General features: G+C 42.5%; 54 protein-coding genes and 1 pseudogene (1 of these 55 cut by a window edge). 24 read left to right on the top strand and 31 right to left on the bottom strand.

What is annotated here, in order from left to right; translation table 11 throughout:
- The 4 genes from A4U55_RS01030 to A4U55_RS01015 all read left to right on the top strand — a co-directional run.
- Positions 1 to 324, top strand: partial view of a sensor histidine kinase gene (locus tag A4U55_RS01030; protein ID WP_003656304.1) — the 3' end only. It extends 1242 nt beyond the left edge of the window; only the last 324 of its 1566 coding nucleotides appear in the window; the start codon falls outside the window, past its left edge; the stop codon is at positions 322 to 324.
- A gap of 147 nt (positions 325 to 471) precedes the next feature.
- Entirely contained in the window at positions 472 to 1518 is a 1047-nt protein-coding gene (gene metN, locus A4U55_RS01025; protein WP_003656301.1) for a methionine ABC transporter ATP-binding protein MetN, read from the top strand.
- The gene (locus A4U55_RS01020; RefSeq protein WP_003665055.1) at positions 1508 to 2197 is read left to right on the top strand and encodes a methionine ABC transporter permease; all 690 of its coding nucleotides are present in this window, start codon (positions 1508 to 1510) and stop codon (positions 2195 to 2197) included. Before metN ends, A4U55_RS01020 begins: the two co-directional genes overlap by 11 nt.
- Positions 2198 to 2389: 192 nt before the next feature.
- Complete coding sequence (locus tag A4U55_RS01015; protein WP_003656298.1) at positions 2390 to 3220, top strand: MetQ/NlpA family lipoprotein; 831 nt, start codon at positions 2390 to 2392, stop codon at positions 3218 to 3220.
- A gap of 69 nt (positions 3221 to 3289) precedes the next feature.
- On the opposite strand, the gene ccmE is transcribed toward A4U55_RS01015, so the two are convergent.
- The 3 genes from ccmE to A4U55_RS01000 all read right to left on the bottom strand — a co-directional run bounded on the left by ccmE (position 3290) and on the right by A4U55_RS01000 (position 4890).
- Positions 3290 to 3811 (bottom strand): cytochrome c maturation protein CcmE, encoded by a 522-nt coding sequence (gene ccmE, locus A4U55_RS01010; RefSeq protein WP_003672821.1) that lies wholly within the window; start codon positions 3809 to 3811, stop codon positions 3290 to 3292.
- Between the two features lie 69 nt (positions 3812 to 3880).
- On the bottom strand, positions 3881 to 4081 hold the full coding sequence (ccmD, locus tag A4U55_RS01005) for a heme exporter protein CcmD (RefSeq protein ID WP_003656294.1): 201 nt from the start codon (positions 4079 to 4081) through the stop codon (positions 3881 to 3883).
- Positions 4081 to 4890, bottom strand: a complete 810-nt coding sequence (locus tag A4U55_RS01000; protein ID WP_003656293.1) for a heme ABC transporter permease — start codon at positions 4888 to 4890, stop codon at positions 4081 to 4083. Before A4U55_RS01000 ends, ccmD begins: the two co-directional genes overlap by 1 nt.
- 197 nt (positions 4891 to 5087) lie before the next feature.
- Between A4U55_RS01000 and A4U55_RS00995 the strand changes: the two genes are divergently transcribed.
- Together A4U55_RS00995 and A4U55_RS00990 are read left to right on the top strand one after the other, a co-directional pair.
- A complete protein-coding gene (locus A4U55_RS00995; RefSeq protein ID WP_003656286.1) occupies positions 5088 to 5633 on the top strand; it encodes a hypothetical protein in 546 nt (181 codons plus the stop codon).
- Positions 5630 to 6781 carry a glutathionylspermidine synthase family protein gene (locus A4U55_RS00990; RefSeq protein ID WP_003671435.1) on the top strand — a complete coding sequence of 384 codons (1152 nt, stop codon included), beginning with the start codon at positions 5630 to 5632 and terminating at the stop codon, positions 6779 to 6781. Before A4U55_RS00995 ends, A4U55_RS00990 begins: the two co-directional genes overlap by 4 nt.
- Before the next feature lie 90 nt (positions 6782 to 6871).
- Here the strand turns inward: A4U55_RS00990 and ssb are convergent, their stop codons facing one another.
- Positions 6872 to 7582 (bottom strand): single-stranded DNA-binding protein, encoded by a 711-nt coding sequence (gene ssb, locus A4U55_RS00985; RefSeq protein WP_003669976.1) that lies wholly within the window; start codon positions 7580 to 7582, stop codon positions 6872 to 6874.
- A 142-nt stretch (positions 7583 to 7724) separates the two neighbouring features.
- A complete protein-coding gene (uvrA, locus tag A4U55_RS00980; protein WP_003663425.1) occupies positions 7725 to 10598 on the bottom strand; it encodes an excinuclease ABC subunit UvrA in 2874 nt (957 codons plus the stop codon).
- 72 nt (positions 10599 to 10670) lie between these two features.
- Here uvrA and nadD point away from each other — a divergent pair, with 72 nt between their 5' ends.
- On the top strand, positions 10671 to 11435 hold the full coding sequence (gene nadD, locus A4U55_RS00975; RefSeq protein ID WP_003670673.1) for a nicotinate (nicotinamide) nucleotide adenylyltransferase: 765 nt from the start codon (positions 10671 to 10673) through the stop codon (positions 11433 to 11435).
- Between the two features lie 32 nt (positions 11436 to 11467).
- Positions 11468 to 11833: a ribosome silencing factor gene (gene rsfS, locus A4U55_RS00970; protein WP_003666638.1), complete on the top strand. Its 366-nt coding sequence runs from the start codon at positions 11468 to 11470 to the stop codon at positions 11831 to 11833.
- A 32-nt stretch (positions 11834 to 11865) separates the two neighbouring features.
- Here the strand turns inward: rsfS and A4U55_RS00965 are convergent, their stop codons facing one another.
- Positions 11866 to 12648 (bottom strand): NUDIX hydrolase, encoded by a 783-nt coding sequence (locus A4U55_RS00965; RefSeq protein ID WP_003663423.1) that lies wholly within the window; start codon positions 12646 to 12648, stop codon positions 11866 to 11868.
- A 142-nt stretch (positions 12649 to 12790) separates the two neighbouring features.
- Here A4U55_RS00965 and A4U55_RS00960 point away from each other — a divergent pair, with 142 nt between their 5' ends.
- The gene (locus A4U55_RS00960) at positions 12791 to 13366 is read left to right on the top strand and encodes an NUDIX hydrolase (RefSeq protein ID WP_080534121.1); all 576 of its coding nucleotides are present in this window, start codon (positions 12791 to 12793) and stop codon (positions 13364 to 13366) included.
- Between the two features lie 49 nt (positions 13367 to 13415).
- On the opposite strand, the gene dtd is transcribed toward A4U55_RS00960, so the two are convergent.
- The 6 genes from dtd to A4U55_RS00930 all read right to left on the bottom strand — a co-directional run bounded on the left by dtd (position 13416) and on the right by A4U55_RS00930 (position 18570).
- On the bottom strand, positions 13416 to 13868 hold the full coding sequence (gene dtd / locus A4U55_RS00955) for a D-aminoacyl-tRNA deacylase (RefSeq protein ID WP_003663421.1): 453 nt from the start codon (positions 13866 to 13868) through the stop codon (positions 13416 to 13418).
- Between the two features lie 12 nt (positions 13869 to 13880).
- Complete coding sequence (bioD, locus tag A4U55_RS00950) at positions 13881 to 14585, bottom strand: dethiobiotin synthase (RefSeq protein ID WP_080534120.1); 705 nt, start codon at positions 14583 to 14585, stop codon at positions 13881 to 13883.
- Positions 14582 to 15439 (bottom strand): methyltransferase domain-containing protein, encoded by an 858-nt coding sequence (locus A4U55_RS00945; protein ID WP_063453913.1) that lies wholly within the window; start codon positions 15437 to 15439, stop codon positions 14582 to 14584. Before A4U55_RS00945 ends, bioD begins: the two co-directional genes overlap by 4 nt.
- Positions 15436 to 16635: an 8-amino-7-oxononanoate synthase gene (locus tag A4U55_RS00940; RefSeq protein ID WP_003663418.1), complete on the bottom strand. Its 1200-nt coding sequence runs from the start codon at positions 16633 to 16635 to the stop codon at positions 15436 to 15438. Before A4U55_RS00940 ends, A4U55_RS00945 begins: the two co-directional genes overlap by 4 nt.
- Positions 16635 to 17957, bottom strand: a complete 1323-nt coding sequence (gene bioA / locus A4U55_RS00935; RefSeq protein ID WP_063453912.1) for an adenosylmethionine--8-amino-7-oxononanoate transaminase — start codon at positions 17955 to 17957, stop codon at positions 16635 to 16637. Before bioA ends, A4U55_RS00940 begins: the two co-directional genes overlap by 1 nt.
- Positions 17958 to 18129: 172 nt before the next feature.
- A complete protein-coding gene (locus tag A4U55_RS00930) occupies positions 18130 to 18570 on the bottom strand; it encodes a YbaN family protein (protein WP_003656837.1) in 441 nt (146 codons plus the stop codon).
- A gap of 239 nt (positions 18571 to 18809) precedes the next feature.
- Here A4U55_RS00930 and asd point away from each other — a divergent pair, with 239 nt between their 5' ends.
- Positions 18810 to 19643: an archaetidylserine decarboxylase gene (asd, locus tag A4U55_RS00925; RefSeq protein WP_003663416.1), complete on the top strand. Its 834-nt coding sequence runs from the start codon at positions 18810 to 18812 to the stop codon at positions 19641 to 19643.
- 317 nt (positions 19644 to 19960) lie between these two features.
- On the top strand, positions 19961 to 20155 hold the full coding sequence (locus A4U55_RS00920; RefSeq protein WP_003669988.1) for a YgaP family membrane protein: 195 nt from the start codon (positions 19961 to 19963) through the stop codon (positions 20153 to 20155).
- Between the two features lie 82 nt (positions 20156 to 20237).
- Here the strand turns inward: A4U55_RS00920 and A4U55_RS00915 are convergent, their stop codons facing one another.
- Entirely contained in the window at positions 20238 to 23204 is a 2967-nt protein-coding gene (locus A4U55_RS00915) for an ATP-binding protein (RefSeq protein ID WP_003666624.1), read from the bottom strand.
- 117 nt (positions 23205 to 23321) lie between these two features.
- Here A4U55_RS00915 and cysM point away from each other — a divergent pair, with 117 nt between their 5' ends.
- Positions 23322 to 24251 carry a cysteine synthase CysM gene (gene cysM, locus A4U55_RS00910; protein ID WP_003656842.1) on the top strand — a complete coding sequence of 310 codons (930 nt, stop codon included), beginning with the start codon at positions 23322 to 23324 and terminating at the stop codon, positions 24249 to 24251.
- A gap of 8 nt (positions 24252 to 24259) precedes the next feature.
- Positions 24260 to 25033 (top strand): 3'-5' exonuclease, encoded by a 774-nt coding sequence (locus A4U55_RS00905; protein WP_003656844.1) that lies wholly within the window; start codon positions 24260 to 24262, stop codon positions 25031 to 25033.
- Between the two features lie 11 nt (positions 25034 to 25044).
- On the opposite strand, the gene A4U55_RS00900 is transcribed toward A4U55_RS00905, so the two are convergent.
- A complete protein-coding gene (locus A4U55_RS00900; RefSeq protein WP_049167106.1) occupies positions 25045 to 25269 on the bottom strand; it encodes a hypothetical protein in 225 nt (74 codons plus the stop codon).
- Between the two features lie 286 nt (positions 25270 to 25555).
- Here A4U55_RS00900 and rlmD point away from each other — a divergent pair, with 286 nt between their 5' ends.
- Complete coding sequence (gene rlmD, locus A4U55_RS00895) at positions 25556 to 27049, top strand: 23S rRNA (uracil(1939)-C(5))-methyltransferase RlmD (RefSeq protein ID WP_049167108.1); 1494 nt, start codon at positions 25556 to 25558, stop codon at positions 27047 to 27049.
- Positions 27050 to 27105: 56 nt separating this feature from the next.
- On the opposite strand, the gene A4U55_RS00890 is transcribed toward rlmD, so the two are convergent.
- A complete protein-coding gene (locus A4U55_RS00890) occupies positions 27106 to 28851 on the bottom strand; it encodes a DEAD/DEAH box helicase (protein WP_063453911.1) in 1746 nt (581 codons plus the stop codon).
- Between the two features lie 674 nt (positions 28852 to 29525).
- Here A4U55_RS00890 and A4U55_RS00880 point away from each other — a divergent pair.
- Entirely contained in the window at positions 29526 to 31892 is a 2367-nt protein-coding gene (locus tag A4U55_RS00880) for a RelA/SpoT family protein (protein WP_003656858.1), read from the top strand.
- Positions 31893 to 31921: 29 nt separating this feature from the next.
- Positions 31922 to 32830, top strand: a complete 909-nt coding sequence (gene mutM / locus A4U55_RS00875) for a bifunctional DNA-formamidopyrimidine glycosylase/DNA-(apurinic or apyrimidinic site) lyase (RefSeq protein WP_003670694.1) — start codon at positions 31922 to 31924, stop codon at positions 32828 to 32830.
- 46 nt (positions 32831 to 32876) lie between these two features.
- Here the strand turns inward: mutM and A4U55_RS00870 are convergent, their stop codons facing one another.
- The 8 genes from A4U55_RS00870 to nirK all read right to left on the bottom strand — a co-directional run bounded on the left by A4U55_RS00870 (position 32877) and on the right by nirK (position 42330).
- Complete coding sequence (locus A4U55_RS00870) at positions 32877 to 33845, bottom strand: cell division protein ZipA C-terminal FtsZ-binding domain-containing protein (protein WP_003656862.1); 969 nt, start codon at positions 33843 to 33845, stop codon at positions 32877 to 32879.
- A gap of 324 nt (positions 33846 to 34169) precedes the next feature.
- Positions 34170 to 34430 carry a type B 50S ribosomal protein L31 gene (locus tag A4U55_RS00865; RefSeq protein ID WP_003656864.1) on the bottom strand — a complete coding sequence of 87 codons (261 nt, stop codon included), beginning with the start codon at positions 34428 to 34430 and terminating at the stop codon, positions 34170 to 34172.
- A gap of 212 nt (positions 34431 to 34642) precedes the next feature.
- Positions 34643 to 34939 carry an integration host factor subunit alpha gene (locus A4U55_RS00860; protein WP_003656865.1) on the bottom strand — a complete coding sequence of 99 codons (297 nt, stop codon included), beginning with the start codon at positions 34937 to 34939 and terminating at the stop codon, positions 34643 to 34645.
- 148 nt (positions 34940 to 35087) lie between these two features.
- A complete protein-coding gene (gene pheT / locus A4U55_RS00855) occupies positions 35088 to 37484 on the bottom strand; it encodes a phenylalanine--tRNA ligase subunit beta (protein ID WP_063453910.1) in 2397 nt (798 codons plus the stop codon).
- Positions 37485 to 37536: 52 nt separating this feature from the next.
- Entirely contained in the window at positions 37537 to 38568 is a 1032-nt protein-coding gene (gene pheS / locus A4U55_RS00850; RefSeq protein WP_003656869.1) for a phenylalanine--tRNA ligase subunit alpha, read from the bottom strand.
- 292 nt (positions 38569 to 38860) lie between these two features.
- Complete coding sequence (locus A4U55_RS00845; protein ID WP_003656871.1) at positions 38861 to 39556, bottom strand: SCO family protein; 696 nt, start codon at positions 39554 to 39556, stop codon at positions 38861 to 38863.
- A gap of 136 nt (positions 39557 to 39692) precedes the next feature.
- A complete protein-coding gene (locus tag A4U55_RS00840; protein WP_063453909.1) occupies positions 39693 to 40529 on the bottom strand; it encodes a formylglycine-generating enzyme family protein in 837 nt (278 codons plus the stop codon).
- 292 nt (positions 40530 to 40821) lie between these two features.
- Positions 40822 to 42330: a copper-containing nitrite reductase gene (gene nirK, locus A4U55_RS00835; RefSeq protein ID WP_003656881.1), complete on the bottom strand. Its 1509-nt coding sequence runs from the start codon at positions 42328 to 42330 to the stop codon at positions 40822 to 40824.
- A 380-nt stretch (positions 42331 to 42710) separates the two neighbouring features.
- Between nirK and A4U55_RS00830 the strand changes: the two genes are divergently transcribed.
- Positions 42711 to 43244 (top strand): Rrf2 family transcriptional regulator, encoded by a 534-nt coding sequence (locus A4U55_RS00830; RefSeq protein ID WP_003667275.1) that lies wholly within the window; start codon positions 42711 to 42713, stop codon positions 43242 to 43244.
- A 175-nt stretch (positions 43245 to 43419) separates the two neighbouring features.
- Here the strand turns inward: A4U55_RS00830 and A4U55_RS00825 are convergent, their stop codons facing one another.
- The 3 genes from A4U55_RS00825 to rpmI all read right to left on the bottom strand — a co-directional run bounded on the left by A4U55_RS00825 (position 43420) and on the right by rpmI (position 46645).
- On the bottom strand, positions 43420 to 45696 hold the full coding sequence (locus tag A4U55_RS00825; RefSeq protein WP_063453908.1) for a nitric-oxide reductase large subunit: 2277 nt from the start codon (positions 45694 to 45696) through the stop codon (positions 43420 to 43422).
- 369 nt (positions 45697 to 46065) lie between these two features.
- A complete protein-coding gene (rplT, locus tag A4U55_RS00820; protein WP_003661132.1) occupies positions 46066 to 46422 on the bottom strand; it encodes a 50S ribosomal protein L20 in 357 nt (118 codons plus the stop codon).
- Between the two features lie 28 nt (positions 46423 to 46450).
- Positions 46451 to 46645 (bottom strand): 50S ribosomal protein L35, encoded by a 195-nt coding sequence (gene rpmI, locus A4U55_RS00815; RefSeq protein WP_036331620.1) that lies wholly within the window; start codon positions 46643 to 46645, stop codon positions 46451 to 46453.
- A gap of 257 nt (positions 46646 to 46902) precedes the next feature.
- Between rpmI and hisIE the strand changes: the two genes are divergently transcribed.
- From hisIE to tatC, 4 genes are all read left to right on the top strand, one after another.
- Positions 46903 to 47712 carry a bifunctional phosphoribosyl-AMP cyclohydrolase/phosphoribosyl-ATP diphosphatase HisIE gene (hisIE, locus tag A4U55_RS00810; RefSeq protein WP_003661129.1) on the top strand — a complete coding sequence of 270 codons (810 nt, stop codon included), beginning with the start codon at positions 46903 to 46905 and terminating at the stop codon, positions 47710 to 47712.
- A 62-nt stretch (positions 47713 to 47774) separates the two neighbouring features.
- The gene (tatA, locus tag A4U55_RS00805; protein WP_003661127.1) at positions 47775 to 48008 is read left to right on the top strand and encodes a Sec-independent protein translocase subunit TatA; all 234 of its coding nucleotides are present in this window, start codon (positions 47775 to 47777) and stop codon (positions 48006 to 48008) included.
- Positions 48005 to 48541, top strand: coding sequence for a Sec-independent protein translocase subunit TatA/TatB (locus tag A4U55_RS00800; RefSeq protein ID WP_003661125.1), 537 nt, complete (start codon positions 48005 to 48007; stop codon positions 48539 to 48541). The genes tatA and A4U55_RS00800 overlap by 4 nt, the downstream gene beginning before the upstream one ends.
- Positions 48538 to 49281, top strand: coding sequence for a twin-arginine translocase subunit TatC (gene tatC / locus A4U55_RS00795; protein ID WP_003661123.1), 744 nt, complete (start codon positions 48538 to 48540; stop codon positions 49279 to 49281). Before A4U55_RS00800 ends, tatC begins: the two co-directional genes overlap by 4 nt.
- Before the next feature lie 201 nt (positions 49282 to 49482).
- On the opposite strand, the gene A4U55_RS00790 is transcribed toward tatC, so the two are convergent.
- The gene (locus tag A4U55_RS00790; protein WP_003661121.1) at positions 49483 to 51198 is read right to left on the bottom strand and encodes an FMN-binding glutamate synthase family protein; all 1716 of its coding nucleotides are present in this window, start codon (positions 51196 to 51198) and stop codon (positions 49483 to 49485) included.
- Positions 51199 to 51666: 468 nt separating this feature from the next.
- Between A4U55_RS00790 and A4U55_RS00785 the strand changes: the two genes are divergently transcribed.
- From A4U55_RS00785 to A4U55_RS00775, 3 genes are all read left to right on the top strand, one after another.
- Positions 51667 to 52410, top strand: a complete 744-nt coding sequence (locus A4U55_RS00785) for a UTRA domain-containing protein (protein WP_003663407.1) — start codon at positions 51667 to 51669, stop codon at positions 52408 to 52410.
- Positions 52411 to 52577: 167 nt separating this feature from the next.
- The gene (locus A4U55_RS00780; protein ID WP_003670709.1) at positions 52578 to 54065 is read left to right on the top strand and encodes a UvrD-helicase domain-containing protein; all 1488 of its coding nucleotides are present in this window, start codon (positions 52578 to 52580) and stop codon (positions 54063 to 54065) included.
- Positions 54066 to 54069: 4 nt separating this feature from the next.
- Positions 54070 to 55041 (top strand): tRNA dihydrouridine synthase, encoded by a 972-nt coding sequence (locus A4U55_RS00775; RefSeq protein ID WP_003661115.1) that lies wholly within the window; start codon positions 54070 to 54072, stop codon positions 55039 to 55041.
- 147 nt (positions 55042 to 55188) lie between these two features.
- Here the strand turns inward: A4U55_RS00775 and A4U55_RS09275 are convergent, their stop codons facing one another.
- The 4 genes and pseudogenes from A4U55_RS09275 to A4U55_RS09260 all read right to left on the bottom strand — a co-directional run bounded on the left by A4U55_RS09275 (position 55189) and on the right by A4U55_RS09260 (position 57544).
- Entirely contained in the window at positions 55189 to 55797 is a 609-nt protein-coding gene (locus tag A4U55_RS09275; protein ID WP_238969813.1) for a Dyp-type peroxidase, read from the bottom strand.
- The gene (locus A4U55_RS09270) at positions 55776 to 56483 is read right to left on the bottom strand and encodes a Dyp-type peroxidase domain-containing protein (protein WP_264673407.1); all 708 of its coding nucleotides are present in this window, start codon (positions 56481 to 56483) and stop codon (positions 55776 to 55778) included. Before A4U55_RS09270 ends, A4U55_RS09275 begins: the two co-directional genes overlap by 22 nt.
- 96 nt (positions 56484 to 56579) lie before the next feature.
- A pseudogene (locus A4U55_RS09265) lies at positions 56580 to 57041 on the bottom strand (imelysin family protein).
- Between the two features lie 41 nt (positions 57042 to 57082).
- Entirely contained in the window at positions 57083 to 57544 is a 462-nt protein-coding gene (locus tag A4U55_RS09260; RefSeq protein WP_250638054.1) for an imelysin family protein, read from the bottom strand.
- Between the last annotated feature and the right edge of the window lie 127 nt (positions 57545 to 57671).

Here is a 57671-nt window from a genome sequence, read left to right as displayed (position 1 = left end):
AACGCTTTAGACAACAAAACCCCGACTGATTTTTTAAAGCGTCTAACTCGTCCCAAAGATAAAGAGCAAAAGGCAGATCAGCCAAATTTTGCAGTGCTTGCTTTTATCGATCAAGGCTTAGGCATTCCCAAGGATAAGCGTAAGGACATTTTTAGCCCTTTTGTACGCCTAAAACAAGAGAAAAAGGGGTCAGGGCTTGGGCTATCATTGGTATCACAGATTGTTGAAGCTCATCACGGGACAATCATCACAGATACTTGGCTTGGGCATACACGCTTTTTGGTGATTTTACCACTGACTGCCAAATCAAAACCACTGTCTTAGACATTAAGAATAAACCCACCAATCATTAATTAAATATTGATAAGCATCATTGTCACCATTTTAATGTTTGGTTCGTGTATGATATAATATAGGGTTTACTTCATTGATCAAGGCAATTTAACGATGTCCACACACTCCCTCTCGCCCATGATCACCCTCTTAGGCGTTAGCAAACATTTTGTTATTGAAAAAGAGGGTAAAACGACGAGTTTTACTGCGGTACAGCCAACCGATTTGACCATCCAAAGTGGTGAAATCTATGGCATCATTGGTGCTTCAGGTGCTGGTAAATCCACCTTAATCCGCTGCGTCAATCTGCTTGAGCGACCAAGTGAAGGCTCTGTTGTGATCGATGATGTGGATTTGACAGCCTTATCCGAGCGTGAACTCATCACTCAACGCCGAAAAATTGGCATGATTTTTCAGCACTTTAATCTTTTGCACTCTCGTACGACTTTTGAAAACATTGCCCTACCGCTTGAATTATCAGGCACCCCCAAAGCAGTGATTGCCAGTAAAGTGGGCGATCTGCTTGAGCTGGTTGGCTTAAGCGATAAAAAAGATGTTTACCCTGCCAATCTGTCAGGCGGACAAAAACAGCGTGTTGCCATTGCACGAGCTTTGGCATCTGATCCAAAGGTTCTTTTGTGCGATGAAGCGACTTCTGCACTTGATCCTGCAACCACCCAATCTATCTTAACTTTGCTTAAGAAGATTAATGAAGAGCTTGGCATTACCATGTTATTAATCACACATGAGATGGATGTGGTGAAGCGTATTTGCGATAAGGTGGCAGTGATGGATAAAGGCGTGCTGATCGAACAAGGCACAGTCGGTGAAATTTTTGCCAATCCTCAAACCCCACTTGCCAAATCCTTCATTCATTCAACATTTCATATCGGTCTGCCAAACAGCTATCTTAGCCAACTCAAATCCGAGCCTGCTTTGGGATTGTCGCCTGTGATTTGTTTTGAATTTACGGGCAATTCAGTGGATATGCCATTATTTTCGCTTGCTTCAAAACAATTTGATGTAGATTTTAATATTTTAACCTCACAGATGGACTATGCAGGCGACATAAAATTTGGCTTTACCATTGCCGAGCTTATCGGTGAAGGCACTTCGGTCATGCAAGCAATAGAATTTTTAACCACCCATCGGGTCAATATTGAGATTATCGGCTATGTGGAATGAGATTGTCACAAAATTTGTCAGTGAAATGCACCCAAGAATGTGGGAAATGGTTGCCCAATCTACTTGGGAAACCATCTATATGGGGCTTGCTGCCACTGCCATCGCTGTTTTAGTTGGGCTACCGATGGGATTTTTGGCATTTTTAACCGATAAAGGGCGTATCCTTGAAAATCGCAGTGCATTTGTAATTTTGGATGTTATTATTAATATTGGTCGCTCCGTTCCTTTTATTATTTTGCTCATTATTCTCATGCCAGTCACACGATTTTTGGTGGGAACAACCCTTGGCACAACAGCCGCCATCGTCCCTTTGAGTGTGGCAGCAATTCCATTTTTTGCACGCTTGAGTGCCAATGCTTTATTAGAAGTACCCACAGGACTGACCGAAGCTGCCAAATCTATGGGTGCAACGCATTGGCAGGTTGTCAGCAAATACTATTTTGCCGAAAGCCTGCCCATTTTGATTAATGCGGTCACATTGACCTTGGTGTCTTTGATTGGTTATTCTGCAATGGCAGGTGTGGTTGGCGGTGGTGGCTTGGGAAGCCTTGCGATTAACTATGGTGAGCATCGCAACATGGTATATGTCAAGTGGATTTCAACCATCATCATTGTTGCCATTGTGATGATTTTTCAAAAAGCCGGCGATGTCTTGGCAGCCAAAGTTGACCACCGATAGCCACGCTGAATCAACCTGTACAAAATTGAAAAAATTTCATAAGTTTTTATATGAAATATCATCATTGACGCTTGCTCTTTTCTCGTCTTTTATGCTTTAATATCTTTTATGCTTTAATAGATAAGTTTTTATAGCTTTTTTCAATACTTAAGCGATTTTTGAACATATAATTTTATTTTGTAAGGTCATTTTATGAATTTTGGTAAAATTTTTGGTATTTGTGCACTGGCATCTGGCATCGCATTGGCAGGCTGCAGCAATCAATCAAACGAACCAGCTGCCATATCTGATACAGCTGCACAGACTATCAAGGTTGGCGTCATGGCAGGTCCTGAGCAAGCTGTGGCAGAGGTAGCAGGTCAAGTCGCCAAAGAAAAATACAACCTGACCGTTGAATTGGTTGAGTTTAATGACTATGCCATGCCAAACTCAGCCGTCTCAAAAGGTGAACTTGACGCCAATGCCATGCAGCACAAACCCTATCTTGAAAAAGACAGCCAAGAAAAAGGCCTAAATAACTTGGTCATCGTCGGCAACACCTTTGTATACCCATTGGCAGGTTATTCAACCAAAATCAAGACATTAAATGAGCTAAAAGATGGTGCAACCATCGCCGTTCCAAATGATCCCTCAAACTTAGCTCGTGCATTAATTTTACTTGAAAAACAAGGCTTAATTAAATTAAAAGACAACACCAACCTATTCTCAACCACACTTGATATCGTAGAAAATCCAAAAAAATTGGTCATCAAAGAAGTGGATACCTCAGTTGCTGCTCGTGCAATTGACGATGTGGACTTGGCAGTGGTAAATAACAACTATGCAGGTCAAGTAGGTTTAACAGCCAGTGAAAATGGCGTTTTTGTTGAAGATAAAGACTCGCCTTATGTCAATATCATCGTCGCTCGTGCTGACAATAAAGACTCTAAGGCCATCCAAGACTTTGTGAAAGCCTATCAAACCGATGAAGTGGAAGCTGAAGCCAAAAAGCAATTTAAAGATGGTGTTATCAAAGGCTGGTAATCTGACCGATCTGACCATAAAAATCCTCCAACCGTTGGAGGATTTTTATTGAACCATCAAAGCCATACTTTAACGCTTAGTATCTTGAACTGCATTACGCTCATCAATTTCGCTCATTGGTGTTGCAGGTACAAACTGCCCATTATTAACATCGGTACCACGAGTGGCGTGCTGCGTTTTAAGCGACTTGGCAACTTCAGGTGGCATATAATTTTCGTCATGCTTTGCAAGCACTTCACCAGCAACAAACATGCCATCTTGTAGCTCACCTGTCGCTACGATGCCCGAATTTTCGGCAAACAAGTCTGGCAAAACGCCTCGATAACTGACCGGTACAACAGATTTATAGTCGGTGATTTTAAATTGTATATTCAGCTGATCGCTGGGGTCTCGCTGAACACTGCCTGCAACCACCATGCCCCCTACTCGGATACGCTTGGCTTCAGGAGCTTGACCTGCAGCGACCGCAGTTGGATCAAAATAATAATCTGTCTGATTGCGAATGGCATATAAAATTAAACTGACCGCCACGACAGCACCCAGCAGCACTGCCAGCACCCACATCAGTTTTTTTTGTCGTACAGAGTTCATTATTCCCCCACATCGTTTAAGTCGCCATATGCTCAAATGCTCATTACAGCGATAAATTCAGCCAAGCACCTACTGACGGCGCTGTTTGTTGGTTAATCGTCCGCGTGCATGCTGGCGACTGAGTTTTTGGATGGTAACTTTACGCTCATTTTTGGTATAAATAATTAATCCCAAAATAGCAATCACAGTCAATGCATAACATAGCCACACATAATAACCATGATCACCCATCGCAATAAATTCGCTCATTGACTTAAAATATGGTGTCATCACACACCTTCCTGACTTTGATTAATCAATCGCATCACCCAAGCCTTATTGGCTTCACGAGCCAAAATCAATGAATTGGTACGATAAATAGCAATTGCCGCCACCATAAAGTACATGCCCAAAATCATAATTAAAAGTGGTACCCACATGGATGCACTCATTTTTGGTGCATTGGTAACGGTAAATGTTGCACCTTGATGTAGCGTATTCCACCATTCAACAGAGTACTTGATGATGGGCAAATTCACCGCACCCACGATAGATAAAATGGCAGCTGCTTTGCCACGGTTGCTGCTACTTTCAAAAGCAGAAAACAACGCAATCACACCAGCATACAAAAACGCCAAAATCAGCATGGAGGTTAGGCGTGCATCCCAAACCCAATAAGTACCCCAAGTGGGTTTTGCCCAAATTGAACCCGTCAATAAGCTGATCACACAAAAGATGAATCCAATGGGTGCAATTGCTTGGGCGACAATGTTAGCGGTCTTAATTTTCCACACCAAAAAAATCACACCAAGCACACTTAAAGCAAAATAGATGCTCATCGCAAGGCTTGCTGTGGGTACATGAATAAAGATAATGCGATAGCTGTTGCCCTGTAGATAATCAGGTGGCGCAAAACCAAGCGCCCAAACCAAACCTGTGCCAAGCAACAAGGCGGCGACTGTAGCCAAATACTTCACCCAAGGTGAAAAAATATAGAAAAATCGCTCAGTACCAACGGTTGTTAAAAACCCTTGCCACAGGCGGTCAACAAATCCGCCATTTTTGGGAACTGTATTTGGGGCCGGGTTGTTTTTTGGCATAAGTCACCTAGCTATTGAATACTTATTAATCATTAAAGAGAATATAAACACATCTTATTATATCACATCACCCCCATCACTCATATACAATTTGCTGATAAACCAGATATTTACAGGGCTGTTTTACCGACACCGACTTGTAAAACCAAGCATTTGTCGGCATAATGAAAGAAAGTATCTTTATTTTAGGCATAGTTATGACAAATTCTGTAAAAACTCGCAAATCTTCTCGTCACATCTCTTTGGTTTTGCTTGGTGGTGCTGGGCTTGGCATTGCTGCTTGTTCACCCCAATCTCCAACAGTCGCAGAACATCAGCCGCAACAACAAGAACCTCTACAATACACCAACGCTGAAGCACAAGCACTTCAAGAGCAAGCCGCCGCCTTACAAGCCCAAGCTGCCGAGCTTGAAATGCAAGCTCAAGAAGCACAAGCAGATGCCAGCCATGAAACCAAGGCAACTTCTGCCGATGGTAGCGGTGTCGGTAGCCTACTGGCAGGTGCTGCAGCAGGCGCTGCGGCAGGTTATGTTGCAAGCAAAGTTGCTGGTAATCGTGCTGCTACCGCTCAAGCTTCACAAACCGCCCAAACACCAACAACCACACAGCAACCAGCACAAAATAACCAACAAGCCACCAACAGCAATCGCCAAAGCCTCGCTCAAGCCACCCAAGACAACCGAGCTGGCACCACTCGCCAAGGTTTTGGTGCGACAGGCGGTGCGACAGGTTCGGCCTCATGAAGCGTATCACTGTTGCACCACGACCAGATTGGCAAAGCGAAATGGCACGCATTGGCTTTAATTATCACAGCATTGATGGTAATTATTGGCAAGAAGATGCCTGCTATGTATTTACCGAATCCCAAATTGATTTGCTAGAAGATGCCACCAACACATTGCATCATATGTATGTACAAGCAGTTGCCCATGTGGTAAAAACTGGCGATTATGCAAGACTTGGCATTGATGATATCGCCGCTAAGCAGATTGAGGACAGTTTTGGCAGACAAGCACCCAGTTTATACGGGCGTTTTGATTTATGCTTTGATGGTATCAACCCGCCCAAACTTTATGAATATAACGCCGATACGCCCACCGCTTTATTTGAAGCAAGCGTTGCCCAGTGGTATTGGCTTCAGGCTCAAGGTGGTATATTAAGAGGAGCTGACCAGTTTAATAGCATTCATGAACGACTGCTTGTAGAGTTTGAATCATTAAAGCCAATGCTTGGTCATGACACGCTGTATTTAACCGCTGTTTCAGACAGTATTGAGGATTTAACCACAACACAATACCTACAAGATGTCGCCATTCAAGCTGGGCTACAGACTGATTATATTGATATCGGCAATATTGGTTATCGCATGAGTGATGGTCAATTTACTGATTTAAATGACAATATCATTCACCATCTGTTTAAACTGTATCCTTGGGAGTGGTTACTTGCTGAAGAATTTGGACAGCATATTGCCAGTAGCAATATTCATCTGATTGAGCCTGCTTATAAACTCTTGATGAGCAATAAAGCATTATTGACTGTCTTATGGGAGATGTTTCCAAATCATCCCAATCTGCTTGCAGCAAGCCTAAATCCAAACGATATTTCAACAAATGTGGTTAAAAAGCCGTTTTTTTCTCGTGAAGGTGCAAATATCAGCTTAACTCATGCCAATCAAACACTCTCAACGCATGGACAATATGGTCAAGAAGGGTATGTCTACCAAGAGTCCAAACCCTTACCCAAATTTAGCAACAATCAAGGTCAAGATGTGTTTGCAGTCATTGGTAGTTGGATTATCGGTCACAGTGCTGCAGGTATTGGCATTCGTGAGGACAGCACGCTCATCACCAAAGATACCAGCTTATTTGTCCCACACGCCTTTATCTGATTAACTTAATATCAATCAAAAAATCAATAAAAAAATCTCAAGCAAATTATGGCTTGAGATTTTTTTATTGAACAATCATGACTTTGACGATTAAAACGGCATATCATCATCCGATAAGCCCTGTGATGGCGTGATGACAGGCTGATTTGTCGATGGCGTATTTGGCTTTTGGATAGGCGACATACCTGTATTTTGCTCAATGTGTGTTGGCTGCCCAAAAGCATGGTTTTGTGCCATCGAGCTACTCTGAGGCTGAGATGCTCGCTCTTGGGGATAGCCTGAATTTGGGTAGGCTTGGTTTGGCTGAGGCTGCGTATAGCCTGATGAATTTTGACCACCAAATTGATTGGCTTGTTGATAGGCAGTATTTGGATACTGTCCGCCTTGATTGCCCTGATTTTGATATTGCTGATTTGGATTGGCATAACCACCTTGGGAATTGGCATAACCGCCATTATCGCCACTTGCACGATTGCCAAGCATCTGCATATTATCCGCACGAATCTCTGTGGTATAACGCTCTTGACCCGTCTGAGTATCCTGCCACTTGCGTGTGCGTAAACTGCCCTCAACATAAATCTGTGAACCTTTACGCAGATACTGTGAGGCAATCTCTGCCAATCGGTTATTAAATACCACACGATGCCATTCGGTATGCTCTTTACGCTCGCCTGTGTTTCTGTCCGTCCAGCGTTCAGAGGTAGCGATTGATACCGTTGCAATCATGCCGCCATTATCAAAATTACGAACTTCTGGGTCATTGCCTAAATTACCCACAAGAATGACTTTATTAACACTCATAAAATTTCCTTTGCTGGTTTTTTAATAAATTGTAATCATTAAATGGTTAAAATTAAGTATACTTTACGAAATTTTTGGATAAATTGCCATCAATTTTTGGTAAATTTATACAATTATTTCATAATTTATTTGCCAGCAAGCTTCACTTAAGCATAGGCTTTAAAAATCTGCCTGTATGTGAACGGCTATTTTTGGCAACTGTCTCAGGCGTACCTGTGGCGACAATCTCACCACCACCGCTACCACCTTCAGGGCCTAAATCCACAATCCAATCTGCTGTTTTAATCACATCCAAATTATGCTCAATCACCACAACAGTATTACCACGGTCACGCAATGTATGTAAAATATGCAAAAGCTTAGCGATATCATGAAAATGTAGCCCCGTTGTCGGCTCATCTAAGATATACAAAGTCTTGCCCGTATCACGCTTGGCAAGCTCTTTGGCAAGTTTAACACGCTGTGCCTCACCACCTGATAAAGTCGTTGCCGACTGGCCCAAACGGATATAGTCAAGACCCACCTCATGTAGTGCTTCTAGGCGGCGATGAATAGCAGGAATGGGTTCAAAAAATCCCATCGCCTCCTCAACAGTCATATCAAGCACATCGCTGATGGATTTACCTTTATATTTAACCTCCAAAGTTTCACGATTATATCGCTTACCATGACACACATCACACGGCACATACATATCTGGCAAAAAATGCATCTCAACTTTAATCAATCCATCGCCCTGACATACCTCACAACGACCGCCTTTCACATTAAAACTAAACCGCCCTGCTTTGTAGCCACGCGCTCTGGCTTCTGGCGTTTGGGTAAATAAATCTCGTATCAGTGTAAACACGCCTGTATAAGTGGCAGGATTTGAACGCGGTGTACGACCAATCGGACTTTGATCGATATCCACCATTTTATCCAAATGCTCAAGTCCTGAAATTTTTTCATATTTTTCAGGAGCAAGTGTGGTGGCGTTATTTAAGGTAGTCGCAGCCAATGGCATAAGTGTACGGTTAATCAAGGTGGATTTACCTGAACCTGACACACCCGTAATGCAGGTCATGACACCAATCGGAATACTAAGATGAACATTTTTTAGATTATTACCAGTTGCACCCTCCAAATGAATCCATAATGGCTCTTGGATGGTTTTTTTACCTTTGATTATCTCGATGGTCTTAGGCAATTGGCGAGTAGTCGGCACCTCAATGCGTCGCTTGCCAGATAGGTACTCGCCCGTTAGCGACCCTGTGGTGTTGGCAACCTGTTCTGCACTACCTGATGCCACAACACGGCCGCCATGCACGCCTGCTCCAACGCCAATATCAATAATATAATCCGCCTGCCGAATGGCATCTTCATCATGCTCGACCACCACCACCGTATTGCCCAAATCACGCAACTGTATTAAAGTGGACAAAAGTCGATCATTATCCCTTTGATGCAGTCCAATAGACGGCTCATCAAGTACATACATCACGCCCATTAAGCCTGCACCAATCTGACTTGCCAAGCGGATACGCTGTGCCTCACCACCTGACAGCGTTTCAGCGGAGCGTGCCAAGGTCAAATACTCCAAGCCGACCTTGGTCAAAAAACCCAATCGCTCTTTGATTTCTTTGAAAATCTTATCAGCCACCTCGCCTTTAGCACCAGTAATTTTTAAGTTTTGATAATATTGCCACGCCTCCCCAATCGGCAGATGGATGATATCACCGATGGCTTTATCCTCCACACGCACATGGCGGGCAATATCATTTAGGCGTACACCATGGCACACATTGCACTGGGTATCTGATAGATACTGTGCCAACTCATCTCGCACCAAATTACTGGTTGTGGTTGTATAACGGCGTTCTAGATAAGGCAAAATCCCCTCAAAGGGAGTGTTTTTGGTCGTTTTACGCCCTCGTTCATCGGTAAAATTAAATTCAATTTTTTGTCTACCCGAACCATTTAAAATAATCGCTTGGTGTTTATTTGATAAGTCTTGCCACGGCATATCCATATCAATGCCAAAATGACGGCAAACCGTTGATAATAAGCCAAAATAATACGCATGACGTTTATCCCAACCATGAATAGCACCTTGATTCAGTGATTTTTCAGGATGGGTAACGATACGCTCGGCCGCAAAATACTGACGCTTACCCAAGCCATCACATGCAGGGCAAGCACCTGCAGGATTATTAAAGCTAAACAGCCTTGGCTCAAGCTCACTCACCGCACGGTCACATACAGGGCAAGAATGCTTAGCAGATAATATCTGCTCATCATCACCAACAGGATTACCATCCATGTGATACAAAATGGCGATATCATTACCAAGTTTTAATGCAACCTCCAAACTTTCGGCAACACGATTTCCCAAATCATCACGCACTTTAAATCGGTCAACCACCACCTCGATGCTGTGTTTTTTATTTTTTTCAAGGTTTGGTAACTCATCGGTCTCATAAATCACCCCATCAATACGCACGCGTGTAAACCCTTGAGATGGCAACTGCTCAAGCAAAGCAATATGCTCACCTTTACGCTCACGCACGACAGGTGCTAAAATCATCAATTTGGTCTCAGTCGGCAAACTCATAATCCCATCTACCATCTCACTGACTGTTTGTGCGACCATCGGTTCATCATGTTCAGGGCAATAAGGCACACCCACCCGTGCAAACAAAAGACGCAAGTAATCATATACCTCGGTAATTGTACCTACTGTTGAGCGAGGATTGTGGTTGGTGGACTTTTGTTCAATGGCGATTGCAGGTGATAAACCATCAATACTATCTACTTCTGGCTTTTGCATTTGGCTTAAAAATTGTCGAGCATATGCTGATAAACTTTCAACATAACGGCGTTGACCTTCGGCATACAAAGTATCAAACGCAAGTGATGACTTGCCTGAGCCTGACAAGCCAGTAATCACCACAAATTTATCTCGTGGAATATCTACATCAATATTTTTTAGATTGTGCGTGCGTGCACCACGGATGGCAATTTTATCTTGAGCCATGAAAACGCCTTTTTTATAGAAGAATTTAATAAGAAAATGGGGATTTTCTAGATATTTTAAAGCATTTGGCAGATGGGTTTTGTAATAAATACATGGATTTCATGTACGGTTTTATTGTTTAAATTGGCTTTTTTGTCTCATAATGATTACAATATTAAAAACCTAAAAAATTCGATTATGATACGACTTTATCTTGGCGGCTCGTTTGACCCCATTCATCGGGCACATCTGCAGATGGTGCTAAGTGCATATGACACCATACACCAAAAAACCACTGACACTGTAACCGTTCACCTATTGCCAACGGCTGGCAATCCCTTTAAAAACGCACCGACATCGCATGCACACCGCATCGTCATGCTCAAGCTTGCCATTACACCCTTGATAAAAAAAGGCATGAATATATCAATTGATGAGCGTGAGCTGTCTTTGATACCTCCGATATACACCATCGACACCATACGACAGCTTAAGTCCACTTATCCTGATGACCGATTAATTTTTATTATTGGGGGCGATAGTTTGGCAAATCTACATCAATGGAAGGCGTATGATGAGCTGATTTACCAAGTCAAATTGTGGGCATTTGACCGTGTCGATACCACGCCAGCTGATGAGACAGTAGCAACAAAGTGCACTACTAATTTGGATGAATTTTTGGCAAATGACCATACGATTTATTTAGATCACACACCCATCATGAACATCTCGTCCAGTCAAATCCGCACCCTAATCGCTGATGGTCGCACTAAGCTTGCTGCACCGCTGATGGATGAGTGCGTCTTGGCATATATCTGCAAAGAAGGCTTATACCAAAACCCCAAAAATATGCTATAATTAAAAGTTATCCATCCAATTATCAATCAATTATGACGACTTTGAATTTAGACCAAACACTTGCACTTGTTACCAAAACGCTTGATGACTTAAAAGCAAAAAACATAACGACCCTTGAAATCGAACATTTAACCGAAATTGCTGAACGCATCGTTATTTGTGAGGCCACCAGTAAACGCCATGTCAAAGCTTTGGCGGATAAATTGGGTGCTGCAACCAAAGAAGCCGGGCTGATGCCGCTTGGCCGTGAAGGTGATAAAGACAGCGATTGGACACTGGTGGACTTGGGTGCGGTGGTGGTACATATCATGACGCCACAAGCACGGGCATTTTATGACCTAGAAGGCTTGTGGTCATCTCCAGATGCACTCAAAGCCTTAGTAGCTCAAAAAGACTAAACCTTTGAGACATTAGTCCTTTGAGACATGAATTAGTGGTGTGCCTGAAGGTGATAGTACCACTGATAGCACACCCCATAGCCGATGTGTAGAAAATTGGCGATGATACGCCCTGTCAATCCCCACACCACTTCAGGCTCACCAATTTGCCGATCATCAATCAGCCATGCTGGTGTGTGCAAATATGCTCGCCCAAAATTAGGACGCTCAAAATAATAATCTATGGGTGGCGTTGTTTTTAGATATGTCAGATCAGCCCAAAATAACCGCTGAATTTCATCTTCACTGGCGATTAAACTGTCTGCTATCGCAGGTGTCATACTGACAACCACAGGGCGTACCAAAAGACCTTTTTTGGAGATTTGCATCGGTAAAAATCCAATTAAAGTGCTGTCTTGTCTTAATAGACCCACCTCCTCAAATGCCTCACGAGTTGCCACCTCATAAGAAGACCGATCCGTCTTATCACGCTTACCGCCCACCAGCGACACCTCACCTGCATGGCTTGATAAATTACTTGCTCGGCGAGTCAATAATAGCCTTGGGCTAATCTCATCAGTAATGGCAACAAGCACGCAAGCATGGGGCTGTGGCTTGTTAATGAGCAACTGTTCATAGGCTTGATTCAGTTGTTGCCTATCAACCCCTGCAATCAGATCATTATTTTGTGTCAAAGACAAAATATCTACACCGTGATACTCAGATAAGGCATGGCTAAGCGTAGAGAATCGATGCTCTGGTGGCAAATAAACCGCCGTTTTATCGACGAAATTTGGATCAGCATGCGTCTTAATTTGGCTAAAAAAATCGTTCATAACATTTGTATTTTTGGTGAAATTGACTTAAACTAAATCAGTCATGACAATCAAAGCTATCCTTACAATATAATTTTACTAATATAATTTTTGGGTAGTGTTCATTAATCAGCCAGTTTATTATAGACCGATGCCCTACTGTATGCAATGCGGACATACCGCCACCTACACCATTCCCAAAGGCGATAGTCGTCAGCGTCTCGTCTGCTCAGCGTGCGGATTTATTCATTATGACAATCCAAAGATGATTTGCGGGGCTTTGGTACGCCATGAGAACAAAATTCTGCTTTGTCGCCGTGCCATTGAGCCAAGATACGGCTATTGGACTTTGCCAGCAGGATTTATGGAAATTGGTGAGACCATGATGGAAGGTGCGTTGCGTGAGACCATCGAAGAAGCTGCCGCTATTGCCACCGATGCTAAGCTGTACTGCTTATTTGATATGCCTTATTTGGGGCAAATCCATGCCATGTATTTGACCAACTTATCTTGTGATGGGCGATTTGGGGTTGGTGTTGAAAGCTTAGAATGTGCCTTGATTGATGAGCAGGATATCCCTTGGCAAGATTTGGCGTTTCGCACGATTCACTTGACACTTGAACAGTATTTGGCGGATAAAGCTGCGATTATCACCCAAGGCAAGAACATTGATGATTTTGCCAATTATCCCATTCATCAAATCACTTTAGACGAAATTGTCGTGGACGAATTACAATAAAAGATGATGTTATTTTGTCCCAAAAAACGCTGATGATACTTCTAAGATACTATACTTCTAAGATAAAGTTAATCGGACCGTCATTATGGGCAATCACTTGCATATGAGCACCAAATTGACCCGTCGCCACTGGCGTATGATACTGTTTGGCATAACAAACCAACTCATCAAACAGTTGTGCTGCCTGATTGGGTGGCATCGCTGGCCCAAAGTCAGGACGGCGACCTTTATCGGTCAGTGCCATCAGTGTAAACTGCGACACCAACAGCAAACCACCGCCCACATCAGCCACACTTTTATCCATCTTGCCAAGCTTGTCTGCGTCAGTGGTATTTTCAAAAATACGATAACTTAATATCTTATCCACCAAACGCTTTGCTTGCTTAACATCATCTGACTTGCCAATACCGATATAAGCCAGTATCCCACCATCAATCTCACCAACCACCTCACCGCAAACCTCAACGCGTGCTTGGTGTACCCGCTGTATCAATGCTTTCATTATTTGCCTTTTTTAAAATGAATTTAGGCCAAAGTCGGCTGAATTTAACTTAGGAATCTCCCACCAAAGGGCATCACTGTGATGGGCTTTGAGATACTCTTGCAAATACTGTTTGGTGTTGGTTGCAATCATCTCATCATCGCCATCATCGGCTTGATTGTACGCCAGTGCGTACAAATATATGCCATAAGTTTTTAGGGCGTTTAAGCTTAGCAGAGTATGGTTAATGCTGCCAAGCCTGCCAGAGCTTACCAAAATCACAGGATAATTTTGACTGGCGATATAATCAATCATCAGCCCACCTTTGACATCATCCATCATCGGCACCATCAAACCGCCCGCTCCTTCAATCAGCACTATCTCATAAGCCTCTGCCAGCTGTTTGGTGCATGCCAAAAGATGGCTAACATCTACCGATACGCCATCCATCTTGCTTGCTAAATGTGGCGATGCAGGGTAGCTTAGTATCAAAGGCATTGTTAGGTGCATCTTATCATCAGGCAACATACCCACGCCCATCATCTGTCGGTGCTTAACAATGTCTTCGCTTAGCTTGATATTGCCAGTTTGGATAAGTTTTTGGGTGATAACCGTTCGCCCATTCTTTAAAAGCTGGCAGGCGATATGGCCTGTTGCGATGGTTTTACCAATGTTGGTATCAATACCGCTAATGAAATAGCTGCCTTGCATTTGGTGAAGATTGGGCAATGTGGTCATAAAGGCGAACTCATTGGTTTCATTGGTTTATGAGCAACAAAAAGCAGCGGCCGATAAGTTAAGGTATAACCTGCATCGGTATGAAATTGTTGATAGTTTTGACAAAACTTTGCCAAACTTTGCTTGCTCCAACATGCCTGCTCTGTGCCAACTGCTGTCACGCCTGTTGCTTTTAGGTGTCTTAGCACCGCCATCGGAGAGTCAAAATAAAGCACTTGCTCATCTGCCTTAAACTCATCAATCATAAAACCTGCTTGATTTAAACGCACCATCAGCTGTTTTGGCGTATCATAGCGTAGCCCTCGCCCTGTCAATGCTTGTATTTCAGATAAATTACCCTCAACAAAAGTACTGGCAGCAAAAAATCCGCCAGCTGTTAAAGTCTGAAAAACTCTTTTAAATAGCACATCTGGCGGATAAATCCATTGCAGTGCAGAAGATGAAATCACACCATCTAAGGTTTTTGGCAAATCAATCATCCTAATATCCCCGATCAGATAATTGGCATCAATATCCTTTGGCAGTGCGTTGGTTTGGATATTATCATACAAATCATTTAAATACAGTGTATCAACGCTAAAATTCTCAAATAAAGCATCGGTTAAAAGACCACTGCCAACGCCAATTTCAAGCAATCTTGATATGTGTTCATCTTGTATGACCCGATAAGGTTGCATGCCAGTATTTTTGGTATTACAAGCTTTAACCATCTTTGCTTTAACCATCTTTAAAGAGATGATAAGCCGTCTTGCCATCTTCGCCTGAACGGTTGCATGAGCGCGATAGCTTTGATGGGCCCTACAAAATCTTTGGGCGATTTTATTGGGATTTGATGATAAAGCGGATTTTGTCATTTGCTCTCACTGCTGACGATTTGAGTAAGCACTTGGGTAAACTTTGTCATTGTATCATCATTAATAGCACTATTTAAACAAATTCGCAACCGTGATTGTCCTTTTGGTACGGTTGGTGGGCGTACAGCCAGCACATGATAACCTTGTCTGCCCAAATCAGCGGCGGCATTTAGTGTACGAGTATTGTCACCCAATATGATGGGAATGATTTGACTGGCAGAGGGGCATGGCAGCTTTGCCAAGTGAACCACTTTTGATAAATCATCACTAAGTTTCATCAGATGCTTACGCCTTTGGTTCATCAAAGGTATTTGCTCTAAAATAAAACAGCTCCAAGCAATGTTAATGGGTGGTAAGGCGGTACTAAAAATCAAAGGACGCATTTTATTAATCAGATAATCACGCAAAATGGGATGGCAAATACAGTATCCGCCAACTGATGCCAATGCTTTTCCAAATGCACCGACAATAAAATCAACTTGATTGATGACGCCATATTCTTCCACACAGCCCAAACCACGCCCACCTCGAACACCGATGGCGTGGGCTTCATCAACATAAAGCATCACCTTTGGGTATTGTGCCTTTAAATGGCTAAGATGGGATAAATTTGTGATATCGCCATCCATACTAAAAATACTTTCGGTAACGACAATGATACGACAAATGCCATTATCTGATTGATATTTTTGGATTAATCCTTCAAGCTGGGGGAGATTTTGATGTTGATAGCGGATGGTTTTGGTGCCATGTTTGGCAGCCAATTGCATTCCATCAATGATACTGGCATGAACCAATTTATCCGCCAAAATCACCGTTTTATCATCACAAATGGCAGGTAAGATACCGATATTGGCATGATAACCACTATTAAATAATAAGCAAGGGCGACCAAATAATGATGCCATTTTGGTCTCTAATCGCTCAAAATTTTCAAAATTCCCTGTCAATAATCTAGAAGAAGACGCACTAAACGGCCAACGCTGTTCATGCAGCAGCTCTAAGAATTCTTCATAAAGTGATGTTTGACTGGCAATGCCCAAATAATCATTGCTGGCTAAATTGAGCAAAGGCTTGCTGTCATTGACACCAATGCGTTGCCCTTGATGTTTTAAGCGTTGTAATTGGCGGTGATTGTGCGATGCTTTTAAAGCAGACAGCTGTTCGGCATAAAAATTTAATAACTGGTCATTCATCATTCATCTTCATTGATTATTGGGTTCATTGACTGTTTTTTAAAATTAGCTGATAAGGTTGTGCAGATTAAATCGGTAAACTCATGCAATAAAGTTGCCAACTCATCATCGCTGATGATAAATGGTGGCATCAGATAAACCAACCGTCCAAAGGGGCGAATCCATATCCCTCGTGCGACGCATTCTTGTTGAATGATTGCCATATCTACCGGGTCTGTCATCTCAACCACTGCAATCGCCCCCAAAATACGCACATCAGCGACATGTGGCAACTGTTTAAGATGGGTTAATGTCATGCGACATGTCCGAGCAATACGCCGAACATGATATTGCCAAGGGCTTTGTAATAAAAGCTGAACACTTGCCAGTGCCACAGCACATGCCAATGGATTTGCCATAAATGTTGGCCCGTGCATGAACGCACCCACCTTACCATGGCTGATGGTATGTGCCACTTTGGTTGTGGTGAGTACGGCTGACAATGTCATATAACCGCCCGTTAATGCCTTGCCCAAACACATGATGTCAGGCACTACCTTGGCATGCTGGCAAGCAAACAGACGACCTGTCCGCCCAAAGCCTGTGGCAATTTCATCAAAAATCAATAACACCCCATATTCATCACATAATTTACGCAGCTGCCTTAGATAATTTGTGTGATAAAACCGCATGCCACCTGCCCCCTGAACAATAGGCTCAATGATAAAAGCCGCTAAGTTTTTATGGTGTCTCTTAAATGCCAAGCGAATATCGTCCATGGCCGCATCATCCCAAGGGTCATCAATCTTAATCGTTGGTGCATCCACAAAAATGCGACTGGGCAGAGCATCCCCAAAAATTTGGTGCATGCCTGTGATGGGGTCGCAAACACTCATGGCATTCCAAGTATCGCCATGATAGCCTGAGCGGGTTGTCATGATGTTGTTTTTGGTGGTCTTGCCCAAAGCATGCTGATATTGAACCGCCATTTTCAAAGCCACCTCAACGGCAACCGACCCTGAATCGGCATAAAAAATGTGTTGAAGCGGTTTTGGGACAATGCTAAGCAATAATTGCCCAAGTTTGATGGCAGGTTCGTGTGTCAGCCCACCAAACATGATATGAGACATTTTGGTGAGCTGTTCGGTGATGGCGGCATTTAAAACAGGATGGTTGTATCCATGAATGGCACACCACCATGATGACATGCCATCGATGAGTACCGTGCCATCTTGTAGATGAATTTGACAACCTTTGGCACAAGCAACAGGCAAGGCTGGCAAAGGGTTCGTCATAGAAGTGTAAGGGTGCCACAAATGGGCGGTATCAAATTCGTTAATCATCGCCTAAATCTTAGTCAAATTGGCTTATCATAGCGAATTTAGATAAAAAATGATAGCTTTAATGGTTTGATTTAATGGTTTGAATATTTTTGTATTATCCTAATCAAATAAACACACTTTATCATCAAACCAGCGAATGAATTAAATTTATCTTAAAAAACCAAACAATCTGTTAAGCATTGGGCAGTCTTGCCATCCATATGCCTACCCCAAGGCTAATCGCTGCCAAAAGCCAAGCCACCCACTGCCACGAGCTTGGTAATTTAAAAAATAATATGATTGTTGACAGGCTCATCATCGACCAAGCCAAATATTTGGCAAATCTTGGAATAGCACGATGCGTTTGCCAATTGATAATCATCTGCCCAAATAGTCGATGTGCCAGTAGCCACGCATAAAATCGCCGTGAGCTTCTTGCCCAAAAATAGCCCGCCAATAAAATAAAAACCGTCGTCGGCATGCCTGGCACAACGATACCAATTAGCCCCAAAATCAAACACACCAAGCCCAAAACAAAATACACCGCTCGCATCAAAGCACTTTGGTGAATGAGATTTTTGGGTGTCGGTTGTGTCGGTTTGAGCGGTGTTATCATGGCTTGGGCAGGTGTCATCGGTTATGTATCATCTTATAGAGCTATTTTGATACATCATACTGCATTGTCAGTGGCTTTTCTATTTGAAAATATAAATCATTCTCATTATATCAATCAATGGTCAGCTTAGCCATAAAAAGATAATCTTAAGATGGTATTTTCTTAAGAGAGCATTTTGGGTAAATTTTCATCAAACCCTATCATAAAATTTATGATAAAATAAAAAATATCTTAAAAAATATCTGAATAGGTCAACCATGAATCCTTTCACACTTATCCAAAATCTCATCCCACAGCAGGCGCTCAGCGAATTTGCAGGCAACCTAGCCGCCAGCCAAAATCCGTATGTTAAAAAATCCTTGATTCACAGCTTTGCTAAGGCGTATCACATAAATTTGGATGAATATGCACGCAGTCAATTTTCTGATTATAGTAGTTTTAATGACTTTTTTACACGCGAACTAAAATCAGATGCACGCCCAATTGATGAGACGCCCAATCAGCTGATTTGCCCTGCTGATGGTACGATTTCACAAATTGGAGACATCAAACAAGGTATGATTCTGCAAGCGAAAGGTCGCACCTATGAGATTGGGCAACTGCTTGCTGATTATGACGATGGTCAGTATTTTATGAATGGCAGTTTTGCAACAATTTATTTGGCACCCAGCAATTATCATCGTGTGCATATGCCCTTTGATGGTCAATTGACTGCCACACGCTATGTACCAGGTACGCTGTTTTCGGTTAATCACACAACCGCCAAGCATGTGCCTGATTTGTTTGCACGAAATGAGCGGCTAATTTGTTTATTTGATACCAGTTTTGGGCGAGCTGCTGTGGTGATGGTTGGGGCAATGATTGTTGCAGGCATTGAATCGGTCGCAACTGGTAAGATTAATCGCACGCCCCACATTCAATATCGTACCCATGAGTTAACTTTATCAAAAGGCGATGAGCTTGGGCGTTTTTATTTAGGCTCAACTGCCATCATCATATTACCAAAATCCGCCCACAATGACTGGCTTGCACACATCACTCACGGTAAAAAAGTCATGATGGGTCAGGCAATTGGCAATATACCTGTCTGATAACACAGGTTATCGTGTAAAATTTATCAAACCAAAACAATGATTTTTGCATGAAAATGGCTAAATTTGGTGACTTAAGAGAAAATTTTCTTATTTTTTAAACACAAAATAGCCATTTTTATGACGAATATAAAAGGCAATGATACCCTAAAAACTTGCTTGTTATTTTGATATTTTTGGCGTAGAATTTGAAAAAATTCAATAAAACACCATTTGATTATTTTTCAAATCACCTTAACTATCACAGCCTATTTGAGGTGTTTTTTAAACTTTTTTAATGTAAATGATTATCAATCAACTAACCTAGGGGTATCGTAATGCAAGCAAATTTACATCAAGTCGATCGTATCATTCGTATTGTTATTGGTATCGCTTTAATTGTATTACCTTTGTTTGCGGTCATCGGCTGGTGGGGCTATGTTGTTGGGGCGATACTACCGGCAACAGGCCTGATTAATTTTTGCCCAATATACCGCTTGCTTGGTATCAATACCTGTAAATACAAAAGATAATCAGACACAATAAATCACATGACCATATTAAGATAGCCTATTAATATGGTCATCCTAGCTGGTATTTAGTTAATCTTAACGCCTAATCTGCCAAATCTGCATCCATCGCCACTTTATCTAGCTCCACTGCTTGCAATGTATCGAGCGCATCAATCAAAGCCCGATATGCTGGACGCAAGGCAATAAAATGGCTTGGAGTGACTGCCGTGATATCATTTCGGCATGCCGACTCAAAAATCTCTGAAACCGCACGCAGTCTTGGCACGCCTGCGTACCGTGCTGCCCCAACCATCCGATGGCTGATATCAGCCAAACTGACACGGTCACGGTCTGCCCATGCACGCTCAAGTGACTGACGCTCAGAGTCAGCACCATCAATGAGCATCTCAAGCAGTCTATAGGCAAGCTTAGGTTTATTTGCTGAACGCTCAAGCGCATCGCCCCAATCTACAACGGGTAATTTTTCAGGGGCATCGACGGCATTTTTTGGTACATCAAGTATGGGCAAACTTTCAACCATATCCAATACATTGAGTTTATCAGCTGCCACATCATGACCAAGCCATTTTTGTAGCGTTTGTACCAGCTGTACCTCACCGATTGGCTTACTAACATAATCATTAAGCCCCGATGAGACCAACTGATCTTTTTCATCTGACAGACCATGGGCAGTCAATGCAATAATAGGTACAGGCTTGCTCAAATGTGCTTGCTCAATTTTTCGAATTTCGATAGAGGTCTCAAGTCCTGACATTCTTGGCATCTGGACATCCATAAATATCATGTCAATGGGTGGCGTTGACCCTGTGATGCTCTGCGTCATCCTTTCGATGGCCTCAAAGCCGCTATTTGCCGTAACAACCTCAACACCAAGCTCAGCAAGTAATGCATCTAGCACCAAAAGATTTGGTAAATGGTCATCTACAGCCAAAATCCTACGCCCCACAAATTTGGCCTGACGAGGTGATTGTATCGCCGACAGGTTTTGCTGATTTAAAAGCATGGCATATAGCTGCCTTTTATCCATCGGCTCATATAATGCTTGGGTCTGATAACGCAATAACAACTGTTCGTTGATACCCACTTGATAACCAAAACTGGCAAGCTTACCATCATATCGTAAGCGAATTTGTCGTAACACGGCACCCACATCATCTTTGGCAGCGTCTTGGCCAAAATTATCCACAATCACCCAATCATAATCCATCTCATTTTTATCAAGTTTTTCTAATAAATCTGCAAGACCAATGGCTATCGTTAATTGAACTTTTGTGCCAACCAAACTGCTCTTTAGTACCCGCAATGCTGGTGCATGGTTAATCCAAACCAAAAGTTGCATGGGTGTGTGCAACAGCTCTGCAAGCTTAGGTAAGGCATCATCAATCGAACCTTCATCCACACCCATGGGCATCTCAAACCAAAAAGTTGCACCTGCATTAGCAATATTTTCACTGCGATTGTCAATAAAACCAATCGAGCCACCCATCAATTGTGTCAACTGCTTTGAGATAACTAAACCCAAACCCGTTCCACCATAGCGGCGAGTGACGCTCAAATCACCTTGACCAAAACTTTGAAACAGCTGTTCTTTATCACTTTCACTAATGCCTTTGCCTGTATCTTCCACCTCAATGCATAAATATCCTGTTTTTTCAGCCAAACTCACTCGAACCACGACACTGCCCATATCAGTAAATTTGATGGCATTACCCACAAGATTGGTTAAGATTTGCTTTACTCTTAAACTATCGCCAATAATGCGAGTTGGTACATCATCATAAAATAAGACTGCCAGACGCAGCCGCTTTTCAAGTGCTGCTGGTGACAGCATATCAACCACATCATACACTGCATCATATAAATCAAAATCATGGCTATCTAAAATCAGCTTACCTGCCTCAATCTTAGAAAAATCAAGCACATCATTAACCAGTGCCAGCAAATGTGCTGATGATTTTTTGATGGTTTGTACATATAAATTTTGCTCACCAGTCAACTCACCTTTACGGGCTAACAAATTAATAAAACCATCAATGCTATTTAATGGTGTACGCAGCTCATGACTGATATTTGCTAAAAATGCTGACTTGGCTTGGCTGGTTGAGATTGCTGCATCACGAGCATTTCGAATAGAGATATTTTGCATTTCCATTTCATCAAATGCTTGCTGTAAATCATGTTCTGTTTCATCGGCATGGTTTTTTAGTTCTGTAAAGCTGGCATGCAGGCGGCGAACCGCTCGTGTAAAATCATCTCGCAATAAGGCAAATTCACCACTGGTTTTTAGTTGTGGTACACGGGATAAATTATCGGTATTTAGTCGCTGTAAGTACAGCCGCATCTCATAAAGTGGCGTAATCCAGCGTTTAGAATAAATATTTAAAATCAGCAAAAGCAGTAAAATGGTCGTCAATCCAATGGCAGTCAACGCCAATGCTACCCGATATGAGGTAATCGTCAATGGTGTATTATCCATATCCACCAAAAGCCAATAACGCTCATTATCAAAAATGAATGATTTGCCATAGGCGGTGCCTACAGCGGTTGGTATGCGATAGATTTCTTTGGCTTGTAAATCAACATCTCCCCAAGATAAATCTGTCTGCATTCCCGTACTAAAAAGCACCTGACCGATGCCATCCATAATTGCCACTCGAAGTACATGCTGATTACGAGACTGTTGAAGTTGTACGAACCAATTGGTATTAAAAAATGGTATATCTTGAGCATGGCGAGCCATCGCACGATTTGGTAAATTGGTATCATGTGGCGTAATGGCAATTAATATCTCATCTTCATTCATCTGAGCGACACGCTCATCCAAACGATTTTGGCGATGTTGAAGGTCTGTTAATAAAGGACGCACGATGGCATCATAACGTACCAATGCTGCATTTGCCATGGTGTCTTGTTCTGAGAGTATGGCACGGCGTACCTCACTCATGACCAAGTACGAACCTAAAAATGCCAATACCACAATCGGTAAGAATACCAACAAAATCAGCTGCCCATAAGCGCTTTTTATGCCAAATGCTTTATTGATTTGCATGGATAATCACCCCAAGATTTTGTAGCACTATACCAAAAACAGTATCATAAGTACACCAAACCCAGTTGAACAAAGCTGATGGCTTGGTTTTAATTATGCTATAATTTGGCATAATCTATGATTTATGAGACAACCACAATGACCAAAGATTTTATCCATCAAACCACCACGCTGTCTGACTGTGTAGGCAATACGCCACTTGTCAAGCTCAATACACTTGCCAAAGATAGCCAAGCTACTTTACTTGCCAAACTTGAGGGTAATAACCCTGCAGGTTCTGTCAAAGACCGTCCAGCGTTTAATATGATTTATCAAGCCGAACAGCGTGGGCAAATCAAACCAGGTGATACACTCATTGAGGCAACCAGTGGCAATACAGGTATTGCACTGGCGATGGTTGCGGCAATGCGTGGTTATCAGATGACCTTATTAATGCCCGCCAATTCCACCCAAGAGCGTAAAGATGCGATGACTGCCTATGGTGCAACACTCATCGAGGTAGCAGATGGCATGGAGGCAGCACGAGATATGGCACTACAGATGCAAGCTGATGGACAAGGCATTGTACTTGACCAATTTAATAATACCGATAATAAACACGCACACTATCTGACCACAGGCCCTGAGCTTTGGCAACAAACTGAGGGCAAAATTACCCATTTTGTCAGTAGTATGGGCACAACGGGCACCATCATGGGTGTTAGTCAATATCTTAAAGAACAAAATCCAGCCATTCAAATCATTGGGCTTCAGCCAGATGAACAGTCATCTATCGCAGGCATTCGCCGTTGGCCTGCTGAATATTTACCAGGAATTTTTGATGCATCATTGGTTGATACGATCATGGATGTCAATCAAACTAATGCCGAACGCTATATGCGAAAACTGGCACGAGAAGAAGGTATCTTTTGTGGTGTATCCTCTGGTGGTGCGGCGTGGGCAGCTCATCAAATTGCCAAAAATACCCCCAATGCAGTCATTGTATTTATTGCGTGTGACCGTGGCGACCGTTATTTATCCACAGGATTATTCGGTGTGACTGACTGAGGCTTGGCATGATTTCCACCCCAATTTTAGTATTTGACATTGAAACCATACCTGACATACAAACAGGCAAGCGACTTTATCCAGAGCTTGGCGATTTGGGTGATGATGATGCTTTAACTGCACTCATTGCCCTGCGTCATGCTGAATCAGGCACAGAATTCATGCGTCTACCACTTCATAAAATCGCTTGCTTGTCATTTTTATGGTTTGATGGCACGACCTTTCATCTTAAATCTCTCACACTACAAACCATGAGCGAAAAAGAGATTTTGGTCAATTTTTTAAGAGCCTTTGATAAAAAACCTGTGCTTGTCAGCTGGAATGGATTGGCTTTTGACTTACCTGTCTTGATGCATCGGTCTATGCACCACCAATTATCTGCACCAGCACTATTTGGCAGTGCCCAAAAATTTGGCTATTCATATCGCTATGGTGAGATGCATATTGATTTGATGGACAAAACTGCACTGCATAATAACAAACTACACCAAAAACTTGATACGGTTGCCAGTTTGTGTGGATTTGCTGGTAAAGGCAATCTTGATGGCTCGCAGGTTTTGCCGATGGTACAAAACTCTCAATGGGACGCCCTTAGTTGTTATTGCGAGTCCGATGTCCTAAATACTTGGCTGATTTATTTAAGGTGGCTGACTTTAACGGGCAAATCTTCTACCGATGAATGCCAAGCACTCATTGACAAAACCAACCAATTTGTACAAAGCTTGACCAATTCAGCTGGCAAGCTACGCCATCAAAGCTTTTTAGATGCTTGGGTACGGTAGGATTTGACGCTTTATTTGATTGTAAGATAAGAGTTATTAAATACTTCGCCCATATCCATCACAAATCGAATGATGATTTGTACAGCAATCAATATCAAAATCCAAGAAATGGCTGTTTTTAGCCACAGCATGGGTGGGCGTTTTGAATTTGACGCCCAGCCAACACCTGCTGTCGCCGATACCATCCAAACAGTCTCATCTGCCAGTATTTCATAAACACAAAACCAAGCTTGCATAGGCAATGATTTTTAACGCATAAAAATCAGCCAAAAACTCATCAGTGGATTCATGTCATGACAACCAAGCAGACTCAATCAAACCCACAGCTGATTGACTTATGTTATAATGTGCAGTTTAACATGACCACACCCATTTTTAGTGATGAAATGATTAGGGTATATCTAACATTGATAATCTATTAATCATAGATTGATAAAATACCATAAAACTGTGATCAGTTCATTCATTGTTTCAAAATCCATAATGCTTAAAAACCCATCTAACGACAGGCAAGCTTTTCACATGACCCAAACGCATTCACTTATTCAAAACCCCAGTAAAAAAGGCAAACCAACTGCTCGAGCACGCAAGCGTTTGGCAGATACACCACCCCTTGAATTTCATATCACAAACTTAGCACACGATGGGCGTGGCGTGGCAGTTTATGAGACCGATAACACCACCCACAATCCTGATAAAGCAGGCAAAAAAGTCTTTATCAGCTTTGCATTACCGGGCGAGGCTGTCTTGGTTAAGATGACCAATTCTAAGAAAAATTTTGAAGAAGGTGATGCCTTACAAGTCGTCAATCATCCCCATCCCCAGCGTCAAACGCCACCCTGCCCACATTTTGGGGTGTGTGGCGGATGTAGTCTACAGCACTGGCAGGCAGATGCTCAAATTGATTTCAAACAGTCCGTACTAAAAGAGCTGCTCATACATCAAGCAGGCATCGAGCCTGATATTTGGCTTGAGCCTTTGGTTGGCGATCGTCTTGGCTATCGCACCAAAGCACGCATGGGTGTACGCTATGTTGCCAAAAAAGACTCAGCACTGGTCGGTTTTCGTGAACGCGCCAGCAACTTTTTGGCAGAACTCAACGAATGCCATATCTTAGATAAACGCATCGGCTTTGAGCTTAAAAATTTAAAAGCACTTATCACCGACCTAAATGCACGAGATAGCATTCCACAGCTTGAGATTGCCATGGGGCAGACACTGCCACATGTGCCTGACAGCATCAAATCGGTTGCGGTTATTGTGCGTCATATGCAGGAGCTTGATGATGAAGACTTGGCGAAATTGCGTCAATTTTTTGCAGCTCGCAACTGGCAACTGTTCTTACAACCAAAAGGCGCAGACAGCGTACATCGCATCGATACCGAAGATGCTCGCCCAACCTCGCTGACTGTACCACCCACAGGTGGTCTGTTTTATCATCTACCAAATTTTGATTTGACTTATGAATTTTCGCCATTGGATTTTACGCAAGTTAATTTATCCGTCAACCAAAAAATGATGGATTTGGCAAGCAGCCTGTTAAACCTACAAAAAGGTGAGCGTGTACTGGATTTATTTTGCGGATTGGGTAATTTTAGCTTAGTATTGGCAAGACAAGTTGGCGAAAGTGGCTTTGTGGTCGGTGTTGAAGGCAGTGAGCAGATGACCGAACGCGCCAAAATGAATGCTTGTGCCAATGGCATTGCCCATACTGAATTTTATGCCAAAGACTTGACCCAAGATTTAAGCGATCAGCCATGGGCAACGGGCAATAATTGCTTTGATGCACTTTTGATCGACCCGCCCCGCTCAGGTGCTTGGGAGGTGATGACATACTTGCCCAAATTTAATGCCAAACGCATCGTTTATGTCTCGTGCAACCCTGTCACACTGGCTCGAGATACCAAAGCACTCATAGAAGCTGGCTATCGGCTGACACATGCTGGTGTGATGGATATGTTTAGCCATACAGGTCATGTTGAGAGCATCGCACGATTTGAGCGTATTGATGCTTAAACCACAAAAAAACACCCTCAAAACATATCTTTGAGGGTGTTTTGGGTTAAAAAGACTTAAAATTCACCAAATCTACGCTTGGCTTTTTTATCTTGTCGCTTGGCAAAAAAGATCTCTTCAACTGCCTTTGGGCGAGACTTACCACCAAATTTATCAAAACCTGTATTTGGCTTGGCTTTATCACCAAATGCTTTGTTGCGTCTTGGGCGATCAAAGTCGGTTTGTGTGCCAAATTTTTTGGCAGGCTTATCAAATCGAGTATCGTTACGATCGTTGTCACGGCGATCAAAATTGTGCGTATACGCTTTTTTATCTTGGCGAGCTGTGCCATCAGCTTGATAATAACCTTGTCTGTTTTTATCAAAACGGCGATCAGAGCGAGCCTCAAAGCGACTATTGCGACGCTCACGATTTTCATCATTTTCACGACGATGAACGCTGCGTTCACGATCCTCAAATCGTTCACGCTTGCCCTCAAATGAACGCTCATGACGATGTTCATGGCGATTACGGCTACCAAATTTATTTTCAGTACGCTCAAAATTTTGTCGACCATCTTGGCGAGTACGGTTTTGAGGCTTGCCACGACCACGGCGACGCTCTTGTGATTGGATACCAAAATTACGGCGTGGCTCTAATCCTTCGATGGTTGAGACGCTCATTTGTCGCTTCAGATAACGATTAATATGCTCAAGCTGACGATTGTCATCGATACTGCATAAATTCACCGCCACGCCAGTGCGGCCTGCCCGACCACAGCGACCAATACGATGCACATAATCTTCAACTTGGCGAGGTAAATCATAATTTATCACATGACTAATGGCTGAAATATCAATACCCCGTGCAGCAACATCAGTAGCGACCAACAAATCACATTTGCCCGATTTCATATCGCTAACGATACGATTTCGTTTGCCTTGAGGCAAATCACCATGCAAATAGCGCGCCTTAAAACCCGCTTCGACAAGCTGTGTTGCCAATTTTTCTGTAGACATTTTTGTGGCTGCAAAAATCACCGCTTGCTTAATTTCAGGGTTATTTAATACTTGAAGCAAGATATTGTTTTTGTGGTTAAAATCATCACAATAATACACACTTTCATCGATATGTGCTGACTCAACTTTAATAGAAACTTTTTCAGGATTAACCGTAAAGCTTTCAGCAATTTTACCAACCGCACCATCCCAAGTGGCTGAGGACATCACGGTTTGGCGTGTCTGGGGCGTATTTTGTAGAATTTCTTTGATATCATCTGCAAATCCCATGTCAAGCATACGATCTGCTTCATCTAAAATCAGCATATCTAGTTTTGATAAGTCAACACGGCCTTCACGCATATGGTCAATCAAGCGGCCTGGCGTTGCGATGATGACTTGTACGCCTTTTTTTAAGGCACGCAACTGACCACCATAAGGTGCACCGCCCACCAAAGGCACGCTAAACATATTACGCATGCCATCGCCATAGCGTCGTACACTGTCTTGGACTTGTAGTGCAAGCTCACGCGTTGGCGTTAGGATAAGTGCTTGTACATGCTTTTCGATGGTCGGCTTACGGCTCATTTTATCCAAGACAGGTAAAACAAATGCTGCCGTCTTGCCAGAGCCAGTTTGGGCTGACAAAAGCAAATCACGACCATTTAGAGCGTGCGGAATGGCTTTTGCTTGGATTGGCGTGGGTGTGGTATAACCACTTTTTGTCAGTGCTTTTAAGATGGGCTTATTAAGTCCCAAGTCACTAAACTGTGGTACAAAATTTTCGGTGGTGCTGTCAGTGGTTTGGGTGGTTGATTCGGTCATAATTATCTCAACTGATATGCCCCGCTGATGAGCCAATGCAAATGTATTTATTTAATAAAAAAACACAGACCGCCAAAGTCGCCAAGCCGATGGGCTTAAGCCTTGGGATCTTATCAATGGCATTTTGAATGTGGTGGCAGGTTTGTCGCTGTTGCTTGACTAATACTTATCAAAAAGGGATTATCCCCCAAGTCTTACAAGCCAAAATCATCGCGACAGTAAATTAAGATAATCAATCAAAAGCTGATTGTATTGAACTGATAAAAATCTAGAACGCTCGGAAAATTCCGTATCAATATCGGTGCGATGTCATCAAATAGCGAGTGTGAACAATTCACAAAGAATAATTATAGCATACCTTTTGGGCAAATGCTTGTTTTATTTCATCAAAATTCAACAGATTTGGTTTATGATATACAGCCGTATAGACACGCCAAGATGGGTACGGTCAGCTGAGTTGATACTGTGTCGCTGGGATTTTGTATGATATTAAGTGTCTTTAGATGATGATTGTCTTTTTTGGCATAACGATTTGTTTGAAAATTATGCTTTTGTCCTTTAAAATTTGATGGCAAGGTGCGATAATAGCCCAAATGCATTAACTTAACGAGTTATAATAATACAACCTAGAAATCATTGAAACTATTTGTTTTTTAGATTTACAAGGATTTACCGTGGTTCAGATACGAGATAGCCTGCCCTTATTGGGCGGTAATAGTAGCAGCATGGATAGTGCAACTTTGGCAGCCAGTTTGGTTGCCAAGCAACTGCATCCAGATTTTAAGGCACAGCTTGCCAATCACAAACTCATCAGTGCAGTTGATCACAGTAGTAGCACGACCAACCCTTGCGATATCAATGTATCGGATATCGATATTGAGACTTGGATTTGTCATGTTGCCGCTCGTATTGGTAAAGAAGATTTACCCATCTTACGCCAAGCCTGCCAATTTGTACAAATCCATGCCAATAAGCCCCATGTCACCCGCTCAGGTGCTTATATCACAGGCATTGGCATGGCGGATATTTTGGCGTATCTTTTTCAAAATGAAAATGCCTTAGCTGCCGCCATGCTTTATCGTACAGCACGCCGTGAACTGGTCAGCATTCAGACGATTCGGGTAAATTTTGGGGAGGATATTGCCCATTTGGTGATGGATGCTTTAGCGATGGGCAGATTATCTGAAAGCATTGAGAGCAATCAACGACTTGAAGATTATTTTGAGTCCAATCAAAGAGAGCAGCTTTCTAATATTTATAGCATGCTCATCAGCACAACCAATGATGTGCGTGCTGTGCTAATCAAATTGGCTGAACGCACCTTTGCAATGCGTGAACTGTCCTTTGCACCTCCTGACCGCCAAAAAAGAGTCGCAAGAGAGGTGATGACCATTTATGCACCGCTTGCACATCGACTCTCCATCGCTCAGCTTAAATGGGAACTTGAGGACTTGGCATTTCGCTATCTTGCACCTGATGAATATAAAAAAATCGCAAGTCTGCTTGCCGAAAAACGCAGCGAACGAGAAGCTTATATTCAGCTGGTTAAATCCAAGCTTAGCGAAGAGCTTGAGCGTGCAGGTATCCAAGGCGAAGTGTCAGGGCGTGTCAAGCATATTTATTCAATTTGGCGTAAGATGAAGTCAAAGAATCTTTCTTTTGATCAGCTTTATGACATTCGTGCTTTGCGTGTGATGGTCAATACCAATGCCGAATGCTACTATACACTGGGCATTGTGCATGGTTTATGGCGGCATATTCCTGAGCAATTTGATGACTACATCACCAATCCTAAGCCCAATGGGTATAAATCACTACATACCGCAGTCATCGCTGAGCAGCGTACACTTGAGGTTCAGATTCGTACCTTTGATATGCATTTTGAAGCAGAGCTTGGCAAGGCATCGCATGTCAATTACAAAGAAGGACTCAAGGCCAAAAAGGACGACTATCTTACCCAAAAAATCAGCTCACTGCGTCAGCTTTTAGGCAATGAAAAAGCAGATGGCGAAGAAGATATCGAGCTTGATATTGATAATGCTGAGCGGATTTATGTATTTAGCCGTGATGGCGATATCACTGAACTGCCAAAAGGTGCAACAGTACTTGACTTTGCGTATTATGTGCATACTGAAGTGGGTAACCGTGCTCAAGGTGCACGGGTAAATGGTCGCTATGTACCGCTGACTCATCAGCCAAAAACGGGTGACCAAATTGAAATTATCACCAGATCCAATCGTGAACCAAATCGTGATTGGTTGATGGCGTCACTTGGCTATATCCATACCGCACGGGCAAAATCCAAACTGCGTCAATGGTTCAATAAACAAGATCGGGACAAAAATATTGAAACAGGTAAGGCGTTATTACTTAAAGAGTTTGATCGTCTGTCAATTTCACCCAATCAAATCAGCCTATCAGAATACTTTACCGATCTGAATGTCAAACATGAAGACGATCTGTATGTGGCGTTGGTCATTGGCGATATTACCGTCACACAGATCAGTAATTTGGTCGCCCAAAAGCTTAATTTAACCACCCAAGTGCCTGATAAAGCCAAAATTGAAATCAAACAGCCAATTCGCCCCAATAAATACAAAATTGAGCTTGAAGACCTTGATAATGTTGAGATACATTTGGCAAGATGTTGCAACCCCGTGCATGGCGAACCGATTGCTGGATTTATCACCTTATCAAGCGGGGTCAGCATCCACAATGATGGTTGCCCTGAGTATTTACGCTTAATTGAGCGTGAACCAGATCGCTCTGTGATCGCACACTGGCAAGAAAGCTTTGGACGCTATCAGCCTGTGGTCATCCATGTTGAAGCCAAAAATACCAACGGACTGCTGCGTGATTTGGTGCATGTGATTGATCGAGAAAAAGTCAATATTCACCGCGCTGAAACTGTCTTTAATGATGGTGCAATCAGTCATATGAAGTTTTATGTTGAGGTGGCAGGCATTGCACATTTATCACGCCTACTCAATAAAATTGAACAGCAGCCTAGTGTGCTACATGCTCGCCGTGCAACCGCTTAGAATCAGCCGACTAAAGTTAGCCAATTATCATGCCAGAATTACCCGAAGTTGAGACAACAAAATTAAGCCTAGAGCCATTGATTGGTCAAACTGTCACATGCGTTCAAGTCAGGCATCCACGCTTACGCTATGATATTGCCAAAGATTTGGATAGTTTGGTTGGCTTTGTCCTAACCAAACTACAGCGGCGTGCTAAATATTTACTACTGGATTTTTATCACGCACATGACAGTCGCCAAAAAACTTTACTGATTCATTTAGGCATGTCGGGCAGCTTACAACAGCATATCAATGAACCACCCCGCAAGCACGATCATGTCTTGATTGACTTTGCCGATTCTCATGGTAAAATCATTACTCTACATTATCATGATCCTAGACGCTTTGGCATGATTCTTTGGGTCGTCAATGATGATTATATCGACCAGCCAAACACCTACGCACGATTTTTGGCACACTTAGGGCCCGAGCCTTTGAGCGAAGATTTTGATGCTAACTATCTCATCAGATACATCATGCGTCCCAAATCTCATCAAAAACCTTTAAATAAACCCATCAAATCACTGATTATGGATCAGTCCGTCGTGGTTGGTGTGGGCAATATTTATGCAGCTGAAAGTTTGTTTTTGTCAGGCATTCATCCGCTCACGCCTGCCTATTTGGTTCATGAAGATAAGCTGGTACGATTAACTCATCACATCAAACAAATATTAGCTCGTGCCATTACCCAAGGTGGTTCAACCCTTCGGGATTTTACAGTTGGCAGTGGTAAGACGGGTTATTTTCAGCAAACCTTGCTCGTCTATGGCAGGCAAGGGGAATCGTGTGCCACTTGCGGTAGTTTACTTGAAAATATCAAAATCAGTGGTCGGGCAAGCGTCTATTGTCCAAACTGCCAACCTTATCATGATCACAATAACCCAAGCAGCAACAATTAATTTGCCAAAAAATAGCCCACGATTGGGCTGTTTTTTGGAGAAGTCATCAATTGGCGTTATGCTCAGCAACGACCGAACGAAGCTTAGCAAAATAAGTATCATCAAACAAATTGCCTTGCTCATCAAGCATATCTGCCGACAAGTCCTGAGCAATCATATGTGCCACCGAGACCATACTGTCAAATCCTCTTAACGCATGTGGATGCGGTAATGCCAAAAATAAAGTCAGCCCCATAAAATGAGATTCAGGCAAACTGTTTAAGTCAAATGCACACACTCCCTCATACCCAACGCCCATCATACTAAACCACAAATCACCCGTACCATCTTCATTTTCATAGCGATGAAACAGATTCATAACGCCATATTTCATACCATATGTACGCACAATTTCAAGTACGGTGCAACCTGGCAACCCAGCAAACGAGTTGCGTGGCATAATGGCAATGCTCACCGTTTCTGTTGCATTAAGCAAAGGGTCGTTATTTTGGTCAAAAATTCGGCGTTCATCCAAATGCTCATCGAGTACAGCCGAGCGTTTGTCAAAGGTCATATCTACCACATAATCAGCGTCCTGATTTTCATCATCATGTGCTTGCCAATCTTGAGCGTGCGACAGACCGCCACTTGGATTATTGACGCGAACACTGTCTTGATTTTGTGAATTCTCATCAATTTTTGCCTGCGTATCTGCCTGATTTTCTTTATTATTCTCTGTTAAAGGCTCATAAACCATTTGTGCTTGCGAGGTTTGTGACATCACAGGTGCAGCCACCACAGCAGCAGCCATACTGGATAATGCATCTTCAGGCTCTACTTTTTTATTTGAACTCTCAATTCTAGACGGCAATTCCCTTTCATCTCTTGGAATAATTGGTAATCCATATTTGGTTTTTACGCCCAAGGCTTCCGATTCTAGTACCAAATTATTACGACGCAAACTACGTATCACAAAAAATACGCCCAAAATCACAACCATCAACGCTAAAATTAACCAAAGACCACTCCACTGCATAGCTACCCCAAATTATTTCCCAGCCATCTCATTCCAATTGATGGGCAAAATTATCTAAAAATCGTAAAATTATTCAAACATGACAAAAATATCCCTAAATTGCCATAAAATAGGCACAATTTAGGTATTTTATATTAGTTTATCAGACTAAGACGATTTTGTCATCTTTTACATGAATAAGCTAGAAATTTGTTACAATTTAATGTGTGCGTACCTGAGTATGTGTTCATTAAATCACATATCAGCCCAATCGACAGCACCATCTTAGTTTGGAACTAAAAAAATCGCTCAATAAGAGCGATTTTAAAAATAGCTGATAAAGGCTTATTTTTTGCTACGGCTTGCAAATGCACCAAAGCGCTTGTTAAAGCTTGCCACACGACCTTCGTTGGCTGTTTTACGCTGCTCGCCTGTATAAAATGGGTGAGAAGCACTAGAAATATCCAATGGGAAATATGGGTATTCTTGACCTTCGTATTCACGAGTTGTTTTGGTTGAAACCGTTGAACGAGTCAAAAAGTACACATCAGCATTAGTATCGTGGAACAATACTTCACGGTATTCTGGGTGAATGTCTTTACGCATGATAACTCTCTATCCAATAAACCTAAGCACCAATAAGCATCGCTGATGATACTCATACGATGGAGCATAGCCACGTCATCACCAACCAACTTTGGCATTACGCACCATGCTTTTCTATGTTATTAGCCAACTTAAGTGGGAAAATAAAGCAGATATTCTAACAAAAAGCCATTAGGCTTGCAAGTTGGATTGATGAAAAATATCCAGCCCGCTCAGCCTTCATTTTGGCTATCTATCCAGCCTCGTAACTTCTGACCTGCCTTAAATGTGACAACACGGCGCGCCTGAATGGGAACGCTTTCGCCTGTTTTTGGATTACGCCCTGGGCGGGGTTTTTTATCTTTTAATTCAAAATTGCCAAAACCTGACAATTTAACCTCATGACCTTGGGCAAGACTCTGACTGATTTCTTCAAAAAATCCATCGACCAATTTTCTTGCCTGTTGGCGTGTCAATCGCAGTCGAATGGTCAATTCATCAACCATATCCGCCTTTGTCAGTGCACCCATGATTTATCCTTGTTTATCAATCAGCTACCAAAAATAATACAGCATTTTATAGCAGATTGATTATTTTACACTTTATAATATACTTAATGCAAATTAATTTGTATTAAAATTCAAAACCGCCATAAGTCGGCATTATGGCGGTTTTAGGTCAGTCTCGCAGATGGGCAGCGTGTTTATCTGCCAAATTTTGAATGACTTTATCAACTGCTGTTTTGATTTGCTCGTCCTCAAGTGTGGCATTTTGATCCTGAAAAACCATCGCAAAAGCAAGCGATTTTTTGCCTTTGGGCAATGTTTCACCCACATAGATATCAAACAACCAAACATCTTGCAAATATTTGCCCGCTGCCTTGCGAATGTCTTTTTCAAGCGCTTGCCAAGCGACATCTTGATCCACCAACACTGCCAAATCTCGACGAACTGATGGGAATTTACTTGGTGCTATGATGGGGCTTGATTTTCGGTTAAGTGTAATCAGCTTATCCAAATCCATTTGAGCCACCCAAACCGTTGGTAAGTCCAAAGCTTTGCAAATGCTTGGATGTAGCTGACCAAAGAAGCCCAAATCTTCGCCATCAATCATCAGATGAGCACTTTGGCCTGGATGCAAGAAAGTCAAAGTCGTGCGTTCATAAGTCACTTTGGATTTATCCAAAGTATTTGGCAGCAGGCTTTCAATATCACGCTTGAGATCATAAAAATCCATCTTGCGTGTCCCATGACTTTGCTCAGTGGTCAGCTCGCCTGTTGCAATCATAGCCAAGCTTGGTGTCTGAACCACATGCTCAACATCACCGCCAACGAAGCTTAATCCAGTTTCAAACAAGCGGACACGCGGCTGCTGACGATTAAGATTATAACTAACAATCGGTAACAGACTCGACATTAAGGTACGACGCATCACCGCAAGATCACTGGAGATGGGATTGGCAAGTGGCAATACCGCGCCTAGGCTTTGATCATCAAACAGTGCTTCAATTTTAGCATCGCTAAAGCTGAAGCTCACTGCTTCGTAATAACCTGAGCTTGCCAAAGATCGCTTAACCAATTGAACCAAATCTGCCGTATCATCATATCGCATATCCACAGAAAGCTCTGGCAAGGTCGCACAAATATTGGCATAGCCATACATGCGAGCAATCTCTTCAACGATATCTTGATAAATTGTTAAATCAAATCGGTGGCTGGGCACTTGGCATACCAAACTGTCTTGCTGCATGGTGGTTACAATCTCAAGACGATTAAGCATATCCACCATCTGATCAGATGGTATATCTACACCCAAAAGCTGTGATACCTTATCCACAGGTACAATAATCTTATGTCTGACAGGCAATGCATCTAAATTCTCGGCAGTCGTCATTTGACTAACCTTACCACCTGCAACCGAAACAATCAAACCAACAGCACGATCAATGGCAAGCTTTGGCAACGCAAAATCCACACCACGCTCAAATCTCTGAGAAGCATCCGTATGCAGTCCAAAACGGCGTGCACGCCCTGAGATGGTCAACCGATCAAAATGTGCACTTTCTAGTATGATGCTGGTTGTCTCATCACTGACCGCTGAGCGTGCACCGCCCATAATGCCTGCCAATGCCAAGACGCCAGCATCATCAGCAATCACCAGCTCATCTCCGCTGAGTGTAATGATTTGTTCGTTTAATAATTCAAGCGTCTCGCCAGAGTGTGCCATACGCACGATGATATCGCCTTGAATTTTATCAGCATCAAACGCATGTAGCGGCTGACCTAATTCAAGTAATACAAAATTGGTCACATCCACCAAAAAATTATGGCTTCGAACGCCAGAAGCAATCAAAGCGTCGGTCATCCATTGGGGAGTTGGCCAAGTGCGATCAATATCATCAATACGCTGTGCTAAATATCTGGGACAAGCTTTGGCATCCAAAACTTGCACACTCGGAGCGGTATCAGTGACCACCTTAGTAGGCTGGATCACAGGACGATTGAGCGGCATCTGATTAATGGCAGCAATCTCACGTGCCAAGCCCAATACACTTAAGCAATCCCCACGGTTGGGCGTAATAGCAATTTCAAAAATCTTCGCATCTAAGTTTAAATAATCACGCACATCCATGCCAATTGGGGCATCCTTTGGAAGCTCCATCAAACCATCAATCTCATCTTCAAGGCCCAGCTCTGAAGCACCACAAAGCATCCCTTGTGATTCAACACCTCTAAGCTTACCTTTTTTGATTTTAAAACCCTTATTATCATCACTGGGCAGCACCGCACCAATGGTTGCCACAGCAACTTTTAGCCCAACACATACATTGGGTGCACCGCAGACGATTTGTAAATGCTCACCACTGCCAATATCAACCTTAGTAACACGCAAGCGATCAGCATCTGGGTGCTGCTGACATTCAGTGACCACACCGATGACCACACCATTAAATGGTGGTGCAACAGTCTCAACACCGTCCAGCTCAAGCCCCGCCATGGTCAACTGCTCGCCAAGTAGCTCACTATTAATGCTTGGATTTGCCCACTGTCTTAGCCAATTTTCACTGATTTTCATTTGCTATCTCTGTATTAAATTCATCAAAATTAAATAAATAAGTTAATTGATATTAACTAAACTGCTTTAAAAAACGCAAATCATTTTGGAAAAATAGGCGTAAATCATCAATACCATAATACAGCATCGCAAAGCGTTCAATGCCCATGCCAAAAGCAAAACCAGTATACTCATCAGGATTGATACCGCAGTTTTTGAGCACTTGTGGATGTACCATACCACAGCCCAAAACCTCTAACCATTTCCCATTGTCGGACAAAATATCCACCTCAGCGGATGGTTCGGTGAATGGGAAAAATGATGGACGAAAACGAGCCGTCATTTTTTTGCCAAAAAATGCATCCAAAAACTCATGAATCAACCCCTTAAGCTCTGCAAAATTGCTTGATTTTGAGATCATCAAACCTTCCATTTGATGAAACATCGGTGAATGCGTTTGGTCTGAGTCGCAGCGATACACACGGCCTGGGCAGATAATGCGAATCGGCGGCTCACTGTTTTCCATCGTGCGAATCTGCACACTTGAAGTGTGTGTACGCAGCAAATAATGTGCATCAAAATAAAATGTATCATGCATCGCACGCGCAGGATGATGGCTTGAGATATTGAGCGCTTCAAAATTATAATAATCGCTCTCAATCTCAGGGCCTGTCGCCACGCTAAAACCAGCTTGAACAAAAAACTGCTTCATGCGTTCGGTTGTTTGGGTAATCGGATGCAATCCACCTGATAAAATACCACGCGCAGGTAGACCAATATCAATTTGCTCACTGGCAAGCTTGGCATTCATCGCAGCGGTAGCAAGCTGTTTTGCCTTAGTTTCTAAGGCTTGGTTGATATGCGTGCGTAACTCATGCAAATACACGCCATATTGTTTTTTGGTGTCAGCATCAAGTGCACCCATTTGCTTGGACAATGCTGTCAAGGCTGATTTTTTGCCGCTCAAGCTGACACGCAATTCTTGAAGTGTGCGTTCATCGGTTGCAGTCTCAATCACTGCAATTGCATTGTCTGCAAATGCCAAAAAATCTTGTTCATTAAGCGTGATCAAAGGCTGATCTAAAGTAGGTATCGTGGTGGTCATAAGAAGCACAACTTTCTTTAATTTGCTAAGATGATAAGGGACTCATTGTAAATAATTCACCCAAAAATGTAAACAAGCAATTTGGATTATTCATATCATGATCTTAACCATTTCATGACCTTGTTTTTTATCAGTATCAAAAATGGCTGATTTATTAAGATAAAACCATCATACCAAGTTGTCATTTTGTGGCAAATGATTAAAAACATGTCTCAATCATTTATCAAAAAAATAACCAGCGGTGACACTGGTTATTGTATTCATTGGGTTTATCGTTTGATATTGCCTACGCTTATTGTTTTAACGCAGCCACAACAGCATCTTCACCTGCGGTGCTTGTGCCATTGGCTTGCTCAATCATTTTGCCATGCTCATCTAATACCATGATGGCGTTAGAATGATTAATCATACCACCTTCAGCGTGTTGATAGCGGATATTCATGGTGTTGGCAAGCGTACGCACATCATCATCACTGCCATTTAAGAAAGTCCAATGTTCATCAGCCTTGTAATGCTCACCAAAGTTCTTCAAAACGGCTGGGGTGTCTCGCTCAGGGTCAAAGCTCACCACCAAAAATCCTGTGTTGGCACGCACCTCTTCAGGCAGTTTGTCTTGAATGTTTTTCATGCTACGCATCATAAATGGGCAGACTTCTTTACAATTGGTAAAGATAAAGGCAACCACTTGTTTTTGCCCTGCCAAACTGTTTAAGTCAAAGGCGTTGCCATCTTGGTCTTTCCAATCGCCTTCCACCAGATATACTGACTCTTCTAAGGCAGGTGCTGGCGTGTCCGCCACAGGCAACTCAACATGCTCATGATGACCATGCCCATCATGTCCGTGTGCGTCGCCATGGGCAGCGTGTTCATGGGCGTGTTCTGTGGAGACCACCTCGCCATCATGGGTGGTTTGGTCGGCTTTTTGTTCGGTTTGTTGGCAGGCACTCAAAAGTAGGGCAATGCTGCTGGCTAAGATGAGTTTTTTCATAATTTGCTCCTGATTGATGTGGCGTTTTTTGCCACAGATGCTAAGTGGTTATTGTTAACTCACTGGTTAATTGATTGTAACCAATTGGTTCATTTTGTGCAATTTTGCTGGTCGTTTGTCTAAGCGTGGCTGATTTTTAATCTTTTGCACAGCGAAATCCCAAGCTTTTTAGGGCAAATTGAGATTGTAAGCTTGATCGAAAGCCGTAACGCATAAAAGCGGCATAATCTGATGGTTCGGGTGCACCTGCTGCACCAGAACCACAAAACATGGTTTGGTTTAATGTGCTGTCTGCTCGTGATTCACCTGACACCAGATTGCTGTTAAAGTCTTGTGTCCATTCCCAAATCAAGCCGTGCATGTCATACACACCCCAGTAGTTGGCTGGGCTTTGGGCCACACGCTTTAATGGCATGGTGGCAGATTTGGTATACCAGTCTAAAATGGTTTGGTTATACCCTTTTTCTTGGCTGCCATTGATGCGAGTGGTTGACGCTTGTGCGACATATTCCCATTCTGCAATCTTAGGTAAGCGCTTGCCTTGCGCTTTACAATAAGCGTTGGCGGCATACCATGAGACATTCACCACAGGTTTATCAATATCGGCTGAGTTTGGATAATAGCCTTTGCTTGTTTTTTGCCAGTGAGCCAAATAGTCAGGTTCAGCAAAAAGCTTGGCGATGTTTTGTTTTTGCCATTTGGGATTATTTGCGACAAATTTGGCAAATTGTTGGTTGGTTACGGGTGTTTTATCAATGTGAAAATTACCCACGGTCACCATGGGGCTGTCTTCACTTAAGTATAAAGGGCGATATGTGCCACCTTTGATGCTTGCCATGGCATTGGTGTCAGTTTTGGCGTGGGCAATGGGCTGGGGTGATAAGACAAACGCTGCCAAAGCCACAACCAAAGAGCTGATGACATTATCCCACGCAGTTAAGTGAGTCAATGTGTTGGTGTGAGTTAATCTCATCAGACTTTCTCCTTATTCAAAATTTTTTAACGACCTTTTAACATTACTTTAACAATTTCGCTTTAATAATCTTTTCAATTTATTAAGCTTTCACTTAATTTGGCGTCAAGCTTTTGTGCTTTCAAGTTTTTGTGCTTTTTAGCATACACCTTTTGGCATGGCTTTTAAACACACACTTTGGGCATCATTGGGCATAAAACGCATGAAAGCCATTAAGCACATCATGGCTTGCCACATAAGACAGCCATGATGCTCAATGAAAACCAGCGGATATCTTAATTAAACTTTAAGATCAGTTTGGCTTGGTTTTTTTGGCTTTTGCCACATCGTCTGCACTGAGTTGACCGCCTTTGTTACCAAAGCTGTTAAGCGTGTAGGTGATGACATTGGCAATCTGTTGGTCGCTCAGAGCAATCGCAGGCATGACGCTTTCATATTGGTTGCCATTGACGGTAATCTTACCAGACAATCCATTTGCCACGATGCTGGCGGCACGAGCGTGGTCGGCGTTCAGATAGTCAGAGTTGGCAAGCGGTGGGAAAGCGTTTGGCACGCCTTTACCATCAGGTTGGTGACAAGCAGCACAGTTAGAGTCATAGGTTGCCTTACCTGCTTTAATCTGCTCTTGTAAGTTGGCAGGTGCAGGTGTTTTGGGTGCTTCTTGGGTATCAATTGCTTGTGGGGCACCCTCTGGCAGATAGACAGCGTCTGTTTGTTTGTGTGAATAAATCTCATGATTTTCTTCACCTTCCACCTTAAGTATGCCCAATGCCCCTTTGTTAAAGGCACGGAAGATGGCATGGTCAACCAAGACATAATCACCCGGCACATCCACCTTAAATTCAGTGATGGCAGCGCCACCTGCTGGGATTAGCGTGGTTTGGATATTGTGGTTTTCACCCTTACCACCCTCAAAGTGAACCTTATCAAAAATCTCACCAATGACATGGAATGATGATGTCAAATTCGGGCCGCCGTTACCCACAAATAAGCGAACAGTTTCGCCAACCTTGGCTTTTAGAGCATTTTCACCAGTCAACGCCCCCACCGAACCATTAAAGACAACATATTCAGCATCTTCTCGAATGGCTTTTTCCATATCAAAGGGCTGTAGACCTTGTTCGCCATATTTGCCTTTGGTATAAAAGTCGCCTTGCATGACATAGTATTCTTTATCTACTTTTGGCAAGCCCTCTTTTGGTTCAACCAAAATCAAGCCATACATGCCATTAGCAATGTGCATGCCAACAGGGGCAACCGCACAGTGATAGACATACAAACCAGGCTGTAAGGCTTTAAAACTAAAGGTTGATGTATGACCCGGTGCGGTAAATGACGCTTCTGCCCCGCCGCCAGGCCCTGTGGCAGCGTGAAAGTCAACATTATGGGGCATTTTTGAATCTGGGTGGTTTGAGAACTGCACTTCGATGGTGTCGCCTTCACGCACACGAATCATCTGCCCTGGAACTTGACCGCCAAATGTCCAAAACTGATATTCCACGCCATCTGCCAGACGCATGACTTTTTCAACGGTTTCCATTTTTACCACCACTTTGGCGGGGTGGTCACGGTCAACAGGTGGTGGAACTTCTGGTGCATGCGTAACAATGGCATCAATGACAGGCAGCTCGCCTTGATGTTCTTGTGAGGCAGCATTATCTGCATTTGCTGTCTTGGCGGCAGCGTCTACCGTGCTGCTTTTTGGCTGGGCGGCTTTGTCCGCTTGATTGCTACAACCACTGAGCATCAATGCACTTAAGGCACAAATTAAGGTTGTTTTTATCAAAGTAGGCTTAGACATATGGGTTCTCCTTATAGAAAGGTTGCCTGTAATTTTCTTCAATGCCATCAATAAAAATAAAAAGCACAAAAAAGCTAAAATACCTAGAAAAGGCACTTAAAATACATGTCAAACACATGTATAATGCCATATCCTTAACATGTATTTTAAATACATTTTTCTTAAAAGTAAACCAATTTTTCAATCTTTTTACATCAATGTTTTATCATGTAAATTAAACATGATTAAAGATAATAATGATTGTCATTTTTAATTTAAAATTGCTAAAATTTCTAGCTTTTTTGCTTGAATTTGTATGGATTTCGTTTGAATGGATTGAGATTGAGTGTTTTAGATTGACCGATGGCGTGTCAAGATGAACATGGTTGCAGAGTGTGATTATGAGATTAACTCAATACAGTGATTTTGCGTTGCGTGTGCTGATTTATTTGGCGACCATACCCAATAATGATGAATTGGTACGCATTGATGACATTGCCAAAAGCTATGGGATTTCTAAAAATCATTTGACCAAGGTTATTCATCAGTTGAGCAAGCTTAAAGTCGTTGACAGTGCGCGGGGTAAAAACGGTGGCATTCGCTTAGCAATGCACCCCAAAAACATCAATGTTGGCAACATCGTTCGCCAAACAGAGCCAGATTTTTTTGTGGTGGCGTGTTTTGCTGATGAGCCAGCACAAGATGATTTAATGACAGATAATTTGATGACAAATGATTTGAGGAAAATCAAAACTTTGGATTTGTCTGTGGGGCAACCCGCCATGTCTTGTGTCATCTCACCTGCTTGTCATTTAAAGCAAGTTTTTGCCGAAGCCGCCAAGGCATTTTTGCAGGTTTTGGACAGCTATACGCTGGCGGACATCATCAGCAACGCCGATGAGCTAAGGCACTGTTTGTCTTTATATGATGGGTAGCTTAACATTTGTGATTTGGTCATTTGTGATTGACTCATTTGCGGTCAATGATGGCTGGATTTATTCAAACCATCATCAACTAACCGCTATTAACCATAAAAACCATAAAAAAACCCCCCAATGATTTGAGGGATTTTTGTTGATAAGAACGAATACTTTGGACATCACACGAGGGTTAGTCTGTGATGGGCGTGTCATGTTTTGGGTGTTTTGGCGATTGACCAAATACCAGTTTGACCACCTGTAAAGCGATGCTCACGCCACCGATGATAAAGACCACATCACCAAAGGTACGCACCCAACGCAATGTTTCTAAAAAGTCTTGTTGTAAGAAGCCTTCACTTCTGGCATACCACAAGCCTTCGGTGATAGACGCATAGGCTTGATAGATACCAATTGGCAACAAGCTGGTAAAAATCATCAGTAACAGACCAAGGTTTAATCCCCAAAAGCCAGTTTTCATCAATTTATCACTGAAGCGATATTCAGGACGCAAATAACGCACAATCAACAGCACAAAGCCCAATGCTAAGAAGCCATACACGCCAAATAAAGCTGCGTGAGCGTGGACAGGCGTGGTGTTCAGACCTTGCAGATAAAACAGTGAGATGGGTGGGTTAATCATAAAGCCAAACACACCTGCACCCAACATGTTCCAAAATGCCACGGCAACAAAGCACAGCACGGGCCATTTTAAACGCTCCATCCATTTGGCATGGCGTTGCATTGACCAGTGTTCATAACCTTCATAACCCAAGACAATCAAAGGCACCACTTCCAAAGCACTAAATGACGCACCGATTGCCATGATTGGCGTGGTTGTGCCTGTGAAATATAAGTGGTGGAATGTCCCCGGCACACCGCCCAATAAAAACAAGGCAGCTGACGCAATTGAAGAGCCTGTGGCGATTTTTTTGCTCACCAAACCTAAGTTATAAAAAATAAAGGCAATGGACACGGTGGCAAAGACTTCAAAGAACCCTTCTACCCATAAATGCACCACCCACCAACGCCAGTATTCCATGATGGCAATCGGGGTATGTTCGCCGTAGAATAAGCCTGAGCCATAAAATAAGCCCACACAAACCACAGAAGCAACAAAGATGAACAACAGGTTCTTATCGCCTTCACCTTTAAAGCCAGCCAATACACCACGCAACATCAAGACCAGCCAGAACAACACCCCAACCCATTTTAGGATTTGCCAAAAACGCCCTAAATCAATAAATTCATAGCCTTGATGACCAAACCAAAAGTTAAGATGAGCAGGCATGATGTGAGCGATGGCAAGGTATTGACCGATGTATGAACCAACCACCACAATGATTAATGCCACCCATAACAAATCCACCCCAAGCTTTTGATATTTGGGGTCTTTACCGCCATGAATGATGGGCGTAACAAACAAACCGATTGCCAAAAAGGCGGTGGCAATCCAGAACAAGGCAGATTGAATATGCCAAGTACGAGCCAAAGAATAAGGGATAAAATCAGACACAGGAATGCCATAGAAGTCTTGACCTTCAATGGTATAGTGAGCCACAAAGCCCCCTAAGAATATCTGCACCACAAACAACGCCACCACCAAAAAGGCGTATTTGGCTAAGGCTTTTTGTGAGGGTGTCAGCTCAATTAAGCTTAATGGGTCTTGTTTTGGTACGGTTACTTTAATGTCATCTTCTTCTTGTTTGTGCAAGAATGCCCAACCCCAAATCAAAAGACCAATGCCTGCCAATAAGAACACCACACTGGCAATGGACCACATCACATTTTCAGCGGTAGGCACATTATCAATTAAAGGTTCATGCGGCCAGTTGTTGGTATAAGTGGCAACCGTTCCTGGGCGGTTGGCGGACGATGTCCACGCTGTCCAAAAATAAAAATGAGCCAGATTTTGACGAGCCATCAAATCAGGCAATGTGTTATTTTTCATGGCAAAACTTTCACGAGAGCTGGCAAGCTCTGGAGTATCGCCATATAAATCAATGTAATAAGGTGCAACTTGGTTAATCGCTGCTATGCGAGTGTCGGATAACATCACTGTGTTGTCCGACCCCATGCTACTGCCACGGTACTCTTCTTTGAGCTGTTGTTGTAAGCCCATTTTTTCAATGCTGGTCAGCTCATCAAACGCCTTGCCATGATCGGCTTGGGCTTTGATGTTAAGCCATGCGACCAGCTCACGATGCAACCAATCGGCTGTCCAGTCAGGGGCTTGATACGCACCGTGGCCATAGACTGAACCCAACTGCATACCACCTGTTGATTGCCAAGCAGATTGACCGTCTAAAATGTCTTGTTTTGTGATTAAAGTTTGACCTGATGAGTCAACGAACTTATCAGGAATGGGCGGGGTGGTACGGTAAATCTCAAAACCGCCCCAACCTAATAAGATGAAGGCGATAATCAGTGTAATGACAAGCCCCCACCAATGTTTTTTATATTCACCCATTGCCATACTCCTCATAGTGTCATTAGGTGGATGAAACATATATCATTCGCTTGAATAATGGCTGGTTTATACTTGCTGTTATCCATTGACTGGCTCAACAGTTATCATCAAAATGATAAAAAGGCACAATTAAAGTCAGCGATGATTGATTAACAGGCAAAGTATAACATATATTTTAAATACATGTTAATACTTTCCATCAATATTGTGAGCTAATGTAAATAAATAAATCAATACCAACCAGTTAGGCTCATGTCTTAAGTTCATATCCATAAATCAAGCAATAAAAAAACCATAATACAATGATGTATTATGGTTTTTGGGTGATAATCCTAAGTGTGATGGTTGACCAACCATCACACGCTATGATTATGCCAAAGCAGCTTTTGCTTTTTCGGTAATGGCAGTAAAGGCAGCCGCATCATGCATGGCGATATCGGCCAAAATGCGACGGTCAATTTCAACATTTGCCTTTTTAAGACCATTAATCAAGCGGCTGTAGCTTAGACCATTTAGACGAGCACCAGCGTTGATACGAGCAATCCACAAACGGCGGAAAGAACGCTTCTTATTACGGCGGTCACGGTATGCGTATTGACCAGCTTTCATGACAGCCTGTACAGCGACACGATACACACGAGAGCGTGCACCATAGTAACCCTTTGCACGGGCTAGAACTTTTTTATGACGGCGGTTTGCTTGTACACCACGTTTTACACGAGCCATGTTATTCTCCTAAAATATCCAAAAATTGTTAGATGTATGGGCACATACGACGGATTGAAGCTACATCTGATGCATGAACCATGACGCAACCACGCAATTGACGGATACGCTTTGGAGATTTTTTGGTCAAAATGTGACGCTTGAATGCTTGCTTACGCTTGAAGCCGTTGGCGGTTTTTTTGAAACGCTTGGCGGCACCGCGTTTGGTTTTAAGTTTCATAATAACCTCTTAAATTAAAGTTGGTATCCCAACAATGAACCTTTTTGCCTATGTCACCTATGTCAAAAGCAACACAAGCGGAAGGTGGGATAAAAAATTATAGCAAATTATGATGCATAAAACAAGCAGTATCTGTCTTTACTTGCCTTGTTGCAAGCGTTATAATAGCACTTAAAACAAACACCCTAAGACAGCAAATTTTCGTGCAGCGACTTGCATTAATGTTACAAAACATGGCAACACTATTCCAATAAATACCCATGACTATCAATACACACTGGCTTGATACACTCAAGTTTAATGAGCAAGGACTCATTCCCGCCATCGCACAAGACCGCCAAACAGGTCAGGTCATGATGGTCGCTTGGCAAAATAAAATGGCGTTAGAACAAACCTTAAAAACCAAAGAAGCCGTTTATTTTTCACGCTCTCGTGGTAAGCTTTGGCATAAAGGCGAAACCTCAGGGCATACGCAAATTGTTCATGATATTTATACCGATTGTGATCATGATGTCATCATCTTATCTATCACGCAAATTGGTGGGATTGCCTGTCACACAGGGCGTCGTTCCTGCTTTTTTAAAAAACTCGATGATCAGGGCAACTGGCAAATTACCAACCATGTCATCAAAGACCCTGATCAAATTTATGGTAACAACCAACAAACAGCCACCAAAAATAATGCTAGCAATATCACAGCGACCATAACCCAATCTTCATCTGATGTGCTTAGCCGTCTTGATGCAACCTTAAATGAGCGTAAAAATGCCAATAAAGACAACTCTTATGTGGCAAGTTTATACCATAAAGGGCTCAATAAAATCTTAGAAAAAGTGGGTGAAGAAGCGGTTGAAAGCATCATTGCGGCCAAAGAGCTTGAGCGTGCCAAAAATACCAACGAAAACTGTGATAAGCTGGCACATGATTTGGTTTATGAAGTGGCAGATACTTGGTTTCATCAAATGGTTGCCTTATCCAAATTGGGCTTATCTGCTCAAGATGTCATTGATGAGCTGGCTTACCGCTTTGGTATCTCAGGCATCGAAGAAAAAAACAGTCGTACAAAATAGCACGATCATCACGCTTGGCTTACTAATTTTTAATGACAATTAAGACAATTAAGGGGTAGTTTATGGGTTCACTTTCTATTACGCACTGGTTAATTTTACTTGTGGTTGTGGTTATCATATTTGGCACCAGCAAATTAAAAAATGCTGGCAAAGACTTGGGCAGTGCGGTAAAAGGATTTAAAGAAGCTGTCAAAGAAGAAGAAAAGCCAAAGATTACCAATAATGATGGCAAAGTCATCATTGCCGAAGAAGTTAAAGTCGAAAAACCCAAAGATAATCGCTCAGCTGACTTATGATTGGTAATCTTGGTTTTTTTGAATTAACCTTATTTGGTATCATTGCTTTGATTGTTCTAGGTCCTGATAAGCTGCCTGTCGCTGCACGCACACTTGGGCGATGGTATGGCATGTTTCACCGTGCCAGTCAAAAGCTTCAAACTGAAATTACTAATGAACTACAATTACTTGAAACCCAGCAAATGCTCAAAAAAGAGCTTGATGAGATTCGCCAGTCTGAAGCACGCATAAAAGCCCAAATGAATGCACTAGAGCGGTCACTTGATCGCACCAAGACCCAACAACAAAATACCCAAAAAAATCAGCCAGCCAAAGAGCTGCCCAATCATGATGATTTTGGTATTCAGGTAGAATGTGATGATGATAAAAACCTCCAAGAAACCCACGCTATCAGAGCAGCACTCACACTGCCGATGATAAACCATTGGTTTTTGATGAGTAGCTATGATCGCCGTCGCCGTCTACCGCCTGCACCCTACTTGCCAAATCATATTGCCGACCCCTTATTAAATCAACCCAACCGCCGCCCATGAAGTCACCCAATCCACCCACAGACGATGTCTCATTGATGTCACATTTTATCGAACTTCGTGGACGATTTATCCGCATCTTTTTGGCAGTTTTGGTTGTATTTTTGGCGTTGGTTGGCTTTAGCCGTGAACTGTATGACTTAATCTCAAATCCTTTGGTCGCTCTACTGCCCAATGAATCAAGCTTAATTGCCACCGATGTCGCCTCTGGTTTTTTGGCACCCATTCGTTTGACATTTTTTACCGCACTATTTATCACAGTACCTTTTATTTTAATGCAGATTTGGGGTTTTATCTCACCTGGTCTTTATCATCACGAAAAGCGTACCGCCTTGCCCTTATTATTTTCATCCATTGCTTTATTTTATCTTGGTGTGACATTTGCTTATTTTATCGTATTAGTGCCTGCACTGAAATTTTTTGTTGTATTTGCTCCCGACAATGTGCTACCAATGACCGATATCGACAGTTACCTAAACTTTGTGATAAAACTCCTTTTGGTATTTGGCGTGATGTTTGAAATTCCTGTGGTAACGCTGATTTTGGTTTTGATGCGTCTTGTCAGCATTGCAAGTTTGACAAATAAACGCCGCTACATTATCGTGGGCTGTTTTGCTGTCGCCGCCGTGATTACACCGCCTGATGGTGCCAGTATGCTCATGCTTGCCATTCCGATGTGTTTACTGTTTGAACTTGGGCTTATCATGGCAAAATTGTTAGTCAAAACACCCAAAGCACCATAGGATAAACACCACCCAAAACCAACCATTTTGCCTAAAAAATCAAATAAGTAGCGATCAAATTAACACTAAGAACACGCCTTAAAAATAAAAAGCCAAGTCCGTTGGCTTGGCTTTTTTGATGGTTTCACATGAAACCTCTGATTGCTTGACACTCATTTACTGGATATCTATCTTGGTCAATTGATTTGCCATCAGTTTTTATTAATACAGACTTTCTATCGTGCGGTTGCGTTTATTTTCAGCACCAACAATCTTATCTGCAATCGTCATCGCCTGAAAGCTGTTTGGATCGGCAAGCTTCCACATATCATCTAACACACGGCGACCACAATCACCCGTTAACAACGAACCTGTTTCGATGAATTGATAATGCTCAGATAATAGCTTAATCCAGCCATCTGGTTGTCGGCGTACAATGTGATGTGGTTTTAGTTCGGTTGGGTGAGATAGACCTGCACAACCAACAATCTCAGCCAATGCCTTTAGGGTATTTTTATGAAAATTAGATACACGGCGAGATTTATCAGGAATATCAATGGCTTTTTGGCGTGCAGGGTCTTGGGTGGCAACCCCTGTTGGGCATTTATTTGTATGGCATGAACGAGATTGAATACAGCCTACAGCAAACATAAACCCACGCGCTGAATTGCACCAATCAGCACCCAAACTCATCAATCTTGCAATATCAAATCCTGAAATCACCTTACCACTCACGCCTACCTTGATTTTGTCACGGATACCTGCACCAACCAGCGTATTTTGGACAAAAATCAGTGCGTCCACCAAAGGCATCCCAACCGAATCCATAAACTCAATGGGTGCAGCACCTGTTCCGCCTTCAGCTCCGTCAATGACAATAAAATCAGGGTAATTATCTTCTTTAATCATGGCTTTAACAATTGCCATAAACTCCCACGGCATACCAATACAAAGCTTAAAGCCGACAGGTTTTCCGCCAGATAGTTCACGCAGGCGTTGCCAAAAATGCACAAGCTCAGTGGGTGTGCTAAACTCTGGGTGAGTAGGCGGTGAAATACAATCGATACCCATCGGAATATCACGAGTCAATGCAATTTCAGTGGTAATTTTTGAGGCAGGCAAGACGCCACCTTTACCAGGCTTAGCACCTTGTGATAATTTAATCTCAATCATCTTAACTTGCGACAAGGCCGCCCTTTGACGAAATGCCTCGGGGTTAAATCGCCCCTTGTCATCACGACAACCAAAATAGGCCGTCCCTAATTGCCAAATCAAATCACCGCCGTATTTTTGATGATAAGGACTAATACTCCCCTCACCTGTGTCATGTGCAAACCCACCTTCTTTGGCACCTTTATTTAATGATTCAATCGCTGCTGCGGACAATGCCCCAAAGCTCATTGCTGAGATGTTAAAGACCGATAAATCATATGGTTGTCGACAGCGTTCATTACCAACACGCACCCGAAAATCATGATTTTTAATTGTATGGCTACGACCAGAATGTAAAAACCAATCTGTGCCAGGTTTGGTCAAGTCATTTAGACTACCAAAAGCGGTAGTACTATCAACATCCTTAGCACGCTGATATACGATTGAACGCTGCATGCGTGAAAATGGTACTTCTTCTCGGTCACCCTCGATAAAATACTGGCGTACCTCTGGGCGAAAATTTTCAAACAAAAAGCGAATATGCCCACTGATGGGATAGTTACGCAAAATTGCATGACGCTTTTGGCTGATATTATACACGCCAAGACAAGTCAAACAGGTAGCAATAAACAAAAGCCACCAAATGTGAAATAAAATTGAAACGGGAATCAGTGCCACACAGACCCAAAGTAGTGCAAAGCGTGGCAGAACCAAAAATAAATAATTGGCAGAATCTTGAGAAGGTTTTGATGGAGTCATGGGTGATTTAGTCAGGTTATATGTCATATAAAAACCAAAGCAAAGCCGATGCTTGACTGACATAAAAAATGGGTTAAACGGTCGCTGGTGATTAATTTTTTGGTTAGTCAAAATTTAGCAACAAATCAATACTGGCTCTACCATTGGTGATATTTGATCGAAATTGATGACAACTTAATAACACCGATTACATTCATAAGCATGATGAACATTTTGATAAAAAATTGCCAACACAGCTTATTATATCATAGCTGATTTATCATAATCATTTAACAATAATAATAAAGCCATTGAAAAATTTAATAAATTGGCATTGATATGATGTGTTAATCACAAGCTGCATCACTCATGTTGCGGTAACCTTAAAAATCTGTCATAAAATCAGCCAAAACTACCTTTATTTTTAATCAAATATTGACTACAATGGCACGCACGCCAAGCCCTGATATTTTGATGTAGCGTTTGATTTTAATAACCAATTTTTAGTTACCGATTATGCCAAACAAATCCCCCAATAAAGCCCCAGCCTATCTACGCATCAAAACTGCCATTTTGGATAATATCCATGCAGGTATTTGGGCTTCTGGCGTTGCGATTCCTGCTGAAATTACGCTTGCTGAAGATTTTGGTGTATCACGCATGACAGTCAATCGAGCCATCAAAGAGCTTGAAGCTGAGCGTGTTTTAGAGCGTCGTCAAGGCTCAGGTACTTATGTAGCTCAGCAAAAGTATAATAATGCCCATATTGAGGTTCGTAATATCGCCAAAGATATCCGTGAGCGATTTCATCGCTATCACGCTCAAGTCATCACACAAAAGACGCTTGATTTTATGGCATTAAATCAGCCTGACAACCATTGGTTAAATACGCTGTTTTTTCACAATCAGCCTGCTTACACTGATAAACTATACCAAGTTTGCATCGCACACTATGGCGATGACCTGCCCATTCAATATGAAGAACGCTGGGTTAATGCCTCTGTCATTGCTGATTTTATCAATCAAGATTTTAACATCGTTAATACCAGCGATTATTTGATTGACCATGTGCCTCTTGAATATGGTGATTATCAAATCCATGCCAAACTTGCATCCGACACCATTTGTCAGATACTACAAATACCCATCAATGAGCCCACATTGTTACACACTCGACAAACCAAATCACAAGGCAAGCTTGTCACTTTTGTGAATATGTGGCACCCTGCCAGTCGGTTTTCTTTTAGTGGGACGCTATAGGCTGTCTAATTCGTCCAACCATTTATAAATTGCCTTTAATCATCATCACACCAACCAATCAAACAATGGATCAATCGATACGGCGTGATTGGTTGTAATGAAATCTACCAAAGCTTTAGCTAAGCTGTGGTATAATAAGCACTTTTACCCATCCATTCATCCACGCCATGATGTATAACGACCACCAAAAACCAACCCCCACCAAAGAGCAGTTGGCAGCACTTGATATGGCAAAAACTGGGCAATCCTTTAAAATTGTTGCCTATGCTGGTGCAGGTAAAACCACGACACTTAAGCTCATCAGCGAAAATTTGCGTGGTCGTGGGCTGTATTTGGCATTTAATAAAGCCATTGCTCATGATGCACAAAATAAATTCCCGCCCAACATTCGTTGCCAAACTTTTCATTCGCTGGCTTTTCGCCATGTCAATCGTGATGTGACTGCCAAAATTAGCCTGCCTAGGCTTACGCCATCTCGCTTAGCCAATGAACTTGGACTGCGTGCCATCAGCACCGAACGGGTCATTGATGGCATTAAAAAGCCAGTGACGCTCACGCCTGCCAAGCTTGCTAATATCGTCAGTGAAGCCATCACGACCTTTTGTAAGACCTCTTCTGCGTATCCTGCACCACGGCATATCACCGCACCAAATTGGATGAGCGATGCTGATGCTAAGATGTTGCAACAAACTTTATATCCTGCTTTTGAACAGCGTTGGCTACAATCCATTGACCCACGCCATCAAGCAGGCATCAGCCATGATATTTATCTAAAATTGTGGACGCTGTCTGATCCCATCATTCCTGCTGACTTCATTTTATTTGACGAAGCTCAAGATGCCGACCCTTTAATGATGGGTGCTTTGATTCGCCAAGATAAACAAACCATCTATGTTGGCGATGCTCATCAACAAATCTATGAATGGCGTGGTGCTCTAAACGCCATGAAACGCCTGCCCTATCCACAGACACTATTGACGCAGTCGTTTCGTTTTGGTGAACCGATTGCCAGAATTGCCAATGTGTTTTTAAAAGCACTCAATGAAAACATTCCCTTAAAGGGCAATCCCAATCAATCTTCAATCTTAGCCAAAAGTTTGGTTCATGGTGCAAAAGATGCCATCTTATGCCGCACAAATGCCACTGCCATGAGCCATTTGCTTGATGGTCTAAAGCTGGGGCATAAGGTTGCTCTACAGGCTGATAGTCATCGAATTTTAAGATTTTGTCAAGGTGCTGACAGCCTTAGAAATGGCAAATCTGCCTCTGGCATCCCTGAACTTGCCTACTTTAATCACTGGCAGGAAGTTCAAGAATTTAGTGAAACTGGTGAGGGTGGGGATTTAAAAACTTGGGTGAAGCTCATCGAAGAACATGGCACGACCACCATCACCAAGGCGATTAATAGCCTGACCATGCCAAGTCATGCCGACTATGTCGTCTCAACTGCCCACAAATCTAAAGGCCTTGAATGGAATCGTGTACAAATCAGCGATGATTTTTTATATGACATCAACTCATTGGCTGTTAAAATTACGCCTGAAGAGTTACGCCTATTGTATGTGGCTTGTACACGAGGCAAAAACCTGTTAGACATTCATCACATCAGCGATCTGTTGCATGCTCTACAACACAAAAAGTTGATTCTGGGATAATCACATGCAAAAGACACACTTATTTAATAATCCTGTTCGCCTACTTGCACCGATGGAAGGGCTGACCGATCCGTTAATGCGTCGTGTCCTAACCCAAATTGCGTATGATTTGGGTTCACCTTATGATTGGGCTGTCAGTGAATTTATTCGAGTTACGCACTACCCGCTGCCTGCTCATGTTTTTTATAAATATGTCCCAGAGCTACACACCAAAGGCTGCACTGCCAGCGGCACGCCTGTACATGTACAGCTTTTGGGCAACAACCCTGAAACCATGGCAGCCAGTGCTTTGGTGGCGGTTAGTTTGGGGGCTAAAGCCATTGACCTTAACTTTGGTTGTCCTGCCAAAACCGTGAACAATCATAAAGGCGGCTCGGTTTTACTTGAAGAACCCAAAACACTATATACCATCATTCGTACGGTGCGTGACGCAATACCAACTCAAATTCCAGTTTCTGCTAAAATTCGCCTTGGTTATACTGATACCAGTCAATCAGCTGAGATTGGCCATGCGGTGGCGGATGCTCGTGCAGATTGGCTAACGGTTCATGCACGCACCAAAGTCGATGGCTATAAGCCACCTGCTTACTGGGAAAAAATTGCACCTTTTAATGACTTAGGATTACCCATCATTGCTAATGGTGAGATTTGGAATGCTGAGCATGCCAGACGCTGCATCGCTCAATCACAAACCCATCATCTCATGCTCGGGCGTGGAGCGGTCACTCGCCCTGACTTAACAGCCATCATCGCAGGTAAGTCTGATTTGGGTTGGGCAGACCTATGTCAGCATCAACTAAGCTTTATTAATGATATCACTGATAACCAAAACGGTCTTATTGGACGCTATAAACAGTGGCTTGCGATGCTCACCAAAGGCTACACTCAAGCACATCAGCTATGGCAAGCGGTCAAAAAACTCAAAAATAAAAGTGATATTGAGCAATTAATTATCCAAAGTACCCATCACCATTGAGCATATCTTTTAGATCACTTAAGAGACATGATCACATTGAGTATCATCCGTGTTATCGGTCATTTTTTACAATACAATCCACAGCCCTAAGGTATACCAAAACCAAGCGATTTGTCTAAATAGATTTATAAAACTGTGTGATGGGTTTTATTCAAACAATTTTTGTCCCAAATACTCGCCTTGTTTTACCCCACCAAAACAGGCAAATAGCCCACTACCAATGTGAGTGATGTACTCATTCATTTTATCTACCCGCCCAAGTGAACTTTGAATGGCGGTGAATTGCATGGGTGATTTTTGAAATGAAATAAACAACAGTCCTGCATCAAATTGACCTGTTTTTGGATCAATGCCACTGGCATAAGAATAAGAACGGCGAAGCAACTGCAATCCGCTGCGTTTAGCAAGTCCTGCATGTGAAATCTCAGGAATGATAAAATTACCTTCATCATCTTTGGCGGTGATATCCAGATGGGCAAATTCATCACTTTGACCAATCGGCGCACCACTATCTCGATGACGGCCAAAGGTTTCATCTTGTCCGTTTAAACTGGTTCTATCCCATGTTTCTAGGTGCATTTGGATACACCGAACGACCAAATAAGTACCATCTTTTAACCAGTCTGGCTGTTGAATCCAAACATGTTTATCGGCATGATCAAGCGTGTTGCTATTGGCTGTGCCATCTTTAAAGGCGAATAAGTTGCGAGCGGTTTGATTGCCTGAATCAAAACCTAAAATCCCGACTGACTCCATCGCATACTAACGCTTGAGCGGGCTTGGCGTACCAATTGGCGAACAGCGTGAAAGCTGACTTGTGGATCATCACTGCAGGCTTGGATACAAATATCGCCCCCTGAATATTCTGGGCGGATTTGGTCTCTGGGGAATTTGGGCAAATCGCTAAATTCAGGCGGTTTTTTATCAGTTAAATTTAATTTTTGTAAAAACGATGGGCTAATACCAAAAGTTAAAGTCAAGCCATACGCTCCAAGGCTATCAGCCTCACCTGTGTCAACTGGTGGCACATGCGGATTTGAGCCATAAGGAGCGATATTATCGCCCTTGGTTAATCTGGCGGCATACTGTGTCCATTGTTTAAAAACCTCCTTAATATCATCCAACTTATCTGTATGCAAATCCAAGACCAAAAAATAGATGCTACGCTGTGCTGGCGTGATGATACCCGCTTGATGTTTACCATAAAAATCATACTGATTATCTGCCAAGCAGTGCTTGACATTGGTATTTTGTTCACCTGCCTGCTTGGGATTAGGCGGGCTGTTGGGTTTGAGTGTATGCTCGGTTTGCCTGTCAGATTTACTTTCATGACCTTGTTGGCATCCTGCCAATCCAATTGTACCAATACCAACAGCGACAGAACCAACACCCACTTTTGTTAAAAATTGTCGGCGATTGGTTGTTTTATCGTCATTTGCCATACCCCCAACTAACCATACCAATGGCAAATAAAGTTTAGCCTGTATCTTTATTTGCCTAGATTGATATACAGCAGCGTCATTGTCTGATATAAGCGGTTACTGTAGTACCACGCCCATTTGTGCCAATGGCTCACCCAATTTATTGACCGCTTCGGCTAAAGCTTTGGTTTCATCGGCACTTAGCTCATTATAAGGTTTGTAATCATGTTGACCAACTTGGTGAGTGACAAGTAAATCATTGACAACTTGGAATTTTTCTGTTAATTCGGTAACCAAATCAGGATTTTTAGCTTGTAGTTTTGGGGTTAAAATTTCAAAGATTTTTTGTGCCCCTTCAATATTAGCCTTAAAGTCATATAGGTCAGTTTTTGAGAAAATCTCTTCTTCGCCTGTGATTTTCGTGGTTGAAATCTCGTTGAGTAAATCCACTGCACCCTCTACCATCAAATTACTCGTTACCTCAGCAGTTGGGATTTTATCTTTTAATTCTTTAATATCAGCAATCAGCTACTGGCCAAGTTCTTTGGTGCCTTCGGTAGTATTTTTTGTCCATAAGATTTTTTCAATGGCATGAAAGCCTGACCAAACCTCACCTGCTTCTAAGTCAGCTTCATGGTTATCAATGCGTGGACAAGGTCGCCAAAAATTTCAGCAATCGGCTCTGACCGTTCAAATGGCATACGAGCATGCGGATATAAGGCTTTGGCTTCCTCAAGCTGACCTGCATCAAGCAGAGCAACAAATTTTTGTGTCTGCTCCAATAAAATCTCCATCTGACCTTCTACCCAATGCTTATATTCAGCCGTTTCGGCACTCAAATCCACCATGGTATCATCATCTGTTTTGTAATGCTCATGACCATCCTGCGTTTGGGCAGGCTGCACAGGTTCGGTGGGTTTATCTGCTGGTTTTTGGCAAGCGACTAAAGTCAATGTCAAAATACTGGCAGAAAGTAAGGCGTATTTAGAAAAAGTTTGTATGACAAGTTGCCCAATGAGTCCCAAATAATTTATCTTAACATGATTAAGATAATCAATGACAGATAAACGATAGATAATCATTATAATATTAATAATAATGATTATCAATACACTATAAAGTATATTCTTATAAAACGATTAACCAAAAATACGACCATACTGGCAAGCTGTATCTACTCTGACTGTATCGTTTTATCGATAAAATAGA

Source organism: Moraxella catarrhalis (assembly GCF_001632285.1).
GTDB classification, from domain to species: domain Bacteria; phylum Pseudomonadota; class Gammaproteobacteria; order Pseudomonadales; family Moraxellaceae; genus Moraxella; species Moraxella catarrhalis.
This window is presented reverse-complemented; position numbering and strand designations above follow the sequence as displayed.

Excerpts from the sequence above, each read along its gene's own strand:
- ccmE (WP_003672821.1), bottom strand. The coding sequence starts at position 3,811 with ATGAACTCTGTACGACAAAAAAAACTGATGTGGGTGCTGGCAGTGCTG.
- A4U55_RS09270 (WP_264673407.1), bottom strand. The coding sequence starts at position 56,483 with ATGGCAAATGACGATAAAACAACCAATCGCCGACAATTTTTAACAAAA.
- ssb (WP_003669976.1), bottom strand. The coding sequence starts at position 7,582 with ATGAGTGTTAATAAAGTCATTCTTGTGGGTAATTTAGGCAATGACCCA.
- tatC (WP_003661123.1), top strand. The coding sequence starts at position 48,538 with ATGAAGTCACCCAATCCACCCACAGACGATGTCTCATTGATGTCACAT.
- A4U55_RS00840 (WP_063453909.1), bottom strand. The coding sequence starts at position 40,529 with ATGAGATTAACTCACACCAACACATTGACTCACTTAACTGCGTGGGAT.
- nirK (WP_003656881.1), bottom strand. The coding sequence starts at position 42,330 with ATGTCTAAGCCTACTTTGATAAAAACAACCTTAATTTGTGCCTTAAGT.
- A4U55_RS00870 (WP_003656862.1), bottom strand. The coding sequence starts at position 33,845 with ATGCAGTGGAGTGGTCTTTGGTTAATTTTAGCGTTGATGGTTGTGATT.
- bioA (WP_063453912.1), bottom strand. The coding sequence starts at position 17,957 with ATGATTAACGAATTTGATACCGCCCATTTGTGGCACCCTTACACTTCT.
- A4U55_RS00785 (WP_003663407.1), top strand. The coding sequence starts at position 51,667 with ATGCCAAACAAATCCCCCAATAAAGCCCCAGCCTATCTACGCATCAAA.
- A4U55_RS01015 (WP_003656298.1), top strand. The coding sequence starts at position 2,390 with ATGAATTTTGGTAAAATTTTTGGTATTTGTGCACTGGCATCTGGCATC.
- A4U55_RS00965 (WP_003663423.1), bottom strand. The coding sequence starts at position 12,648 with ATGAACGATTTTTTTAGCCAAATTAAGACGCATGCTGATCCAAATTTC.
- A4U55_RS00775 (WP_003661115.1), top strand. The coding sequence starts at position 54,070 with ATGCAAAAGACACACTTATTTAATAATCCTGTTCGCCTACTTGCACCG.
- A4U55_RS00960 (WP_080534121.1), top strand. The coding sequence starts at position 12,791 with ATGCAATGCGGACATACCGCCACCTACACCATTCCCAAAGGCGATAGT.
- pheS (WP_003656869.1), bottom strand. The coding sequence starts at position 38,568 with ATGACCACCACGATACCTACTTTAGATCAGCCTTTGATCACGCTTAAT.
- A4U55_RS00990 (WP_003671435.1), top strand. The coding sequence starts at position 5,630 with ATGAAGCGTATCACTGTTGCACCACGACCAGATTGGCAAAGCGAAATG.
- metN (WP_003656301.1), top strand. The coding sequence starts at position 472 with ATGATCACCCTCTTAGGCGTTAGCAAACATTTTGTTATTGAAAAAGAG.
- tatA (WP_003661127.1), top strand. The coding sequence starts at position 47,775 with ATGGGTTCACTTTCTATTACGCACTGGTTAATTTTACTTGTGGTTGTG.
- A4U55_RS09275 (WP_238969813.1), bottom strand. The coding sequence starts at position 55,797 with ATGGAGTCAGTCGGGATTTTAGGTTTTGATTCAGGCAATCAAACCGCT.
- A4U55_RS00940 (WP_003663418.1), bottom strand. The coding sequence starts at position 16,635 with ATGAATGACCAGTTATTAAATTTTTATGCCGAACAGCTGTCTGCTTTA.
- A4U55_RS00865 (WP_003656864.1), bottom strand. The coding sequence starts at position 34,430 with ATGCGTAAAGACATTCACCCAGAATACCGTGAAGTATTGTTCCACGAT.
- A4U55_RS00900 (WP_049167106.1), bottom strand. The coding sequence starts at position 25,269 with ATGCAAGCTTGGTTTTGTGTTTATGAAATACTGGCAGATGAGACTGTT.
- uvrA (WP_003663425.1), bottom strand. The coding sequence starts at position 10,598 with ATGGCTCAAGATAAAATTGCCATCCGTGGTGCACGCACGCACAATCTA.
- A4U55_RS00830 (WP_003667275.1), top strand. The coding sequence starts at position 42,711 with ATGAGATTAACTCAATACAGTGATTTTGCGTTGCGTGTGCTGATTTAT.
- A4U55_RS00945 (WP_063453913.1), bottom strand. The coding sequence starts at position 15,439 with ATGACAAAATCCGCTTTATCATCAAATCCCAATAAAATCGCCCAAAGA.
- A4U55_RS00890 (WP_063453911.1), bottom strand. The coding sequence starts at position 28,851 with ATGACCGAATCAACCACCCAAACCACTGACAGCACCACCGAAAATTTT.
- dtd (WP_003663421.1), bottom strand. The coding sequence starts at position 13,868 with ATGAAAGCATTGATACAGCGGGTACACCAAGCACGCGTTGAGGTTTGC.
- A4U55_RS00860 (WP_003656865.1), bottom strand. The coding sequence starts at position 34,939 with ATGGGTGCACTGACAAAGGCGGATATGGTTGATGAATTGACCATTCGA.
- cysM (WP_003656842.1), top strand. The coding sequence starts at position 23,322 with ATGATTTATGAGACAACCACAATGACCAAAGATTTTATCCATCAAACC.
- A4U55_RS00845 (WP_003656871.1), bottom strand. The coding sequence starts at position 39,556 with ATGAAAAAACTCATCTTAGCCAGCAGCATTGCCCTACTTTTGAGTGCC.
- A4U55_RS00995 (WP_003656286.1), top strand. The coding sequence starts at position 5,088 with ATGACAAATTCTGTAAAAACTCGCAAATCTTCTCGTCACATCTCTTTG.
- A4U55_RS00920 (WP_003669988.1), top strand. The coding sequence starts at position 19,961 with ATGCAAGCAAATTTACATCAAGTCGATCGTATCATTCGTATTGTTATT.
- rlmD (WP_049167108.1), top strand. The coding sequence starts at position 25,556 with ATGACCCAAACGCATTCACTTATTCAAAACCCCAGTAAAAAAGGCAAA.
- rsfS (WP_003666638.1), top strand. The coding sequence starts at position 11,468 with ATGACGACTTTGAATTTAGACCAAACACTTGCACTTGTTACCAAAACG.
- nadD (WP_003670673.1), top strand. The coding sequence starts at position 10,671 with ATGGGTTTTGTAATAAATACATGGATTTCATGTACGGTTTTATTGTTT.
- A4U55_RS00780 (WP_003670709.1), top strand. The coding sequence starts at position 52,578 with ATGATGTATAACGACCACCAAAAACCAACCCCCACCAAAGAGCAGTTG.
- rplT (WP_003661132.1), bottom strand. The coding sequence starts at position 46,422 with ATGGCTCGTGTAAAACGTGGTGTACAAGCAAACCGCCGTCATAAAAAA.
- A4U55_RS01020 (WP_003665055.1), top strand. The coding sequence starts at position 1,508 with ATGTGGAATGAGATTGTCACAAAATTTGTCAGTGAAATGCACCCAAGA.
- A4U55_RS00905 (WP_003656844.1), top strand. The coding sequence starts at position 24,260 with ATGATTTCCACCCCAATTTTAGTATTTGACATTGAAACCATACCTGAC.
- A4U55_RS00800 (WP_003661125.1), top strand. The coding sequence starts at position 48,005 with ATGATTGGTAATCTTGGTTTTTTTGAATTAACCTTATTTGGTATCATT.
- ccmD (WP_003656294.1), bottom strand. The coding sequence starts at position 4,081 with ATGACACCATATTTTAAGTCAATGAGCGAATTTATTGCGATGGGTGAT.
- A4U55_RS00915 (WP_003666624.1), bottom strand. The coding sequence starts at position 23,204 with ATGCAAATCAATAAAGCATTTGGCATAAAAAGCGCTTATGGGCAGCTG.
- A4U55_RS00930 (WP_003656837.1), bottom strand. The coding sequence starts at position 18,570 with ATGACACCTGCCCAAGCCATGATAACACCGCTCAAACCGACACAACCG.
- asd (WP_003663416.1), top strand. The coding sequence starts at position 18,810 with ATGAATCCTTTCACACTTATCCAAAATCTCATCCCACAGCAGGCGCTC.
- A4U55_RS00825 (WP_063453908.1), bottom strand. The coding sequence starts at position 45,696 with ATGGGTGAATATAAAAAACATTGGTGGGGGCTTGTCATTACACTGATT.
- A4U55_RS09260 (WP_250638054.1), bottom strand. The coding sequence starts at position 57,544 with ATGATTATCTATCGTTTATCTGTCATTGATTATCTTAATCATGTTAAG.
- A4U55_RS01000 (WP_003656293.1), bottom strand. The coding sequence starts at position 4,890 with ATGCCAAAAAACAACCCGGCCCCAAATACAGTTCCCAAAAATGGCGGA.
- pheT (WP_063453910.1), bottom strand. The coding sequence starts at position 37,484 with ATGAAAATCAGTGAAAATTGGCTAAGACAGTGGGCAAATCCAAGCATT.
- mutM (WP_003670694.1), top strand. The coding sequence starts at position 31,922 with ATGCCAGAATTACCCGAAGTTGAGACAACAAAATTAAGCCTAGAGCCA.
- A4U55_RS00790 (WP_003661121.1), bottom strand. The coding sequence starts at position 51,198 with ATGACATATAACCTGACTAAATCACCCATGACTCCATCAAAACCTTCT.
- bioD (WP_080534120.1), bottom strand. The coding sequence starts at position 14,585 with ATGACCACATTGCCCAATCTTCACCAAATGCAAGGCAGCTATTTCATT.
- hisIE (WP_003661129.1), top strand. The coding sequence starts at position 46,903 with ATGACTATCAATACACACTGGCTTGATACACTCAAGTTTAATGAGCAA.